Below are 57,671 nucleotides of genomic sequence, written 5' to 3' on the forward strand. Positions count from 1 at the left end.
GACGACCTCGGCGTCCCGGCACGCAGCTACACTGGCGCGCAGGTAAGGATTCTCACCGACTCGACGCACACCCGGGCGCGCATCCTCGACATCGACGCGGCGCCGATCCGCAAGGACCTCGACGCCGGCGGGGTGGTGGTGGTCGCCGGCTTCCAGGGCGTGGACGCACACGGCAACATCACAACCCTCGGCCGTGGCGGCTCGGATACCACTGCCGTGGCGTTGGCCGCCGCGCTCGAGGCGGACGAATGCCAGATCTACACCGACGTGGACGGCGTCTACACCGCCGATCCGCGCATCGTCCCCGAGGCGCGCAAGCTCGATGCCGTCCGCTTCGAGGAGATGCTGGAGCTCGCCAGCCTGGGCTCGAAGGTGCTGCAGATCCGCGCGGTCGAGTTCGCCGCCAAGTACAAGGTCAAGCTGCGGGTTCTCTCCAGTTTCGAGGAAGACCCGGGAGAGGGCACGTTCATCACCGTCGAGGAAAGCAGCAACATGGAAAGACCGGTCATCTCCGGCATCGCCTTCGTGCGCGACGAGGCCAAGCTCACCCTCACCGGCGTGCCCGACCGGCCGGGTATCGCCTACCAGATCCTCGGTCCGATCGCCGATGCCGACATCGACGTGGACATGATCATCCAGAACGCCCCCCGCGACGGCTCGACCGACCTCTCCTTCACCGTCGCGCGCGCCGATCTTGCGCGTGCCGTGAAGGTGCTCGAAGGCGTGCAGGCCCACGTCGGCGCGCGCTCGATCGAGAGCGACGACACCATGTGCAAGGTCTCGGTGGTGGGGGTCGGCATGCGCTCGCACCCCGGCGTCGCCGCGAAGATGTTCCGCACCCTGGCCGAGGAGGGCATCAACATCCAGATGATCACGACCTCCGAGATCCGCATCTCGGTGGCGATCGAGGAGAAGCACCTCGAGCGCGCGGTGCGCGCCCTGCACAAGGCCTATGGCCTGGATGTGGCCGCTGAATAGATGCGTTCGATCAACGTTTGACCGGCAGGCGCGAACTCGCTATGATCGCGCCTTCCTGATGGAGACGTGGCCGAGAGGTCGAAGGCACTCCCCTGCTAAGGGAGCATGCGGGCTAAAACTCGCATCGAGGGTTCGAATCCCTCCGTCTCCGCCAGAGCACTCAAGCCCCTGATCCATAAAGGGGCTTTTTTGCGTCCACAGTGCGCAGAGCGGATGCGCCCGAGGCATCCCGCGGCGGCCTGTGCCGGACTTCCAACTTCCCGCCCGGTGACCCCCATGCGACACGACCTGAAGGTGCCCTTCGCCGAAAAGGACCAGGCGAAAAAGCTCGGTGCGCGCTGGGACGCTGCGCGCAAGCGCTGGTACATCGACGGCGGCCTCGATCCGGCCGTGTTCGCGAGGTGGCAGCCGATGCCGCACGACGCGGCGGCGTCGAGGCGAGGCGCGCCTGCCGGTGCCGAGGGCAAGGTGCAGGTCGGCAGCCGCTTCGTCGCGTTGCCGCGGGTGTGCGACTGCCTGCCCTGGGATGACTGCGACGTCTGCCGCCTGCAGGCGTGGCCGCAATAGACGGGGAGGGTGCAGGCATGGAAGCGGTGGCGGTGATCGACTTCGAGACCACGGGGCTGTCGCCTGCGCAGGGCGACCGCGCGACCGAGATCGCCGCGGTGATCGTGCGGGACGGCCGGGTGGTGGATCGCTACCAGAGCCTGATGAACGCGGGCGTGCGCATCCCGGCCCATATCGAATCCCTGACCGGGATCTCCAACGCGATGATCCGCAGCGCCCCGACTGCGGCGCAGGTGATGCGCGAGGTCGCGGACTTCATCGGCGGCATCCCCATGGTCGCCCACAACGCCGCATTCGATGCGAAGTTCTGGGATGCCGAGCTCGCTCGCATCGAGCGCGCGCGCAAGCAGGACTTCGTGTGTTCGCTGCTGCTGTCGCGCCGCCTGTTTCCGCTTGCCCCCAGCCACAGGCTCGGCGCACTGGTGGAGTACGCCAGGCTGCCGGTCGCCGGCCGCTTCCACCGTGCGCTCGCCGACGCCGAGATGGCGGCCAGCCTGCTGCTGCGCCTGGAAGAGGAGCTGCGCCAGCGCCACCGGGTCGCGCAGGTGTCGGTGGAGCTGCTGTGTCGCATCCAGCGCGCCTCGAAGGCGCAACTGCCCAAGTGCCTGGCGGCTGCACGTGAAGGGTGAGCGAACAGGCACGGGTGAGCGGCCGGGCGCGGGGCTCGCCCGCTCCCATCGGTGTCCGCATCCGCCGCGCTGTGTCCGCGCAGCTCAGGCCGCGGCGGGGGTGCGGCAGCCGATCAGATTCATCGCGAGCATGCTCAGGACCACCCTGTCGTGCTGGTTGAGCACCTCGATCTTCGAGCGCACCAGGCCACGGTCGGGCTTGGAGGCCGAACGCCGCGCCTCCACGATGGTGACCCGCGTGCTCAGCACGTCGTCCGGACGCACCGGCTCGAGCCAGCGCAGCTCGTCGATGCCGGGCGAGGCCAGGCTGGCGTTGTGGGTGAGGTAATGCTCCGAGTACATCCGCATCATCATCCCGCAGGTCATCCAGCCGCTGGCGATCAGACCGCCGAACTGCGTATCCGCGGCCTTCGCGGGGTCGGTGTGGAAATCCTGCGGGTCGTAGCGGTGCGCGAACTCGATGATCTCCTGCGCGGTGACGCGCATCTCGCCGAAGCGATGCACCGCGCCGGGGACGTAGTCCTCGAAATAGCGGTCGTCGATCGGGGTGGAGAAGGTGCTGGCGGGGGGCGTGGTGTCCTTGGAGTTCATGGTGCCGTGCTCGTGTGATGGATCGGGGCGATGTTAGCCCGAAGCACGGCGAGGGCGGGCGATCGTCGTGGCCGGTGCCTGCGAGATCGTGCCGCGCGAGCGCTCGCAGTCGGGCCGCGCGGGACGCATAATCGCGACCTTTCCGTTTGTGCGCGCCGAGTGCATCCCGTTCCGCGAGCGACCCCATGACCCAGCCTCCCCGCGCCTGCGGCATCGACTTCGGCACTTCCAACTCCACCGTCGGCTGGCTGCGCCCCGACGCGCCCATCCTCGTCCCGCTCGAGGACGGCCGCGCGACGCTGCCGTCGGCGGTGTTCTTCAACGCCGACGAGGATTCGATCCAGTTCGGCCGTGCGGCGCTCGCCGAATACCTCGAGGGCTACGAAGGGCGGCTGATGCGCGCGCTGAAGAGCCTGCTCGGCACCAGCCTGATCGACGGGCAGACCGAGGTGAATGGCCGCGCGCTCGGCTTCCGCGAGCTGCTCGCGAGCTTCATCGGCGAACTCAAGGCACGCGCCGAGCGTGCGACGGGGCGCACCTTCGACCATGCGGTGTTCGGCCGCCCGGTGCACTTCGTCGATGAGGACGAGACCGCCGACCGCAAGGCCCAGGACACGCTCGAGGCCATCGCGCGCCAGGTGGGCTTTCGCGAGATCGGCTTCCAGTTCGAGCCGATCGGCGCCGCGCTGCACTACGAGCGCACCCTGAGCCGCGAGGAGCTGGTGCTGATCGCCGACATCGGCGGTGGCACGGCCGACTTCTCCATCGTCCGCCTGTCGCCGCAGCGCGCCCGCGCCGTCGAGCGCCGCGAGGATCTGCTCGGCAACGCGGGCATCCACATCGGCGGCACCGATTTCGACCGCGTCCTGAGCCTGGACTGCGTGATGCCGGTGCTCGGCTACCGCAGCCGCCTGCGCAATGGGGCCACGATGCCGGCGAGCGTGTATTTCCAGCTCGCCGCCTGGCACACGATCAATTTCGCCTACACCCGTCAGGTCTGGGCCGACCTGCAGCAGGTCTACCGCGATGCGCTCGCGCGTACCGAGCTCGATCGCCTGTGCCGGCTGATCAACCTGCGCGAGGGGCATTGGCTCGCGATGCAGGTCGAGGAGGCCAAGATCGCGCTGTCCGCGGCGGAGCGCACGCAGGTGGTGCTCGACCGCATCGAGCCCGGGCTGGTGCTCGAGCTTTCGCGCGCGGCCTTTACCGCGGCGACGCAGGGGCTGGTCGAGCGCGTCGGCGGCTGCGTGGCCGGCCTGCTCGCGGCCTCCGGTGTCGACCGGGAGCGCATCGACACGCTCTATTTCACCGGCGGTGCGAGCGGCGTGCCGCAGCTGCGCGCGCGCATCGCGGCCGAGCTGCCGCGGGCGCGATGCGTCGAGGGCGACCTGTACGGCAGCATCGGCGCCGGCCTCGCGGTCGAGGCGGCGCGGCGCTATGGCTGAAGCGGCCCCTCGCCACGCCGGCTGGCGAGGATCAGCAGGTTGCGCGGCGTCAGCGCGCGCTCGCAGAAGGTGCCGATCCTCGCCGTGAAGCCGCGCGCCTCGAAGCCGAGCACGAGGTCGAGCGCGAGCCACACCTCGAGCGCGCGCCGGAAGGCATGACGCACCAGCTCCAGGCGGCGCACCTCGTCGCGCCGGCGCTCGCCGACGGCCTCCCATTCCGCCCAGTCCAGCGCAGGCGGCAGGCGCAGGCCCTCGCGCTCGGCGAGGCGGCGGCAGAAGTCCTCGAAGCTGCCGTTCAGCCAGGCTGGCGGCACCGGGCGGAAGTGGGGCACGGGGCCGCCCTCGGCGGTCTGGCGCAGCGCGATGAAGCCGAGCTTCCAGGCCTGGTCGCGGGCGAGGCGGCGGCGGTCGTGGCGCGGCGCGGTCACGGTCTCGGTCACCGCCAGGCGCAGGGTTGCGGCATCGAGCTCGAGGCTGGCGTCGCGTCCGAGTGCCCGATAGCCGCCGTTGGCGCCGCGGTGGTAGCAGCACGGGGCGATGGCGTAGGCGGCCGCGTCGTCGCGGTCGGCGCTGCGTACCAGGCTGCGATGCAGCTCCCCGCAGGCGTGCAGCGCGAGCACCGCATGGCCGTGCAGGTGAGGGCGGGAGGCGGGATCGAGCGCGTCCGCGCACACCACGCGCTGCGGCAAGCGGCTGCGCTCGGCGAGCCGCTCCGCATCCGCGCACAGGGCCGGGTCGATCTCCAGCGAACGCACCGGCACGCCATCGGCGAGCGCCAGGCGGCGGCCGAGGTGGCCCTTGCCTGCACACCACTCGAGCAGTGGCAGGCCGGTGGCGGGCAGACGCGCGGCAAAAGCTTCGATCTGCGCTCGCTTGCGTCCGGGCACGCCGGCATCGAAGCGGCGGTCGGGCTCGGGCAGCGCGCGCGCCGGCAGGGCCGGCAGCGCGCACAATTCGACGCTGCGCAGGAGCGCGGGCAGGTGGGGGGCGAGCCAGCGCAGGGCCTCGTCCGGCTCCTGCACCAGCTGCTCGAGCGTGGCCTCGTCGAGTGCACGCAGCTCGGCGGCGAGTGCCGGCCGCTCGAAGCACCAGGGCGGGAGGCCGGCCTGGAAGGCGGGCGGACGCCACAGCGCGTCGTGGCTGGCGAGCAGGGCCTGCAGTTCGAGGAAGCGTTCGCGGTGGTTCATCGTGGGAGGAAAGGCGCGCCCGATACGCGCGCCGGTGGGCGGAAGGCGGTGGCGGCGGCAGGCATCCGACCCACGGGGGCGCGGCGAGGGCGGGGGCCGCGAACCTTCGATCCACCGCCCAGCCCACCGCCTTCCGGACCACGCTAGAACGGCATTACCAGCTTGAGCACCGCCTTGTCGCCGCCGAAGCGGTTCTCGCGCTCGAACTCGTGCTGCCATTGCGCGATCAGCATCGTACCGCCTTTGGTCGAGTAGGTCAGGCTGGGACCGGCCGCGAGCACCTCGCCCCGGCGTCCGCGCGACCACACCCCCGGGATGGCGGGGATGACCGTGCCGTCGACCTTGTCGTCCGTGGTCTGCTTGAGGTAGTAGCCCGACAGGCCCACGCCCCAGGGGCCGAAGCGGCGCCCGACGAGGTAGTCCATGTGGAAGTCGTCGCCGGAGTCGTATTTCTGCTTCGCCGCGCCGGGGCTTGCGCGGAAGTCGTCGTTGCCGCCCTTGATGTTGTACATCAGCTTGGCCGAGACCTCCCAGCCGCTCTGCGACAGCCAGGTGAAGGCGAAGATCGGTTCGAGGCTCCAGTAGTTGGCCCCGATGCTCGTACGCGGATCGCCCGACTTGTAGCGCCCGATCGGCAGGTTGATGTCCAGCCCCACCGTCCAGTGCCAGTCGCCCTGGTGCCAGGCGACGATGAAGGGGTCGATGGTGAGGTCGCCCAGCCCGCTCGCCGAGGCGCTGCCGCCGCCGAGGTTCAGGCGCTGGTGCACCACGGGCAGGATCACGTGGCCCGCCCAGTCCCCGCCCAGCACCTTGATGCCGCTCACCTTGACGAAGCGAAAGGCGTTGAACCAGGCGCTCGCGGAGGTGCCGGCGACGCGCTTGCCCTCGCCGTTGTAGAGGTCGCCGCCGTAATGGCCGAAGTAGTTGATGAAGTAGTTGCCCGGCGGCGGCACCGCGCCGGCGAACCAGGTCTCGATTCCGTTCGGATACTGGTCGCCGCCTTCCTTGGCGCCGGCCGTGCCCGCGGCGAGCGCGCCGAGCGCGACGAGGACCGCGTTGCGAAGCTGCTTGTTCATGAAGTCTCCTCCCTGTGTTTTTCTGTCAATGCGATGCGATGCGATGCGATGCAGGCCGCGGCCTCGGGTTGCGGCCCCGGGGCCGCGGGCGCCTCAGAACGGGTAGTGGCGCGGGCTCGTCTGCAGGGTGATCCAGCGCAGCTCGGTGAAGGCTTCGATCCCGGCCTGGCCGCCGAAGCGTCCCCAGCCCGAATCCTTCACGCCGCCGAAGGGCATCTGCGCTTCGTCGTGCACCGTGGGCCCGTTGATGTGGCAGATGCCCGACTGGATGCGCCCGGCCACCTGCCAGGCGCGCGCGAGGTCGCGCCCGAACACTGCGGCGGCGAGGCCGAAGGGGTTGTCGTTGGCGCAGGCGATGGCGGCCTCGGTGCCCTGGACGCGCACGATCGCCTTCACCGGGGCGAAGGTCTCCTCGTGGTAGATGCGCATCTGCGCGCTGACGTGGTCGAGCAGCGTGGCGGGCATCAGCGTGCTGTCGGCCTTGCCGCCGCACACCAGCGTCGCCCCCTTGGCGAGCGCATCGTCGATCAGCGCGTTGCAGCGCTCGACCGTGCGCTGGTCGACCACCGAGCCGAGCACCACCGGGCCCTTGCGCGGGTCGCCCAGGGGCAGGGCGCGGGCGCGCGCCGCCAGGCGGGCGACGAAGTCGTCGGCCACCGCCGCATCGACGACGATGCGCTCGGTGGACATGCAGATCTGGCCCGAGTTGGCGAAGGCGCCGAAGGTGGCCGCCGCCACCGCGGCGTCGAGGTCGGCGTCGTCGAGCACGACGAAAGGCGCCTTGCCGCCGAGCTCGAGCACCGCCGGCTTGAGGTACCGGGCGCAGGTCTGCGCGATCAGGCGGCCGACGTGGGTCGAGCCGGTGAAGTTCACCCGGCGCAGCGCCGGGTGCGCGACCATGGCCTCGACCACCGCGCCGGCGTCGGCCGGGGCGTTGGTGACGAAGTTCACCACGCCCGCCGGCAGCCCGGCGTCCTGCAGCGCCTCGATGATCAGGCCGTGGGTGGCCGGGCACAGCTCCGAGCCCTTGAGCACCACGGTGTTGCCGCAGGCGAGCGGGGTGGCGATCGCGCGCACGCCCAGGATCACCGGGGCGTTCCAGGGCGCGATGCCGAGCACCACGCCAGCGGGCTGGCGCACCGCCATCGCCACCGAGCCGGGCACGTCCGAGGGCAGGATGCTGCCCTCGATGCGGGTGGTCAGCGCCGCCGCCTCGAGCAGCATGCCGGCCGCCAGGTGCACGTTGAAGCCGGCCCAGATCGCCGAGGCGCCGGTCTCGGCGGCCATCGCCGCGGTAAAGGCCTCGGCGCGCACCTCGAGCGCGTGCGCCGCCTTCATCAGCAGCGCGCGGCGCTCGCCGGGGCCGGTGGCGGCCCACGCGGGGAAGGCCGCGGCGGCGGCCTCGACCGCGGCCACCGCGTCCGCAGCGGTGGCCGCGGGAGCGCGCGTGGCGACGCCGTGGTCGAGCGGGTTGCGGCGTTCGAAGCTGGCGCCGTCCGTGGCGCGGCGACGTTCGCCGCCGATCAGCAGGTGGATCTCGTTCATCCTTGGTTTCCTCTGCGCAAGGGCGGCCGCAGCGCACGCGTGGCACGTGCGCACGGCCGCCGGTGGGGGATCAGATGCTGATGCCGCAGCGTCCCGGGGCGATGATGTTGTTGGGGTCGAGGGCGCGCTTGAGGCGGCGCTCGACGTCGCGCTTGACCGGTCCGTAGGTGGCGGCGACCTTCTCGGCGAAGGCGGTATTGGCGCGATACACGCCGTAGCCCTCGCGGGCGAAGGCCTGCAGCAGCTCGTCGAAGCAGGCGTGGGCCTTCTTCATCTGCTCGGCATCGCTGCGATCGTAGAGCAGGTCGATGACGTGGTGCATGTCGCGCCAACCGACGATGAACTCGCCCACGTAGTCGAAGCCGTACTTGGCGAGGATGCCCTTGGCCAGCTGCATCTGCTTGAGCGTCTCGCTGCCCTTGGCCTGCGACACCGGCGCGAACCACATCGAGCCGCCGCCCCCGCGCCAGTTGTAGAGGTCGAATTCGCCGAGGTTGGGCTTGCCCTTCATGAGGTCGAAGCGGTACTGGGTGGCGCGCCCGCCCTGTTCGGTCGAGTCGGTGATCAGCGTGCCGCCGGTGGCCGCGGCCACCTGCTCGATGATCTTCCAGTTCGCCGCGTTGGTCTCCGGCGTGCCGTAGAGCGCGGCATACACGTTCCAGGCGCCGAGGTTGTGGTCCTTGCGGATCTTCTGCACCGCCTCGTCGCTGATCGCGCCCGGGCCCGGGTGGTAGTCGGCGCGATTGACCTTGGTGCAGGGCGCCTCCCACAGCGTGTGGGCGATCACCACCGCGTTGGGGATCACCATCGCGATGCGCAGCGGGCGCAGCGCGTCGACGATCTTGGTGATGTCGGTGTCTTCCGGGTACTGGATCAGGAAGGGACGGTAGTCGGGCGGCGCCGGCATCAGCCACATGCCCATCTTGGTGACGATGCCGTAGTTCGACTGGGTGAAGATGCCGTCCAGCGTCGGGCCGTAGCCCCACTTGAAGACCTGCCAGGTGTTCGAGCCTGGCATCGAGCCCATGCCGGTGCGCAGCACCTCGCCGTCGGCGAGCACCACCTCCATGCCCGACGAGAACAGGAAGTGCTCGCCGTAGGGCGTGTAGCCCACGCCGCGGTCGACCATGTTGCCGAGCGGGCCGGCGATCACGGAAGGGGCGGGGCAGGAGAACCACAGCGGCAGCTTCTTCTCCTGCAGGTAGTCGTAGAGCTGCTGGTAGGTCACGCCGGGCTCGACGAGCGCGGTGCACAGCTCGGCATCGACGTCGAGGATGCGGTTCATGCGGCGCAGGTCCATGACCAGCTGGCCGCGCTCGACCGGGGCGGCCGAGCCGTAGCCCAGGTTCTTGCCGGTGGAGATCGGATACACCGGGATGCGGTGCTGGTTGAGCACCTTCATGATGGCCTGGATCTGCTCGACGCTGTCGGGCATCACCGCGGCGGACGGGGCGTGCTGCTCGTCGGGCACGGCCATCATGATCTTGTTGTAGGGGGCGAGGGCGGTGTCCTCGGCCACGACGTATTCGGCGCCGACGATCGCGCGGATCTGGGCGAGGGCCTGTTCGAAGTCGTTCGCACTGACGCCCTTGGGCAGCACGTTGCGCGGGGTGGTGGTCATGGTTTCTCCGGGTGCGGAAGGCGGGGGGATGGCGTTCGGGTGGTGGTCCGGAGGGTCAGAGCCGGATCAGGAAGGAGGCGAGCGCTTCGTCGCCGCCCGGGACTGCGGGCAGCGACGTGCGTGCGCCCGGGGCGGTTTCGCCGAGGGTGGCGAGGTAGAAGCGCTCGACGTGCGTGGCCGGATGCGAGGCCGGTTCGTGCCAGGCGAGCGCCTCGCCGCAGCCGGTGGCGCTGCAGGCGTGGCGGGTCGCGCCCTGCGAGGCGAGGCGATGGTGGCCGTGGGCGAGCAGGTGCGCGCCGCGGCTCGACGCCATCGCCAGGAAGACGATCGCCGAGGCGTCGTCCATCACGCCGAGGAGGCGGGTGCCGTGCGGCAGCGCGAGCAGCGCGTCGACCTGCTCGGGGCGGCGCAGCGCAGCGGCGTCGCGGGCGTGCACCGGCAGCGGCCGTCCGCCATGGCCGAGCGCGGCGGCGAGGCGTTGCGCGAGGGTGACCGCGCCGCTGCGGTCGGCCTGGCCGATCACCACGACCGCAGCCGCCGCGCCCGCAGGCGAGACCAGCGCCGCCGCGGTCGCGGGCAGGCTGGCGAGCGGGGCACCGAGCAGCATGCCGCCGCCCGTCCGGCGGAAGAATTCGCGTCTGTCCATGGTCGGCTCCTACTGCGCTTTCGTGGCGGGTGCGGCGCTCGGGGCCGGCGAGGCGGGCGAGGCCGTCGAGGCCTTGGAGGCCGGCGATTGCGACACCCAGCGTGCGACGCTGGCGAGGGCGGTGTTGTCGATCTCGCTGCTGCGGAAGCTCGGCATCGCGCGGAAGCCGTGGCGCACGACGTTCTCGATGTAGGCCGCGGGCAACGCGCGACCGAGGATCGCCGGGCCGACGCCCTTGTCGTGGCAGAAGCTGCACACCTTGGCGTAGGTGCGGTCGCGCCCCTCGGCGGGGGGATCGGCCGCAAGGGCGATGTGGGCACAGCTCAGCGCGAGGCTGGCGACGAGGATTCGGATCTTGTTCGACTGCATGGTTCTCCTCCTGGGCTGGGGTATGGATTCCCCGTTGGAGGAGTACAAAGCAAGGGGCGGGCCAGGGCGCGTCTAATTGTTGAATATCCAACAATCGCGCGGATCGTGTGCGTGTGCCGGCCTCGCCGGCAGCAGGGGAGGTGTCGCGGTTTGCGACAGCGGGGACCGGGCAGGGCGCTGCACGGAGGGGCGAAAAGAGGGCGAGACCCGCGGCGGACGCGGGTTACGGGGAGAGCGTCCTGTCCTGCGACAGTGTTGCAGGCTGCGACGGGCACGCCCTGCGGCGTGCCCGCGTGCCCTTACGGTCGCGCGCCTTCGTCCGCGTGCGGGCGCAGCAGGCGGTAGATGGTCGAGCGCGCGATGCCGAGCCGGGTGGCCGCGGCGCTGACGTTGCCGTCGAGCTTGTCCACCACCCAGCGCAGGTAGGCCTGCTCCATCTCGGCAAGCGGGACGATGCGCTCGAAGCCGGTCCGGCCAGTGCTCGCGACCGTCCTGGCGCCGGGGTGCAGCAAGGCATCGACGCGCGCCGCGTCGATGCGGTCGCCGTCGGCGAAGACGAGCAGGCGCTCGACCACGTTGCGCAGCTCGCGCACGTTGCCCGGCCAGGCATAGTCGATCAGGCGCTGCAGGGCCTGGGGCTCGACGCGCGGGGCGGGCGTGCCGGGGTGGCGCCGCACCGCCTGGTGCAGCAGGTGCTCGACCAGCAGCGGGATGTCCTCGCGGCGCTCGCGCAGCGGCGGCACGACGATGTGGACGACGTCGAGCCGGTACAGCAGGTCGTGGCGGAAGCGGCCCGCGGCCACGAGCGCCTCCAGGTCGCGGTGGGTGGCGGCGATCACGCGCGCGCCGGTGCGGCGCACGGCGCTGGCGCCGAGGGGGCGGAACTCGCCGCTGTCGAGTACGCGCAGCAGCTTGGCCTGGCAGGCGAGCGGCAACTCGCCGATCTCGTCGAGGAAGAGGGTGCCGGCGCTCGCCAGCTCGAACAGGCCCTCGCGGTCCGCACTCGCGCCGGTGAAGGCGCCGCGCTTGTGGCCGAAGAGCTCGCTCTCGACCAGCTCGCCTTCGAGCAGGCCGCAGTTCACCGGGACGTAGGCCTCGCCCGCGCGCCGGCTCCAGCGGTGCAGCGCGGCGGCCACCACCTCCTTGCCGGCGCCGCTCTCGCCGGTGAGCAGCACCGGCACGTCGAGCGCCGCCGCGCGGCGCACCTGCTCGAGCATCCGCAGCCACGCCGGGCTGTCCCCGACCATGCCGTCGTCGTCGCGGCTGCGCAGGCGCGCCACCTCGACCGAGAGCGCGTCGCAGCGGCGCGCGAGCGCGCTGCGTTCGAGCGCGCGCGCGACCACGAGGTCGAGCTCGGTGAGCTGGTAGGGCTTGGTGAGGTAGTCGAAGGCGCCCAGCTTCATCGCCGCGATCGCGCTGTCGATGCTGCCGTGGCCGGTCAGCACCACGACCTCGGTGCGCGGCGCGAGCTGCTTGATGCGCTCGAGCAACTCGATGCCGTCCATGCCCGGCATCTTGATGTCGATGAGGGCGAGCTCGACACCGCCGCCCTCGATGCAGCGCAGCGCGCCCTCGCCGTCGCCGGCCTCGCTGATGCGGTAGCCCTGGCGGCCGAGGCGGCCGCCGAGCAGCTCGCGGTAGAGCTCCTCGTCGTCGACGATGAGGACGTGGCGATCGGTGATGGGTCGATCAGTCATGCTTCGCGGCTCCCGGTCCGTCTTCCGCAAGCGGCAGCACCAGGCGGAACCAGGCCCCGCCCTGGGGGCGGTTGCCGCAGGCGATGCGGCCACCCAGCTCGTTGATGATCGCGTAGCAGATCGACAGGCCCAGCCCGGTGCCCTTGCCCGGTGGCTTGGTGGTGAAGAAGGGATCGAACACGCGTTCGGCGACCCCCGGCGCGAAACCAGGCCCGCTGTCGCCGATCTCGATCTCGATGCCTTCGCCGACGGCGCGTGCGGCGATGTCGATGCGCCCGCTGCCGTTCATCGCGTCGCAGGCGTTCTTGATCAGGTTCTGCAGCACCTGTTCCAGCAGGGCCGGGCTGGTGCCGGCCTGAGGCAGACCCGGTGCGATGTCGACCGCGAGCTCGACGCCGCGGGTGAGGCCGGCGTCGTTGAAGAAGGCCAGGCGTTCGGCGACGAAGAGGCCCACGTCCACCGTCTCCAGGCTGGCGCTCTGGCGGCGCGAGAAGGCGAGCAGGTTGGCGGTGATCGCCTTGCAGCGGTGGGCCTGCTGCTGGATGGTGGCCAGTCCGCGGCGCAGCTGCGCGAGCCGCCGGTCATCACCGAGCGGCGTGCATTCGTCGAGCAGGGCCTGGAGTTCCTCGGCATAGCCGGACACCAGGCCGAGCGGGTTGTTGATCTCGTGCGCCACGCCCGAGGCGAACTGGCCGAGCGCGCTCAGGCGGTTGGCCTGCGCGAGCTCGCGCTCCATCTGCCGGCGCGCGGTGATGTCGCGCGCCACGCCGATCACACCCTCGGCGACGTCGCGGCCGACGAAGAGGGTGGAGTTGACCTCGAGCACCACGCTGCTGCCCTCGCGTCCGGAGAGCGCGATCTCGAAGGGCCGGCCGGCCTCGCCGGCGATGCGGCGGGCAAAATCGCGCTCGATGCGTGCGGCCGAAGAGGCCGGCATGAAGTCGCCGACGGCGTGCCCGATCGCCGCCTCGGGTGCGGCACCGAGCAGCTCGGCCATGCGGGTGTTGACGAAGCTCAGCCGGCCCTGGCCGTCGAGGATATAGACCGCCTCGTTGATCACGTCCTGGATCTGCTGCTCGCGCGACTCGATGCGGCGCGCGTACTCGGTGAGCTCGCGCTCGCGTTCGAGCTGGGCGCTGATGTCGAGCGCCAGCCCGCTGTAGCCCACGATGCGATCGTCCTTGAGCACGGGCTCGACCTGCAGCCGTACCGGGAAGGGCAGGCCTGCGGCGTCGCGCATCACCAGGTCGAGCGTGGTGGTGCTGCGGCGTGCCGCGATCTCCTTGAGGAAGGCGGTGGCGCGCGCGGTGTAGTCGGGCAGCACGAGGTCCTTCAGGCGCAGCGCGTGCAGCCGCGCCTCGCTCACCCCGAGGCGCAGGCGCGCCGCCTTGTTCAGGTGCAGCAGGCGCCCCGAGGCGTGCAGCGCGAACGCCATCTCGGGGAGGTCCTCGATGAGGTTGCGGTAGCGTTGCTCGGAGGCCTCGAGCTCGCGGGTGCGCTCATGCACCCGGCTCTCGAGCAGGTTGAGGCGGTCGCGCAGGTTGAGCGGCTTGAAGTATTCGCGCAGGCCGGCGAGCTCGGGCGCGCAATCGCTGGCGTTCATCAGCGTCCACGCGCAGTGGGGATCACCGCGCCCCTCGCAGGCCGTCTCCACGCAGATCATGTCGGCCTGCAGCACCCGCGAGGCGAAGCCCGAGGCATAGCCGGTCAGCGTCCAGCACACCGGCTCGTCGGCGCGACCGAACAGGCGCAGGTGCTGCTCGGCCTCGTAGGAGTGCCGCCAGCGCCCGCTCATGCGGTAGCGCCCGCTGGCATGGTCGAGCTCGAGCGCATCGGGCGCGACCTCGGCGATGCCCGAGAACATGTGGGTGCGCGGTCCGCCGAGGATGAACTCCTCCAGGCTGTCCGGATGCATGTAGGCGGCAAGCAGCTCGGCATCCTCGTAGCCGCAGCTGAAGCCGTAGCGCGTGAGCACCACCTTGGCGATCTCGCTGCCCAGGGTCTCGACCAGCTCCTTGCGCAGCGCGCCCATCGAGTCGGCATGGACGAGGATCGCCCGCCGCCCGCAAAAGCGGATCGCGCCGCTGTCGGGCATGAAGTCGATCAGCGCGTGGAAGTCGAGCTCGTCCGAACGCATCGCCGGCAGGATCTCCGTGCGGCCAGGGAAGAAACCCGGCGGCGGCCGAGGCCGTCCCCCGGGGACCGCGCAGTCTCGCGCAATTCGTCCTCCCCGTCCATGCCGCGACGAACGCGGTTGCGCGGCTGCGCCGGGCCCCGGCGTCTCGCGCCGCATGCGCCGGGGCGTGCGCTGGCTCACGGCGCAGATCGGCGAGAGCGGCTACCCTGATGCCTTTACGCATACCCTGCGTGCATGGATCCCGCGATGATCGACCCAGGACTGCCGGCCGACGAGCCCGAGCGCCTCGCCGAACTGCGTGCGCTGGCGATACTCGACACGCCCCGCGAGGACGCCTTCGACAACCTGATGCAACTGGCCGCGTCGATCTTCGGCGTGCCGATCGCGCTCGTCTCGCTCGTGGACGATGCGCGCCAGTGGTTCAAGTCGGCGCACGGGCTGTGCGTGGCGCAGACTCCGCGCGACGTCTCCTTCTGCACCCATGTGGTGTTCTCCAACGCGCCCCTGGTGGTCGAGGACGCCGCGCGCGACCCGCGCTTCGCCGACAACCCGCTCGTCACCGCTGCGCCGCAGGTGCGCTTCTACGCCGGCGAGCCCCTGCGTTCGGACCAGGGGTTCGTGCTCGGCACCCTGTGCGTCATCGACACCGTGCCGCGCCGCTTCGAGGAGGCCGAACGCGCACGCCTGCGGCTGCTCGCGCGCCAGGCCGAGCAGTTGATCCGCCTGCACCGCAAGCGCCAGCGCCTGGCCGACGAGGCGCGCCGCAGCGCGCGCATCGCGGCGCGCTACCAGGCCATCACCGAGGGCGCGGCCGCCGGCATCCTGCGCATCGACGGGCGCGGGCGGATCATCGAGGTCAACCGCTTCGCCTGCGCGCTGTTCGGCTACGAAGAGGCGGAGCTGCGCGGGCACAACGTGCGCATGCTGATGCCCGAGCCCTTCCGTTCCGCGCACGACGGTCATCTCGAGGCCTACCAGCGCACCGGCGTGGCGCGGGTGATCGGTAAGGGCACCGAGGTCGACGCGCTGCACCGCGACGGCCGCCACATCCCGGTGCAGCTCACCGTCAGCGAGGTGAGCCAGGGCGCGCAGGCGGACGACTTCGAGGGCCGCCACTTCATCGGCATCCTGTCCGACCTGCGCGACGTGCATCAGGTGCGCGAGCGCGAGCGTCAGGAGCGCGCGCTGCTCGAGGTGCTGCACCGCGGCCTCACCGACTACCACGCGCTGATCTCGGGCAATACGCTGTGGGGCTTCCTGAAGGACGCGCTGTGCGCGCTCACCGGCAGCGCGTATGGGTTGATCGGCGAGGTGGAGCACGGCGAGGGCGGCCCGGCGCTCAAGATCCACGCCATCACCGACCTGTCCTGGAACGACGAGACCCGCGGGCTGATGCGCAAGCTGGTGCGCGGGGACATGCGCCTGAGCAACCCGGCGAGCATGCTCGGGCGCGTCTTCGCCCGCGGCGAGGTGGTGCTCTCCAACGCCATGCGGTCCGATCCGCGCGGCGGCGCGATGCCGCCCGGGCATCCGCCGCTGTCGCGCTACCTCGGCGTGCCGATCATGGACCGCGGCGAGGTCATCGGCATGTTCGCGATCGCCAACGCGCCGCAGGACTATCCGGACGAGCTGGTCGACTGGCTCAAGCCCTTCACCTCGACCTGCGCACTGCTGATCAACCTGTACCGCCTGTTCAAGGAGCAGCAGCGCTTCACCGAAGAGCTGCAGCAGGCGCGCGACCAGGCCGAGAAGGCGAACCAGGCCAAGACCGAGTTCCTGTCCTCGATGAGCCACGAGTTGCGCACGCCGCTCAACGCCATCCTCGGCTTCGCCCAGCTGCTGCAGAACGGCCGCCAGCCGCTGTCCGAGCGCCAGCTCCGCCAGGTCGAGCAGATCGCCCGCAGTGGCAGGCACCTGCTGCAGCTGATCAACGAGGTGCTCGATCTCGCCCGCATCGAGTCGGGCAGGCTGCAGGTCTCGCTCGAGCCCATGCTCGCGCACGACGTGATCGAGGACGCCGCCCAGATCGTCCTCCCGCTCGCGGAGCAGCAGGGCATCGCGCTGGCGCTGCCGCCGGCGCAGGCCTGCGCGCTGCGCTTCACGGGCGACTACACCCGGGTGAAGCAGATCCTCATCAACCTGCTTGGCAACGCGATCAAGTACAACCGCCCCGGCGGCGCGGTCGAGGTGCGCTGCGAGGCGGTCGGCGGGCGCTGCCGGATCGGCGTCGTCGATACCGGCATCGGCATCCCGGCGGGCCGGCTGGGCGAACTCTTCCAGCCCTTCAACCGCCTCGGCGCCGAGTCCGGCAGCGTCGAGGGCACCGGCGTCGGGCTCGCGCTCACCCGCAAGCTGGTGGATCTGATGCACGGCGAGCTCGGCGTGCACAGCCGCGAGGGCGAGGGCAGCGCGTTCTGGTTCGAGCTGCCCTTGTGCGAACAGGTGCCGGCGGTCCGCGACGAGGCGCGTGCAGCGGCCGCGCCGCAAGCCCTGAGCCGGCGCCACCGGGTGCTCCACGTCGAGGACAATCCCGCCAACCGCCAGCTGATGCAGGACGTCTTCGAGGACGTCGGCCAGGCCGTGCTGCACAGCGTGGATTCGGCCGAGGCCGGCATCGAGGCGGCCTGCTCCGATCCGCCCGACCTCATCCTCATGGACATCGACCTGCCCGGCATGAGCGGTCTGGAGGCGCGCGCCCTGCTCGCGCGCAACCCGCTCACCGCACACATCCCGGTGCTGGCGATCTCCGCCGCGGCCTCGCCGCACACCGTGCGCAAGGCGCGCGAGGCGGGCTTCATCGACTACGTGACCAAACCCTTCGACGTTCCTGCCCTCGTCGCGCGCCTCGGGCAGATCCTCGAACACAGGAGCAGCGATGACTGATCGCGTCCCCATGCAGGCCGACGCCGACATCCTGATCGTCGACGACAACCCCGCCAACGTCGAGCTGCTGCTCGCCCTGCTCGAAGACGCGGGCTACCTGCGTCTCGAAGGCATCACCGACCCGCGCAGGGTGGCGGCGCGGGTGGCGGAGCACGCGCCCGACCTCATCCTGCTCGATGTGCGCATGCCGCACCTGAACGGCCTCGAGCTCATGGAGCGGCTGTCGGCGGGCGGCGCGGAGGCGCCGGCGGTCATCATCCTCACCGCGCAGATCGACGATGCCACCCGTTACCGCGCGCTCGAACTCGGCGCGCGCGATTTCCTCACCAAGCCCTTCGACCAGGTCGAGGTGTTGCAACGCATCCGCAACGTCCTGCACATGCAGCGCCTGATGAAGGAGCGCGCCGAACGCGCGGAACTGCTCGAAGCGCTGGTCGCCGAACGCACGCAGGAACTCGTCGCGCGCGCGCGCCACGATCCGCTCACCGGCCTGCCCAACCGGCTGTCGCTGCTCGACGAGCTCGGTGCATGGCTGGCGGCGCGGCGTGACGCCGCGGTGCTCTTCCTGTCGATCGAGGGCATGGACGAGGTTTCGCGCCTGCACGGCTTCGGCGTGGCCGACGAGCTCGCGCGCGCGGCAGCGCGGCGGCTGCGCGAATGCGTCCCGGAGGGCTTCCTCGCGGTGTGGAACAGCACGCAGTGGGTCCTGCTGTGCGACTGTGCTCCGGCGAGGGGCGCGACCGGCGCGCTCGCCGAGCGGCTGCTCGCCGGCTTCCGCCCGCCGGTCGAGGTCGAACACATGCGGCTGCACCTCGGTCTGCGCATCGGCATCGCCGCCGAGGCGGACGAGCGCAGCCCGGAGCAGCTCGTGCGCATGGCGGCGCTCGCGCTGCCCGCAGGCGAGGGGCAGTGGCAGGCCTACGAGGCCGAGCTCGAGACGCGGATGCAGCGCCGCAACGGCATCCGCGAGGCCTTGCGCGGCGCGGTCGGGCGCGACGAGTTCTCGCTGGTGTACCAGCCCAAGGTGGAGCTGTGCAGCGGCGACATCGTCGGCGTCGAGGCCCTGCTGCGTTGGGACAGCAGCGCCTACGGACGCGTTTCGCCCGCCGAGTTCGTCCCCATCGCCGAGGCCAGCGGCGAGATCCTCGCGATCGGCGGCTGGGTCGTGCGCGCCGCGCTCGCCACGCTGCGGCGCTGGCGCGAGGCGAGGCGCGTCGCCGACGTATTCGGCATGGCGATCAACGTATCGACCCAGCAGCTCATGCAGCCGGACTTCGCCGAGCGCCTCGTCGCCGAGGTCGAGGCCAGCGGCGTGCCGCCCGCGGCGCTCGAGCTCGAGGTCACCGAATCCGGCCTGATGCAGGACATGGCGCTCGCCGCCCGCCACCTCGACCACCTCGCGCGCGCGGGCTTCCGCATCGCGATCGACGACTTCGGCACCGGGCATTCCTCGCTCGCCTACCTCAAGGCCTTGCCGGTCTCGGTGCTCAAGATCGACCGTGCCTTCATCCGCGAGCTCCACGCCAATCCCGCCGACCAGCGCCTCACCGGCACCGTGATCGACATGGCGCGGCATTTCGAATTCATCACGGTTGCCGAGGGCGTGGAGCAGGAGGCCCAGCTCGAACGCCTCATGGACATGGGCTGCGACCTCGTCCAGGGCTTCATGTTCGCCCCGCCCCTGAAGGAGGACGCGCTGTTCCGGCTGATGAAGACGGGCTTCGCGCACATGCCGGTGTTCGGCGGGGCGGTGGCGTAGAGGGGTAGGCGCTGGCCCGACGGCCCGGTTCGCGGCTTGCGCCGCTCCCACGGAAACCGCCGATGCCCCGATCGCGACTTGCGTCGCTCCCACGGAAACCGCCCCGCCCCGTGGGAGCGGCGCAAGCCGCGAAAGGAGCTCAGGGCAACCGCCGGCACCCGTAGGAGCGGCGCAAGCCGCGAATGAAGCGGTTCGGGATGCGACCCGCGTGCAGAACGCCGCCGTTCATCCTCGCGCGTTCTCCGCTTCGTCTTCCCCGTCACCGCCTCCACGCCCGCGCCGGCGATCGTCTACGTTCCCTGAAAGTCCAGCAGCCCGCTCTCGCGCCGGGTCGCCTGCAACACGCCATGCTCCAGCAGGCCCTCGCGTTCGGCCACCAGGCTGAAGGCCTTGCGGGCGCGCGTGATCGCGGTGTAGATCAGCTCGCGCACGAGCACGTTGCCGCTCTGCGCGGCGAGCACCAGCACCGTGTGCTCGAACTCCGAGCCCTGGCTCTTGTGCACCGTCATCGCGAACGCGGTCTCGACATGGGCGAGGCGGCTCGCCGCCACCGAGCGCAAGGCCTCGCCGTCGAGGAAGTGCACCCGCAGGCCGCCGCTCTCGAGCGCCGGCAGGGTGATGCCGATGTCGCCGTTGAAGACGCCGAGCGCGGGGTCGTTGCGGGTGACCATGACCGGGCGCCCGGCGTACCAGGTCCCGCGTGGCGACAGCAGACGCGCGCGCGCGAGCGCGTGCTCGATCGCGCGGTTGAGCCCGGCCATGCCCCAGTCGCCTTCGCGCACCGCGCACAGCACGCGGAAGCGGTCGAAGGCGTGCAGGATCGCCGTCGCCCACGCGGCGTGCGCCTCGGCGTCCTTGCCTGCCGGTCCGCGTGCGAGCAGCTCCAGATAGTCGCGGTAGCAGGCGGGTGCGCCCCTGCGGCCGCCGAGCGCGAGCGCGATCACCGCCGCCACCGGTCCGCCCTCGACCCCGTGCAGCGCGCCGCTCGCATCCTCGCGCAGCAGGCGCGCGGGCAGGGCCGGGTCGCGCGCCGCGTTGACCGCGTGCGCGAGCGCGCCGATCGGCCCCTCGAAGCGCCGGCTCTCGCGCAGCATCACGGTGTGCTGGGCGAGCGCGGGCGCCTTGTCCGTGGGCTCCAGGTAGCGCGTGGGCAGGGCCTCGCCGGTGGTGGCGAGCAGGTAGCGTGCGGTCTCGGCGTCGTAGCGTCCGTCCGAGGCGTCGCGGCAGAGGTCGCCGAGCACCGCGCCGGCCTCGACCGACGCGAGCTGGTCCTTGTCGCCGAGCAGCACCAGGCGCGCGCCGCGCGGCAGGGCTTCGAGCAGGGCGGCCATCATCTCCAGGTGCACCATCGAGGCTTCGTCCACGATCACCACGTCCACGTCGAGCGGATTGCCGGCGTGGTGGCGGAAGCGCCGCGTGTCGGGACGGGCGCCGAGCAGCGCGTGCAGGGTGCGCGCGGCGCCGATGCGGCGGGTCAGCGCGGCGAGGTCGAGGTGGCCGCCCAGGCTGCGCTGGAGGGCCTGCAGCGAGCCGTCGATGGCCTGGCGCAGGCGCGCGGCGGCCTTGCCGGTGGGGGCGGCGAGCGCGATGCGCAGGCGCTCGGGCGCCGGGTGGGTGGCGAGCATCAGCGCGAGCAGGCGCGCGGCGGTGTAGGTCTTGCCGGTACCGGGGCCGCCGGTGAGGATGCTCAGGCGCCCGCGCAAGGCGATCGCGCAGGCGAGCTTCTGCCAGTCGACCGCCGCCTCGTGGGCCGGAGTGCCGGGCGCGGCCGGAAAGAGGCGGTCCAGCCAGGTGCGCGCACGCGCCTCGTCGACCGGCTCGGGTTGCGCGCAGCGCGCCGCCACCGCGGCGGCGACGCTGCGCTCGTACTGCCAGTAACGGCGCAGGTAGAGCCGCGGTGCGGTGTCGGGTCCGTCCACCAGCAGGGGCTGGCCGAGTTCGGGGTCGTGGCCGATGCGGCGCACCACGGGGCTTTGCTGCAGCGCCGCCAGCCAGGCGGCGGAATCGGCGGGCAGGTTCTGCCACAGCGCGGCGATCGCCGCTTGGGCCTCCATCGGCCAGGCCAGCAGATCCTGGTCGGTCGCGGCGAGCGGGGCGAGCGGCAGGCAGCTATGGCCGCGGCCCTCCATGCGCGCCAGCACCGCTGCGCCCACCAGCAGCGCGGGCGGCGCGGCGGGGTCGAGGCTGGCGATGAAACGGGCGAAGGCGCTGTCGAGCTGGCGCAGCAGGCCGGCGTCCGTCCAGGCGTCGAGGGTGGCGAGGAGGGCGTCGGTCGGCGCGGAGGGCGCTGTCGCCGCGTGTGGCGCCGCGGCAGGCGAGGGCGAAGCGTGGATGGGGCTCATGCCAGGGAAGCCTCGTCGGCGAGCAGGTGGTCCAGGGTGTCGAGCAGCTCGATCAGCGCCGGCGTGGCCGGGATGGCGTATTCGCCGCGCGCCGGCCCGTCGATGCCACGCAGGAAGAGATACAGCGCGCCGCCGAGCTGGCGGGCGGGCTCGTAGGCCCCGCCCAGGCGCGCGCGCAGCAGGCGATGCAGCGCGAGCAGGTAGATCGCCGCCTGCACGTCGTAGCGGTGATGCGCCATCGCCGCCTCGAGTGCGGCGCGGTCGTAGGCGCTGCCGTCCTCGCCCAGGCTGTTCGACTTGTAGTCCAGCACCCAATAGCGCCCGTCGTGTTCGAACACCAGGTCGGCGAAGCCCATCAGCATGCCGTGCAGTTCGCGCTGCGGCAGTGCGGGGCGGGGCTGGGCGTGGAGCAGGTGGCGCCGACACAGCGCGTCCACCGCCGTCGCCTGCAGCTGAGCGGAGGGCAGCCAGAACTCCATCTCGGTGATCAGCACGCGCAGGTCCTGCAGCGCCGCGTCCAGGCTGGGCAGGCGGGCGCCGAGCAGGGCGCGCATCCACTGCACAAGCTCGTCGGCACGCTCGCCGTGGCCGGCGCGCTCGCAGCGCCGGCGCAGCGCGGCCTCCAGGCCCTCGTTGGTGGCGAGCGCGAAGCCTTCCGCGGCGAGCCATTCGAGCACGTCGTGGAGGAAGTCGCCGGCGAAGGCGCCGCGCGGGAAGCGGTGCCAAGGCGGCCGGTCCGTGTCGGGGGGGGCGAGGGCGAGGCCACCGTCCGCACCGGATGGCGCCAGTGCGGCATCCTCCTCCAGGCGGACGAGCGCCTCGTCGGCCGCCGGGCGGCGGACGTGGACCGGCAGGATGCGGGCGGCCCCGGCCGCCTCGGCCTGGCCATAATCGTCCGCCGCCAGGGGGGCTGCCGAGCCGGCTTCATCGGGCGCCGCGGCGAAGAGGTCGGCGGTGGTGCCGCGTGCGGGCGCCGGTGGCGCGCTTCCGGCGCCCGGCAGGGCGACCATCTGCGCCGGATCGATGTCGCGCACCAGCGCGGAGAAGCTGCCGAGCGACCAGCGACGCTCGAAGTCGGCGCGGTAGGGCGCGCTGTCCTGCAGCGGCGGCAAGGCCTCGCGCCGGCGCAGCAGGGTGTGCGCCTCTTCGGGCGGCGCGGCCTCGAGCGCGATGCGGGTGCGGCCGTCGGCCTCCGTGCCGGTCGCGCCATCCTGCGCGGCGGCTGTCGCCAGCGCCTGCAGCGGGGCGAGCCAGGCGGCCTCGTCGAGCGCAGCGCCGCCCGCGAGCAGGTGCCCGGGCGCGCTGCGATGGGTCTGGCAGGCCTTGCCCTTGCCGATCCTGACCGCGGCGAAGCCCATCCACAGCGCGTGGCGCGCGCGCGTCAGCGCGACGTAGAACAGGCGCAGGTCTTCGCGCAGGCGCTCGGCCTCGGCGCGTTCGAGGTCGGCGTCGTCGTAGTCGAGCGCGAGCCGCCGCCGCCCGCTGGCGTCGGCGAGCTTGAGGTAGCGCGCGGTCCTGCGCTCCACCGCGCGGAAGCTGGTGGCGAAGGGGAGGCAGACCACGGGGTATTCGAGACCCTTGCTCTTATGCACCGTGACCACCTTGACGAGGTCGGCGTCGCTCTCCAGGCGTACCACCTGTTCCTCGCCGGCGCCGCTGCCGCCGGCCTCGATCGTCATCGCCAGCCAGCGCACCAGCGCGGTCTCGCCCTCGAGCGTGGCGCCGGCCTGCTGCAGCAGCTCGGCCAGGTGCAGGAAGTTGGTGAGCCGGCGCTCGCCCTCGGGCTCGGCCAGCCAGCGCGCGGGCAGGTCGAGCAGGTGCAGGCTGCGGCGCAGCATGGTGAGCACGCCGAGCTCGCGCCAGGCGACGTGCAGCGCGCGGAACTGCTCGCTGCGCGCGTCGAAGGCCGCGTCCGAGCTCGCCAGCCGGGCCAGTTCGGGGATCGACAGGCCCACCGTGCGGGTGGCGAGCGCGGCGCGCACGAGGCGGGCGTCGAGCGGCGAGGCCACCGCGCGCAGCCAGTGCAGCAGGTCGTGCGCCTCCGCGCTGGCGAAGACCGAGTCCTTGTCCGACAGATAGACCGAGGCCAGGCCGCGCCGGCGCAGCGCGCGCCGCACCTCCGCGGCCTCGCGCCCGCTGCGCACGAGCACCGCGATGTCGGCCGGGCGCAGGCGCTGGAATGCCTTGCCGGGGGCCTGGAAGCCGGCGTGCTCGTCGTTGAGCCAGCCGACGATGCGCTCGGCGCAGCGCGCGGCGAACAGGCGGCGGATCTCGCCGGCGCTGCGCAGCGTCAGGTCATGGTGGATGAGCAGCGCCGGGGGCACGCCGCCATCGGCATGGAAGACCTCTTCGCGCCCCTGCGCCGCCACCGCCTCGAAGGGCAGGGCGTTGTCCGCCCCGTCGCGAAAGCCGAAGGCGCCCGCGCCCGGGCGGTCCTCGGCCTGGGCGAACCAGGCGTTGACCGCGCCCACCAGCGCGTGCGCCGAGCGGAAGTTGGTGCCGAGCATGTAGTGCCGGCCGGCGGTGGCGCGGCGGGCCTGCAGGTAGCTGTAGATGTCCGCGCCGCGAAATCCGTAGATCGACTGCTTGGGGTCGCCGATCAGCAGCAGCGCGCTGCGCGGGTCGTCGTCGGCGGTGCGGTAGAGCGCGTCGAAGAGGCGGTACTGCAGCGGCGAGGTGTCCTGGAACTCGTCGATCAGCGCCACCGGGTACTGGGTGAGGATGCGCTCGCGCAGGCGCGCGCCGTGCGGCCCGGCGAGGGCGCGGTCGAGACGGTCGAGCAGGTCGGCGAAGCCGAAGCTGCGCGCCTGGCGCTTGAGCTCGGCGAGGCGCTCGCCGACCCGGGTGGCGGCGTGGATGCGTAGCGCGGTGCGCGGGTCGGGTAGGGCGTCGTGGTCTTCGATCAGGCCGGCGAAGGCGGCGAAGTGCTCGGGCAGCACGGGCGCCGGGGCGTCGGCCTTGCGCGCCTCGAGCAGGCCGTCTGGGGTGAGGCGGTGGCGGGCGCTGTCGGGGAGCTCGAGCCTGCGGTCGAGCGGGTTGCGCGCCCACTGTTCGAGCGCCTCCAGCCAGGGCGTGTAATAGCGCTCGTGCAGCTTGGTGCGATTCCACAGCTTGGCCTTGGTGGCGAGTTCCTCGTCCAGCCAGTCCTTCATGGCGCGCGCGCGCTCGGCCCAGCCACGCGAGAGCGCCACCCGCGCCCGGCGGTGCGCGCCGCCGACGCGCCCGATCAGTGCGGCCAGGGTTTCGCCACCGGCCGAATCGCGCCGCACGCCGTCCTGGTCGCCGGGATCCGCGCTCCGATCCCGGTCCCCGCCGTCATCCCGATCCGCGCCCTGCAGCGGTTGGCCGACGAGCGCGCGCATGTCCTCGACGAGGGCGTGCACGTCGGCCCACTGCGCGAGTACGAGCTCCAGCGCCTCGCCGGCGAGCGGGTAGCAGTGCTGGCGCCAGTAGTCCTGCGCGGCCTCGGTCAGCAGCACGCTCTCGTCGGCGGCGAGCTCCTCGTCGAAGGGGTTGCCGCTGTCGAAGGCGTGTTCGCGCAGCATGCGTTGGCACCAGGCGTCGATGGTGAACACCGCCGCGTCGTCCATGGCCGCGGCCGCCATCGCCAGGCGCCAGGCGGCGTTGCGGCGCGCGGCCGCGTCGGGGTAGGCAGCGCGCAGTTCGTCGAGCAGGGGGTCGGGTGCGCGGCCCGCATCTTCGTTGCGGAACCAGGCCGCAGCCTCGCGCAGGCGCTCGCGGATGCGCTCGGAGAGCTCGCGCGTGGCGGCGCGGGTGAAGGTCATCACCAGGATCTCGGCGGGCAGCAGCGGACGCGCGAAGGCGGTGTCGGCGTCGCCGTGGCCGAGCACCAGGCGCAGGTAGAGCGCGGCGATGGTCCAGGTCTTGCCGGTTCCGGCGCTGGCCTCGATGAGGCGGCTGCCGCGCAGCGGAAAGCAGGCGGGGTCGAGGCGGTGGCTCATCGGGCAGACTCCTGGGTCTCGGGTGCCGGGTGGGGGACGGCCTCGACGTGGCTGTCCATCCATTCGAGCAGCGGGCCGTAGAGCGCGCGCGCGAGGTGCTCGAAGCGGCCGTCCTCGATCAGCGCGGCGTAGTCGGGATAGCAGCGTGCGAGGCTGGCCTCCTCGACCTCGCCGCGCCGGTGCTCGCTGCCCTCGTAGGCTTCGGCAGGCTTGCCCTCGCCGACGAGGGCGAGCGCGGTGCGGGCCGCCACCGGCAGCGGCTCGCCCAGGCCCGCGATCCAGGCCTCGATCAGGCGGGCGAGCAGGGCGCGCGCGACGGCGGGGTCGGTGGGGACGATGTGGACGGTGGCGTCGCGGCCGACCAGCAGGCCGCCGCTCGGGCTGTCCGCCGCGGCGGCGAGCAGGCTGCGCACCCAGGGCAGCAGCAGGCGCCAAGGGCGCAGCGTGCCCTTGTCGGCGTCTTCGAGCAGGCGGCCAGGGTCGTGGGCGAGCCACGAGGGTAGCGCGTGCTCGTCGGCGCGCACGCGGTGGTCCAGCCAGTCCTCCATGAGCGCGCCGGCATGCGCGAAGCGCAGGTTGCGGCGCTCGGCGTCGAGGGGATGGCTGGCGCGGACCAGCCGCCACGCGCGCAGCAGCGGCAGCACGGCCTCGCCGAGTGCGGCGCGGGCGCGCAGGCCGAGGCCGCCGATCGGCAGTCGGCCGGCGCGCTCGATGCGTCCGAGCTGGGCCTCGACCGCGGCTTCGAGTGCGAAGGCGTGCAGTTCGGGTGGTGGCAGAAGGGCGAGATCGGCGAGCACCGCGGCGGCGAGTTCCTCGACCAGGCCGTGTTCCTCGAGACCGTCGAAGCCGAAGGCCTCGTCGTCGGGCAGGGCCTCGTCCACGTCCTCGTACACCACGCCGAGGCGCTCGCGGAAGAAGACCTTGACCGGGTTGCGCAGGAAGGCGGCGAGCGCCGCGATGGTGAGCGGGACCGCCGGGTCGGGGACGAAGGGGGGCAGCGGCGGGGAGGCAGCCTCGCCGCGCGTGGGACGAGCTGCGCGGCCCGTGGCTTCGCGGTTCGCCTGCCCGTCATGCGACGGCACGGCATTGTCCTGCGCTGCCGCCTCGACGTGCGCGGCGCGCCACTCGCGTGCGTAGGTGAGCAAGGGCGTGCCCGGCTCGAAGTAGCGCCGGCTGAAGGGCTGCAGCGGGTGCTCGACGGTGCGTTCGGCCACCACCGCGGGTGACCAGCCCGCGGCGAGGTAGTCGCGCAGCTGGGCGACCAGCACCGAGGGCGGCTGCACGCTGTTGTCGCGCACGTTGCGCCCGCACCAGCTCAGGTAGAGCACCCGGCGGGCCGAGAGCAGGGCCTCGAGCATGAGCTGGCGGTCGTCGTCGCGGCGGGCGCGGTCGCCCGGGCGCTGCTGGCCCGGCAGGGCCATGAGGTCGAAGTCGCTGCGCGGGCTGCGGCGCGGATAGTCGCCGTCGTTCATGCCGAGCAGGCAGACCACCTCGAAGGGGATCGCACGCATCGGCATCAGCGTGCAGAAGGTGACCCCGCCGGCGCGGAAGCGCTTGTCGAGCGCGGGGCTCTCGAGCGCGGCGAGCCAGGCCTCGGCGGCGACGGCGAGCGGCAGCTCGGCCTCGAAAGCGGCCTCGTCGCAGGCCTCGAGCCAGCGTTCGAGGGCGTCGTCGAGCGCGGCCAGGGTCTGGCGGTCGGTGTCGTCCACCGCACGCACCAGGTCGGCGAGCAGGGCGCGCAGGCGCTGGGTCCAGGCCGCGGGCGTGGCGGGTCGGCGGCTGTCGGCCTGCCAGCGGATCAGGCGCTCGACCAGGTGCGCGAGGGCGCCGGCGAGCTCGGCGTCGAGGCCGCCGACCTCGTCGTAGGGCTCGATGCCGGCGAAAGGCGCGTCCATCGTGACCTCCGAACGCCCGGCGGCGTAGCCCATCAACATGCGGCGCAGGCCGAAGAGCGCGCTGTTCTGCTCGCCGCAGGCCTGCAGGCCGAGCCCGGCGCGGTGACGCGCGTCGAGGCCCCAGCGGATGCCGGCGCCGCGCATCCACCCGGTGAGCCGTGGCAGCCCATCCTCGGCAAGGCCGAAGCGGGCGGCGATGGCGGGCACGTCGAGCAGGGCGCCGAGGTCGGACAGCCGGCAGCGGTCATGCCGGATGCGCAGCAGCCACTCCACCGCGCCCATCAGCGGGCTGCTCGCGCGCGCCGACAGGTCGGCGATGTCGAAGGGGATGTGGCGCGGGTCGTGGCGGCCGTACTGGCCGAAGACCGCGCGGATCGCCGGCGCGAAGTCGTCGATCGAGGGCACCATCACGACGATGTCGCGCGGGCGCAGCGGCTTGTCCCCGGGGGGCCGGGCGAGCAGGGCGAGGAGCTGGTCGTGGAGGATCTCGAGCTCGCGCACCGGGCTGTGGGCGAGGTGGAAGACGATGGAGCGGTCCTCGGCCGGCACCGGCGGGTGCGGATGCTCGGCGAGCGGGGTGAGGTCGCGGATGTGGCGCTGGACCTGGACGAGCAGTGTGGGCTGGGCAACGTCGTGGGTGTCCTGGTCGTCGTCGAAGAGGTCGATGCGGGCGAGCGGGAAGCGCGCGAGCGTCTGCTCGGCGTCGTCGAAGGCGTCGAGCTGGCGCACGAAGTCGCGCGCCTGGCGACCCCAGGCGGCGAGGAGCGGGTGGGCGTGCAGGTGCATCGCGTCCAGCCCGACGTCCTGCAGCTCGCGGCCGTCGCGTAGCGGCTGGCGGCGGCGGGCGATGCGCAGCCACTCGCGCCCGTCCAGGATGTCGGCCCAGTGGAAGCGGCAGGGGTTGGGGATGGCGAGCAGCACCTGGGCGTGGCGCGACACCGCGGCGAGCAGCTGCAGCGTGGGCAGCGGCACGTGGGTCATGCCGAAGAGCACGACGCGGCGCGGCAGCGCGGCGGCCGGGTGCAGGGCGGCGTCCTCCGTGATCGCGTCGAGCGCCGCGAGCACGCGGTCGTGCAGTTGCGGCCGGGTCAGCGCGCGCTGCTGCGGGTCGAGCTCGTCGACCACGCGCTGCCACAGCCGTGCCTGCCAGCGCTGGTCCTCGGGCAGCGGGGTCTCGCCGCGGCCGGTGAGTGGAGTCTCGCCGCGGCCGGCGTCGGGCAGCGCCTCGCGCCCTTCTCCCCAGGCGTCGAGCCAGTCGGGCCGGTGCACCTGGTACTGGTCGTAGAGGTCGGCGATGCGCAGCGCGAGCTGGAAGCGGCGGCCGGGGTCGTTATCCGCGAGGTAGCCGGCGACCGGCGCGAAGCCGGGTTCGGCCAGCACCTCGGGCAGCAGCCGCATCAGCCGCCAGGCGAGCGCGGTCTTGTCGAGCGGCGAGCGCGCCGGGACCTGCGCGCGCCCGAGCACCTGGCGGTAGGTCTGCCACTGGAAGCGCGCCGGCAGTTGCACCGCCGCCGCCGCGCATACCCCGGCCCGGCGCGCGATTGCCATCTTCACCCATTCCGCCATGCCGTTGCTCTGCACCAGGATCACCTCGGATTCGAGGGGGGCGAGCGGATGCTGCGCCAGCCAGCCGGCGACGGTGTCGAGCAGGGTCTCGATGCGGTTGCCGTGCAGGGCGATGAAGCCGGGGGGGAGGGAGGCGGCGGGGGCAGGTGCGGTCATCTTGGAGGGTATCGTTCAGTGCGCAGCCGTGCGGGATGGTTTGGCGTATTCGTCCGCATGCGCCGCGAGTCGTGCGCAGATTATGCCTCGTCCCACCGGACCGGCCGGGGGCGACGCAGTCCGGTGCATCGCGACTCGCGTCGCTCCTGCGGAGAGTCGCGGCGTGACGGCAAGCGCCGTGATCGCGACTCGCGTCGCTCCTACGGAGAGCCGCGGCATGATGGCACGCGCCGTGATCGCGACTCGCGTCGCTCCTACGGAGAACTGCTGCGACTGCGGAGGTCGTTGCAGGCGCGACGCGCGTCGCGATCACATGCGCCGCGCGTACGCTTCGCCTCAAGCGCCTTGACGCTTCCGTCTCCGAATCCTCACACCGTCGTAACGTCGCCTCGATTACAATTCAACAATTCTAAAAATATTGATCAGTAGGGGCGCGAGATGAAAGTCGGCATCAACGGCATGGGGCGGATCGGTCGCCTGGCGCTGCGCGCCGCGATGGGCGCGGCGGAGCGGCAGGCGGACGACCCGCGTGCGGACAATCGCCTCGAGGTGGTCCATCTGAACGAGATCAAGGGCGGCGCGGCGGCGAGCGCGCATCTGCTCGCCTTCGACAGTGTGCAGGGGCGCTGGCGGGCGGACATCCGCGCCGACGGCGAGGACGCGATCCGCATCGACGGCCGGCGCCTGTCCTTCTCCGCCCACGCCAGCCCGGCCGACATCCCCTGGGGCGATCTGGGCGTCGATGTCGTGCTCGAATGCACCGGCAAGATCCTCACCCCCGAGGCGCTGCAGGGCCACCTCGACCGCGGCGCCAGGCGCGTGATCGTCGCCGCCCCGGTGAAGACCGGCGGCGTGCTCAACATCGTCGTCGGCATCAACCACGAACTCTACGACCCGGCGCGCGACCGCATCGTGACGGCGGCCTCGTGCACCACCAACTGCCTCGCGCCGGTGGTCAAGGTCGTGCATGAAAACCTCGGCATCCGCCACGGCCAGATCACCACCATCCACGATCCCACCAACACCAACCTGGTGGTCGACGCGCCGCACAAGGACCTGCGCCGCGCGCGCAGCTCGCTGCTGAGCCTGGCGCCGACCACCACCGGCAGCGCCACCGCGATCGCGCTGATCTACCCGGAGCTGAAGGGCAAGCTCAATGGCCACGCGGTGCGCGCGCCGGTGCTCAACGCCTCGCTCACCGACTGCGTGTTCGAGCTGCGGCGCGCGACCACGGTGGAGGAGGTGAACGCGCTGTTCAAGGCCGCGGCGCAAGGCCCGCTCGCCGGCATCCTCGGCTACGAGGAGCGCCCGCTGGTGAGCATCGACTATGCGCGCGACACGCGCAGCGCCATCGTCGACGCGCTGTCGACCATGGTGACCGACGGCACGCTGCTCAAGGTGTACGCCTGGTACGACAACGAGATGGGCTACGCCTGCCGCATGGTGGATCTGGCCTGCCACATGGAAAGCGTCGGTCTCTGACCATGAACGAAGCGCCCGGCTCCTCCCCGACGCCGCCGGCGTCGCCCTCGCCCTCGGCACCGACCGGTGGCGCACGGCACGCCGCGCGCGATTACGCCATCGTCACCGCCGCCTACTGGGGCTTCACGCTCACCGACGGCGCGCTGCGCATGCTGGTGCTGCTGCATTTCTATCGCCTGGGCTACTCGCCCTTCACGCTCGCCTTCCTGTTCCTGCTCTACGAGGCGGCCGGTGTGCTGGCGAACCTGGTCGGCGGCTGGCTGGCGACGCGATACGGCATCGCGCGCATGCTGGTGGTGGGGCTGGTCACGCAGATTCTCGGCTTTGGCCTGCTGTCCGCGCTCGACCCCGGATGGACAGCAACGATGGCGGTGGCCTGGGTCGTGGTGGCGCAGGGCATCTGCGGCGTCGCCAAGGACCTGACCAAGACGGCCAGCAAGGCGGCGATCAAGCTCACCCAGGCCCAGGTCCAGGCCGAGGCCAACGAGCAGGCTCGGGGTGGAAGTCAGGGCCAGCTCTTCAAGTGGGTGGCGTGGTTCACCGGCAGCAAGAACGCGATGAAGGGCATCGGCTTCTTCCTCGGCGGGGTGCTGCTGGAGGTGCTCGGCTTTCGTGGTGCGCTGTGGGCGATGGCGGGCTTGCTGGCGTTGGTGCTCGCTGGCGTGCTGCTGGCGCTGCCGCCGATGATGGGCAGGAAGAAGGCGTCGGGCTCGGTGCGCGAGCTGTTCGCCAAGAGCCCCGGCATCAACGCGCTGGCCGCGGCGCGCGTGGCGCTGTTCGGCGCGCGCGATGTGTGGTTCGTGGTCGGGGTGCCGGTGTTCCTGTACTCGGCGGGGTGGACCTTCACGATGGTCGGCACCTTCCTCGCCGGGTGGACGATCGCCTACGGCCTGGTGCAGGCGCTGGCGCCGCAGATCGTCCGCCGCAGTGCCGATGGCCTGAGCCGCGAGGTGCCGGCGGCACGGCTGTGGTCGGCGCTGCTGGCGCTGATTCCCGCCGCGCTCGCGGTGGCAGTGTGGCTGCAGGTGCCCGGCCTGGAGTGGGTGGTGGTCGGCGGCCTCGGCCTGTTCGGCTTCGCCTTCGCGGTCAACTCCTCGGTGCATTCCTACCTGGTGCTGGCCTACGCGGGCTCGGAGAAGGCGGCGGAGGACGTCGGTTTCTATTACGCTGCGAACGCGCTCGGGCGCTTCATCGGCACGCTGCTGTCGGGACTGCTGTACCAGTGGGGCGGCTTGCTGTACGCGCTCGTCGGCTCGGCGGCGATGCTGCTGGCGTGCTGGCTGGTGACGCTGGCGTTGCCGCTCGAACGCCATGACGCCGCCCGGGCGGCCCCCTGACTCCGCTTGACGAAGAGATCCGAATGGACGAGAAAGCCGCAGTTTCCGCCTTCGAGGCGCTGTCCTCGGGCATCCGCCTGGATGTGTTCCGCCTGCTGGTGCGTGCCGGGCCGCAGGGCAGGGTGGCCGGCGAGCTCGCCAGCGCGCTCGGTCTGCCGCCGACCAACCTGTCCTTCCACCTCAAGGCGCTCGCGCAGGCGGGGCTGGTCTCGGCCGAACAGGAAGGGCGCTTCCAGCGTTATCGCGCCGACATGGCGCGGATGCGCGGGCTGATCGCCTACCTCACCGAGGAATGCTGCGGCGGTGCGCCTGCACTGTGCGGGCTGGATGGCAGCGCTTCCACGACCGGATCCACCACGCCCGCCGCGCGCCACGCGGCGGGCCAGACACGACGACCGGAGTCTTCCATGTCCGACGAGTGCTACAACGTGCTCTTCCTGTGCTCGGCCAACTCGGCGCGCAGCATCATCGCCGAGGTCATCCTCAACCGGATCGGCCAGGGCCGCTTCAAGGCCTGCAGCGCCGGCAGCGCGCCGCGCGGCGAGGTGCACCCGATGACCCTGCAGGTGCTGAAGGCGCAGGGCTACGACACGAGCGCGCTGCGCAGCAAGAGCTGGGACGAGTTCTCCGCGCCGGATGCGCCGCAGATGGACTTCGTATTTACCGTGTGCGACACGATCGCCGGCGAGACCTGCCCGGTGTGGCCGGGTCAGCCGCTGACCGCGCACTGGGGTGTGGCCGATCCGGTGAAGGCCGAGGGCGGCGAGCGGCGCCGGCTCGACGCCTTCAGCCTGACGCTGAACCAGCTCCTCGATCGTCTGCGCCTCTTCACCAGCCTGCCGCTGGCCACGCTCGACCGCCTCGCGGTCCAGCACGAGATCGACCGCATCGGCCAGATGCCGGCCGCAGTGGAGGCCTGAGATGGGACTCTTCGAGCGCTACCTCACCGTCTGGGTGGGGCTGGGCATCCTCGCCGGGGTGGGCCTCGGGCTGCTCGCGCCCGGGGCCTTCCAGGCCATCGCCGGGCTCGAGTTCGCGCAGGTGAACCTGGTGGTGGCGGTGTTCATCTGGGTGATGATCTACCCGATGATGATCCAGATCGACTGGCACGCCGTTCGCGATGTCGGCAAGAAGCCGCAGGGACTCGTCCTGACCCTGGTCGTGAACTGGCTGATCAAGCCCTTCACGATGGCGGCGCTCGGCGTGCTGTTCTTCCAGCACCTGTTCGCGCCCTGGGTGGATCCGGCTTCGGCCAGCGAGTACATCGCCGGCATGATCCTGCTCGGGGTGGCGCCGTGCACGGCGATGGTGTTCGTATGGAGCCAGCTGGTGAAGGGCGACCCCAACTACACCCTGGTGCAGGTGTCGGTGAACGATCTCGTCATGGTGTTCGCCTTCGCCCCCATCGCCGCCTTCCTGCTCGGGGTCACCGATCTCGTCGTGCCGTGGGAGACCCTGCTGTTGTCGACCGTGCTCTACGTGGTGCTGCCGCTGCTCGCCGGCATGGCGACGCGGCATGTGCTGGAGCGTCGCTCGGCGCAGGCGGTGGCCGGGTTCGTCGCTCGCCTCAAGCCCTGGTCCATCGTCGGTCTGATCGCCACCGTGGTGCTGCTGTTCGGTTTCCAGGCGCGCACCCTCGTGGAACAGCCGCTGGTGATCGGCCTGATCGCCGTGCCGCTGCTGGTGCAGAGCTACGGCATCTTCCTCATCGCCTATCTCGCCGCGAAGGTGATGAGGCTGCCGCACGAGGTCGCCGGCCCGGCCTGCCTGATCGGCACCTCGAATTTCTTCGAGCTCGCCGTGGCGGTGGCGATCTCGCTGTTCGGGCTGAATTCGGGTGCGGCGCTGGCGACCGTGGTCGGTGTGCTGGTGGAGGTGCCGGTGATGCTGTCGCTGGTGGCGATCGTCAATCGAACGCGGCATTGGTTTCCGTCCGCGGCAGGGCCGCAGGCGGCTCTCGACCGACCGGGTGGCGCGCGTGGCTGAGCGAGGCGTCGAGCCGCCGTGCACGGGAGCGCCGGCGTGACCGTCCCCTGCCTGCTCGACGCCTGGTCGGCGCACGAGGCCGAGCTCCTGCGCTACCTGCGCCATCACCTCCGCCAGCCGGGAGAGGCCGAGGACCTGCTCCACGACCTCTTCCTCAAGGCGGTGCGCCAGCGCGAGCGCTTCTGCGCCGTCGGCAACCCTCGTGCCTGGCTCTTCGCGGTGGCGCGCAACCTGGTGATCGACAACGCGCGACGCACGCACGCGAGCGTGCCCCTGCCGGACGATCTCGCCGCGCCGGCGCCCGACCTCGCGAGCGAGGACGGCCCGGCGCCGGTCGACCTGCTCTCGGCCTGCCTGCCGCGCGTCCTCGGCGAGCTCGCCGCGGAGGACCGCGAGGCGATCGAGCGCTGCGACATCGGCGGGATGACGCAGCAGGCTTTCGCCGAACTCGAGGGCCTGTCGCTGTCGGGCGCCAAGTCGCGCGTGCAGCGCGCACGGCAGAGGCTGCGCGCGCAGCTGCTGCGCGCCTGCCAGGTGCAGCTCGACGAGCACGGGAGGGTGTGCTGCTTCGTGCCGCGCCCGCCCCTCTAGCCCCCGCCTGCATCCCCCGCCTGCATCCCGCACCTGCGCCTGCATCCTTTTCACCACTCGTGCGTCTTCATGGTTGGAGCCGCTTGCCGGCGACCACGCAGGCGACTAGGTTTCGTCTTTAGGTCGATCCGATCGCATGGCGGGATGCAGGTTTCTCGAGCTGGAGTTCGTGTCATGGATGCGTTGTCTTCCTGGGTCCTCCCCGTCTTCTATGGCGGCTTGGGCAATCTGGCCGCCTATCTTGCGGCGCATGTGCTGCTGTGCCTGCTGCCGGCCTTCTTCATCGCCGGCGCGATGTCGGCGCTGATCCCGAAGGAGACCATCACCCGCTTCCTCGGGCGCAACTCCAGCAAGACCGTGTCCTACCCGGCGGCTGCCGCGGCGGGCTCGCTGCTGGCGGTGTGCTCGTGCACCATCGTTCCGCTCTTTGCCGGCATCTACAAGAAGGGCGCGGGCCTCGGCCCGGCGATCACCTTCCTGTTCTTCGCCCCGGCCGCCAACATCCTCGCGCTGGTCTACACCGGCGGCATCATCGGGCCCGACCTCGCCGTCGCGCGCTTCCTGCTGTCGCTCACCTTCGGCATCGGCATCGGCCTGATCATGGCGCTGCTCTTCCGTGCCGACGACGCCGCGCACGACCTCGCCACCGACAGCGCCTTCGGCGCGCAGGGGGCGGGGATGGGGCGGATGGCGCTGGTGTTCCTGTTCGTGTGGGTGGCACTGCTGCTGGCCGGCACGCTGAAGCTGGACGTGCTGACCGGGACCTACCTGAACTTCCAGCTTCCGATCGGCGACGCGCAGGGCTGGCAGGCCGCGCTCGACCGCCTGGTGCCCTACGACGCCGCCAAGGGCGAGGAGGGCGTGTCGGTGCAGGGCGTGGTGCTGATCGCGCTGCTGGCCTCGATCGGCTATGCCGCCTGGCGCGGCCTGGAGAACATCGCCGACGGCGCCAACGCGTGGACCTGGGTCAGCCTCGCGCTGATCGCGGCGACGCTGCTGGTGGCGGCGCTGGCGGTGCAGCCGGTGGATGGCGGGCTGCGCATCGGACTCACCGGCAAGTTCTTCGCCGTCGCCGCCGCGCTCGCGGCGCTGGCTTTCATCGTGCGCCATCGCCTGAGCGAGGACGAACTGCGCGACTGGCTGTGGGAATCCTGGCGCTTCGTGAAGCAGATCTTTCCGCTGCTGGTGGTCGGCGTGTTCGTGGTCGGCATGATCCGCGTGCTGATCCGCCCGGAGTGGATCGAGATGCTGGCCGGCACGAACTCGCTCACCGGCAACCTGGCCGGCGTGGTGTTCGGCGTGTTCATGTACTTCCCGACCCTGGTCGAGGTGCCGATCGCCAAGATGTTCCTCGAACTCGGCATGCACCGCGGCCCGCTGCTCGCCTACCTGATGTCCGACCCCGAGCTGTCGCTGCAGAGCATCCTGATCATCTCGGCGATCATCGGCCGCAGGAAGACCTTCACCTACGTCGGCCTGGTGGCGCTGTTCAGCGCCGCCGCCGGCCTCATCTACGGCGCCTGGATCGACGGCGCCTCCCTGTTCTCGCTCGCGCTTTACCTGGCGGGCTTCATCGCGGTGCTTGCGGTGTTGCTGGCGATCGCCAGCAGGCGCGCGACCGCCTCTACCCTCAAAGGAGTCTGATCATGCTCGACATCAAGGTTCTCGGCCCCGGCTGCGCCAACTGCCGCAAGCTCGAAGAGATCGTGCACGAGGCCCTCGCCGCCACCGGCGTGGAGGCGGAAGTCACCAAGGTCACCGACATGGGGCAGATCGTCGCCTACGACGTGCTGAAGACGCCCGGGCTGGTGATCAACGAGAAGCTGGTGTCGTCGGGGAGGATTCCGACCGCGGCGACGATCGCGGAGTGGATCCGCGCGGCGGGGTAGGCGCAGTGCTCGACATGCCGTAACGCGTCGAGCACGGCCTCTTCAGCGGATGAGCGCGGCCGCTCAGGCGGAGCCTTCCCCCGCCAGGCTCGCGCTGTCGATCACGAAGCGGTACTTCACGTCGCCCCTCAGCATGCGCTCGTAGGCCGCGTCGATCTGTTCGGCGCGGATCATCTCGATGTCGGCGACGATGCCGTGCTCGGCGCAGAAGTCGAGCATCTCCTGGGTTTCGAGGATGCCGCCGATCATCGAGCCGGCGAGCTTGCGGCGCTTCATGATGAGGTGGAAGACCTGTGGCGAGGGATGGGGCGAGGCCGGCGCGCCAACCAGGCTCATCGTGCCGTCGCGCTTGAGCAGCGCGAGATAGGCGTCGAGGTCGTGGGGGGCGGCGACGGTGTTCAGGATGAAGTCCAGCGACTTGCGGCGCGCCTTCATCGCGTCCTCGTCGCGCGACACCACGACCTCGTCGGCACCGAGGGCGAGCGCGGCCGCGCGCTTGGACTCCGAGGTGGTGAAGGCGACCACGTGCGCGCCCAGCGCGTGGGCGAGCTTGACGCCCATGTGGCCCAGTCCGCCGATCCCGACGATGCCCACCTTGTGGCCGGGGCCGACCTTCCAGTGGCGCAGCGGCGACCAGGTGGTGATGCCGGCGCACAGCAGCGGCGCGACCGCGGCGAGCTGGGCTTCGGGGTGGCGGATGCGCAGCACGTAGCGCTCATGCACCACGATGCGCTGCGAGTAGCCGCCCAGGGTGTGGCCGGGGGCGTCGGCAATGGGGCTGTTGTAGGTGCCGACCATGCCGTCGCAGTAGTTCTCCAGGCCGGCGTCGCAGTCCTCGCAGTGCTGGCAGCTGTCGACGATGCAGCCCACGCCGACGAGCTCGCCGGTCTTGAAGCCCTTCACGTGTGCGCCCACCGCCGACACGCGGCCGACGATCTCGTGGCCGGGCACGCAGGGGTAGAGCGTGCCCGGCCACTCCGAGCGCACCTGGTGGAGGTCGGAGTGGCATACGCCGCAGAAGGCGATCTCGATCTGCACGTCGTGCGCGCCGGGCGCGCGGCGGGTGATCTCCATGGCTTCGAGGGGCTGGTCGCCGGCATGGGCGCCATAGGCTTTGACGGTCATCGGGGGGGCCTCGGGTTGGGTTGCGGGATGATAACCAGAGAAAGCCTTCCGGCTCCGGTGTTGTCCCCAGCCGATGGGGAAAGGCATGTGGGCGGGGCTGTGGACAACCGCGCGCAAGCCGCGAGGCACAAGGGTTGCGGGCGATTGCCTCATTGTGAGGCAGAAGGCCCCCGCCACCTCCGGCGGGCCCGACGGTTCTTGCCGGAGCGAGGGGAGGCGGGATCGTGGCTTGCGGCCTGCGCGATCGTTGGCCCGCACGCCGTATCGCGACTCGCGTCGCTCCCACAGCCAGTGCCGCCGTGCCCGCTGGCCCGGCGGTTCTGCAGGAGCGACGCAAGTCGCGATGTCCACGTCTGTTCTACGGGACTGCGGCTTGGGGGCGCTCGGGTCGGCCGATGCCGTAGTAGTGCCAGCCGGCGGCGCGCAGGCGGTCCGGTGGGTACAGGTTGCGCCCGTCGGCGATGACCTTGGCCTGAAGCAGGGACGCCATCTCGTCGAAATCGGGCGCGCGGAACTGCTGCCACTCGGTGCAGATCGCCAGCGCGTCCGCGCCTTCGAGCACGCTGTACTTGTTGCTCGCCAGCGCCAGGTCGGCGCGCGGGCCATAGAGCCGCCGCATCTCGTCCATCGCCACCGGGTCGTAGGCCTGCACGCGCGCGCCGTGTTGCCACAGCGCCTCGATCAGGCTGCGGCTGGGGGCTTCGCGCAGGTCGTCGGTGTTGGGCTTGAAGGCGAGGCCCCAGACCGCGATCGTGCGTCCGGCGAGTCCGCCGGCGCCGCCGAAGTGGTCGGCGAGCTTGGCGAACAAGGTGTTCTTCTGGCGCTCGTTCACGGCCTCCACCGCCCGCAGCAGCGGCGCGTCGTAGCCTACCTGCTCGGCGATGCGACCGAGCGCCCGGACGTCCTTGGGGAAGCACGAGCCGCCATAGCCGCAGCCGGGGTAGATGAAGTGGTAGCCGATGCGCGGGTCGGCGCCGATGCCCTTGCGCACCTCCTCGATGTCGGCGTCGAGGCGCTCGGCGAGGTTGGCGAGCTCGTTCATGAGGCTGATGCGGGTGGCGAGCATCGCATTGGCGGCGTACTTGGTGAGCTCGGCGCTGCGCACGTCGGTGAACAGGGTGCGCTCGTGGTTGCGGTTGAAGGGCTCGTAGATCTCGCGCATGCGCTCCTGCGCGCGCGCCGAGCGGGTGCCGACGAGGATGCGGTCGGGCTTGAGGAAGTCGGCGACCGCCGCGCCCTCCTTGAGGAATTCGGGGTTGGAGACGACGTCGAAGGCGACCGTCTCGCCGCGCTCGGCGAGTACCTGCGCGATGCGCTCCTGCACCTTCCCGGCGGTGCCGACGGGTACGGTGGATTTGTTCACGATCACCCGGTAGCCCGGCATGTGACGGGCGATCTCCTCGGCGACCGCGAGCACGTACTGCAGGTCGGCTGAGCCGTCCTCGTCGGGCGGGGTGCCGACGGCGATGAACTGCACCTCGGCGTGGCGCACCGCCTCGGCCGCATCGGTGGTGAAGCGCAGGCGGCCCTCGGCGAGGTTGCGCTCGACGATCGGCTGCAGGCCGGGCTCCCAGATCGGGATGGTGCCGGCGCGCAGCTGGTCGATCTTGGCCTGGTCGACGTCCATGCACAGCACGTCGTGGCCGACTTCCGCGAGGCACGCGCCGCTGACCAGGCCGACGTAGCCGGTACCGAAAATGGCGAGCTTCATGAAGGACATCCCTGTTTGCGCGAATGCGCCAGAAGCTAGGGAGTCCGCGTGAAGCGGTCGTGAAGCTTGCGTGAAGGGGAGGTTGCGAAGCGCCCCGGGAGCGCGTCGGTCGCCGCATCGGCGGATTCGCGGCTTGCGCCGCTCCTACAAAGGATGCGTCGAGTTACGCGGGAGTGCCAGGCGCGAATTCGGCGGTCGGGCAACCGATGCAGCTCACCCTCCCGATCGCCGAATTCGCGCCTGCCGCCGCGCCTGCAGCTTAGTTCTGGATGGCTTCCAGCGAGACGGTGATGGTCACGTCGTCGCCCACGTGCGGGGCAAACTTGCCGGCGTTGAACTCGCTGCGCTTGATCACCGTGCTGGCGTTGGCGCCGATGGTGTCCTTCTTGAGCATCGGGTGCGGCATGGTGACGAAGTGGCTCACCTTCAGCGTCACCGGCTTGGTCACGCCCTTGATGGTCAGCTCGCCGTCGATGGTGGCCGGCTTGTCACCGTCGAAGCTCACCTTGGTCGACTTGAAGGTGGCGGTCGGGTACTTGGCGGTGTCGAGGAAGTCCTCGCCCTGGATGTGGCCGTTGAAGGTTTCGTAGCCGGTGTTTACCGACTTCATGTCGATGGTGATGTCGACCGCGCCGGTCTTCGCTTCCTTGTCCAGCGTCACGGTGCCGGTCGTCTTGTCGAACTTGGAGAGCTGGGTCGACAGGCCGAAGTGGCTGTACGAGAAGCTCGGGAAGGTGTGGGTGCCATCGACGACGTAGGTCTGGGGCGCGGCCAGCGCGGGCGAGGCGGCAGCGGCGGAGACGAGGAGGGCGGCGGTGAGGCGGGCGATACGGTTCATGTGGTGGTCCTTTGTGGAGGGCAGATGGGTGGAACGGAAGGGTTGGAACGATGGCGCGGGAACGATGCTGCCCGGCTGCCGCGGCTCAGCGTGCCGCGGCGGTGATGCGGAAGCGGATCACGACGTCGTTGGCGACCACGTCGAAGGCCTTCCAGGCGCCTTCGCCGATCGAGAAGTCGCCGCGCCGGATGGTCAGGGCGCCCTCGAAGACGCCGCTGCCGCCCTGCGGGGTGAAGGTGGCGGGGACCACGACGTCCTTCGTCGTGCCCTTGATGGTGAGCTTGCCGGCGACCTCGTACTGGTTGCCGCCGAGCGGTTTCACCGTGCTCGACTCGAAGCGCGCGACCGGGAAGCCCTTGGTGTCGAACCAGGTCTTGCGGGCGACCTCGTCGTCGCCTTCCTCGCTGCCGGTGTCGACGCTGGCGAGCTCGACCTCGATGCGGGCCGAGGCGGTTTGTGGCGCGGCGGGATCGAAGCGCAGCGCGCTGGCGAACTTGCCGAAGGTGCCCTGCATCGCCACCCCCATCTGCTGGTAGTCGAAGGCGATGCGGCTCTTGTCGGGCTGGACCTCGCCGTATTCCACCGCGTGGGCGGTGGTCGCGGCGAAGGCGAAGGAGGCGAGCAGGGCGAGGGCGATGCGTTTCATGGCGCGGGTTCCTGTGTGCGATGGAGGAGGCCGGTTCAGCCCCGGCGGCGCGGCAGCATGCGGGTCAGCACGTCGTCGCGGTCGATGAAGTGATGCTTGAGCGCGGCGCCGACGTGGCCGAGCAGTACGGCGATCAGCGTGAAGTTGAGCGCCACGTGCACGGTCTCGAGCAGATTGCCGAGCGCCTTGTCCTTGGCGAGCAGGTCGGGCAGCGGCAGCACGCCGAACCACACCGTCTGGAAGCCCTTGGCCGAGCTCATCAGCCAGCCGCTGAGCGGGATCGCGAGCATCAGCAGGTACAGCAGGTGGTGGCCCGCATGCGCGGCCAGGCGCTCGATGGCCGGCATGTGCGCGGGCAGCGCCGGCGGGCGGTGGCCGATCCGCCAGGCCAGGCGCACCAGCACGAGCAGGAACACCGTCACGCCCGCCCACTTGTGCCAGGAGTAGAGCTCCAGCTTGGTGGGCGACAGGTCCAGACCCGTCATGTAGAAGCCGAATCCGAGCATGCCGAAGATCATCAGCGCGATGAGCCAGTGCAGCAGCTTGGCGGTGGCGGTGTAGTGCGTGTCCATGTGCTTGGTCCTTCGGTCGTCGATCGGGGGCGCCGGCCAGATGTTCGTGCTGGTTGCACTTTAGACTCATCCACAAGGCTTAAACAGCCGAAGTCGGGCAAAGGTTCGTTGCTGATTTGGCAACAATTGAGCCTGTTTTCCGCTGAGGCCGGGCCTCGGGTTGCGCGATTCGCTCCCTCCGAGCGGGGGATGGGGTCGGGTCGCTTTCACCTCCCGCCCTCTCCGCGAATCAGAAGATCGTCTCCCCCAGCTGCCTGATCATCGCCGCCGGATCCACCTCGGGGACCTGGAACTCGAGGTCGTCGAGGGAGAGGTCGAAGGGTTCTCCCTCACGGTAGGTCACGGGGAAGCGAATGCCGAACTCGAGGCCAGAGCCGAGCTCATAGGCGGCGAGCTCGATGCGCTCGTCGTAGAGGCTGGCGCCGAGCACGGTGACGGCGACGTAGCCGGAAACGTCGAAGCGGAAGCGCGGTTGCGCGTGGAGCGCGGCCTCGGCGTCGATCTCGAGGCCGCGCGAGGGCATCCAGTCGATGCGCACGCCAGCCTCGGCAGCCCCTGCGATGCCGAGGGCGCCGCCGATCTCGAGGCCCCCGGTGGCACTGGCGCCGGTGATGCCGAGGCCGACGCCGGCACGCGCGCCGAGCCGCAGGCCTGCCTGCGCCGGAACCTCGAGGTGGGCCTCGCCGGTGACGTGGGTGTCATCCTCGTGTGCGGGGTTGTATTCGATGCGGACAGCGAGCCGGTCCAGTGCCCCGGGGCCGACGCTGGCGTTGGCACTGAGATTGCCGCCGACCTCGGCGACCACGCCGGGGACGATGGGGATCTGCGTCGACATGCCGAACAGGCGCTTGTCGTACTCCAGCCGGGAGAAGATCTCCAGCGAAGCGGGCAGGGCGATCTCGCCGGACACGGTGAGCTCGCCGTCGGGAGCGACCCGCAGGCCCGCGCTGCCCTGCAGCCAGGGGGCGATCCGCACGGTCGCGGAGCCGCTGCCGTAGACCACGATGGGCGCATCCGGAGCGCTGGGCGGGCCGCCGGGGCTCCCGTCCGCAGCGACGGCGCGGTTGGTGGCGCCGACGCTGAGCTGGCCGGAGAGCATGCCGCGGCGGAAGGCGCCGGAGAAGCGCGCGTCGAAGGCGCCGTCCGCATAGGTGACGGCGAGCTCCGCGTCGACGCCGGGGATCGCAGGCTGAGCGGTGCCGCTCGCCGCGACCTTCCACTCGCCGTCGGTCTGCGCGCATTCGACGTGCAGGGTGCCGGAGCGGATGGCGGGGTTGGTGGCGAGGGCGACGTCGCCCGCGAGCTCGAGTCCGCCCTCGCCCTGGCGGATCGCGATCGAGGCCTGGCTGAGACCGGGCACGGAGAGTTCGGCACTGCCGTTGAACGACCAGCGCCCTTCATCGACACGGACCGAGGCGGTCGCGCTGCGGATGCCACGGATCTTGTCCGGGGTATCGATGCCGATCGTGCCTTCGGCGCCCAGGCGACCATCACGCCACCAGGCGCGAACGCGAGCGCGGTCGAAGAGGGCGGGATCGAAAGTGAAGCCGCCCTCGAAGGCGACGCCCCCGCCGGTCGAGACCGAAGCGCCGAGCTCGCCGCTGCCTGCCCCCTCGATCGAATACAGGATGTCGCCTCCCACGCCCAGTCCGCGGGTGGTCGAATAGAAGACGCTGACCCAGGCGTCGTCGATCGTCGTGCGCGGGATCGGCAGGCTGACCTGTTCCGGACCGTAGTCGAGCGCGAAGCCGAGCTCGCGTCCGCGCAGTTGCACCGTCAGCGGAGCTGCGAGGATGGGGATCGAGGGCGTGAGCGTGCCCTCGGCGTACAGCTCGCCGTCTTCGGTGGAGATGCGGGTGAAACTCACCGGGCTGAGATGGCGGTACTCGAGATCGAGGCCGGGAAGCGCCGACGGGTAGCCGCGGTACTCGCCATCGCCCTGGAGCGAGATCGTGATCGCAGGATTGGCGGGTTGCCAGTCGGCGGGCAGGTCCCATTCTGCCGAGAGCGTGCCGACGGGGCCGTCGGGCGTGCCGGTAAGGTCGGTGAGCGCGATCGCCGTGATGCGCAGGCCGGCGAGCGCGCGGGCCTGGGTGGCGCCGATCGTGGGCGCGGCACCGGGGCTGTGGCGGAAGCGGCCCACGGCGATGCCGCCGGGGGCGGCGCTGAGGATGAACTCCTCGGCGCTGCCGGCGCGGTCGCCGTCTTCGGCGGCGGTGGGGGCGCTCGCGGTGCCGAGGGTGTGGGCCTGCTCGATCTCGGCCCTGGTCCACCACGCCGAGCCCGTCGCCGCCGAGCCCGCGCCGGTTGCTGCGACGCTGGTGAAGACGAGGTCGTGTCCGCGCAGGAAGCCTGCTCGGTCGGGTCGAGGCTCCAGGGTATCGAGGAAGCCGTCGAGCTTGCGATAGATGCTGCTGCGGATCGTGCCGCCCGAGCTCGAGTTCGAGGGCTGGTCGAGGAGCTCCATGTTCTCGACGCTGTTGCCCACCCCCGAGCCCATCTGGCCGGAGACCTGCAGTTCGACGATGTGGTCGACCTGGAAATCGCGCCTGCGGCCCTCGCGGTCCCATTCGGGGATGCGCAGCAGGGTCTGCAGCTCGGACAGGCGTTTCGACGTCGTACGTGCGCCGCGATGCAGTTTCAGGCGTACGCGGCCGCTGGGGTCGGCGGGAACCGGGATGCCGCGTTCGGTCAGGCGTTCGCGCACGGCGTCGGCGCCGACCTCGACCTGGCGGCTCCATACCGAGCGCTGGTCGGCGCCCTCGCGTCCGTAGCCACGCACGCGCTTGAGCTGGTGCGCCTGCGCGAGGCCGCTGTAGAGCGGCAGGTGGCGCGCCTTCACCGCGGGGATCTCGAGGCGATCCAGTGCGGCGAGGGCGGCAGCGCTGCGCTCGGTCTCGTGGTAGCGGGCCGGAGGGGGCGGTTCGATCGCGCGCGCGAGTGTCGCCGCGGCCTGGCCATCCTGCTGCACGACGTGGGCGAGTTCGTGCGCGAGGAGGTGACGCCCCTCCTCGGTGTCGGAGGCGACGGTGCCCGGTGCGAGGTAGATGTCGCGCCCCGACGTGAACGCGCGTGCGCCGAGCGCAGCGGTGAGGCGCGCCGCTTCGGCGTCCGAATGGAGGCGCACGTCGGCGAAGTCGCGACCGAAGTGGTCCTCGAACGGGGCGCGGGCATCGGCCGGCAGCGGATCGCCGCGCCCGCGGCGCGCTTCGACACGGCCGGCGGCATAGGCGGGAAGGCGCGCGGAGGGCGAGGTCGCGTCGGCGGAGGCGGATGCGGGTGGGGGGGTGGAGCCGACGTTCGCAGCCGAGGACGCGCCCGCGCTGTCTTCGGTGCTGCGGGTCGGTACTGGCGCGGGGGCCGAGTCCGGCGTCGGATGGGGCGAGTTCGTCGGGGCGACGGCGGCGGCGTGCGCCTCGGCCTCGCGCTCGATGTTCTCGCCGGGCTGGCTCACGCGTGCGGGGGGACGTGCGTAGGCCGGCATGGACGGTGGAGGCAGGCGGCTCGCGGCCGTCGCGGGTGCCGCCGGGCCGGCACGGCCGCTCGTGGCTGCAGGTCGGGTGGCCGGCGCGGGCCTTTCGGCAGGCCGGTGCGCGAGCTTAGGCGACGGCGCTTCCATCGTCGTTGCCCGGGGTGGTACCCGGCACCGGGTTGGCGGGGCCGGCGCCGGGAGCCGGCCGGGCCGGGGCCGGCACCGGCCAGTCGCCCGGTGGCGAGGGGGCGCCGCATTCCATTGCAACTTGCCATTTCGGCTTGTGCAATCCCAGCGCCCAGGGCGACTGCGCGGTGACGCTGGCGAGTGCGTGATGGAAGGTCGCGTAGTGTTGCGGACGCACCTCGTTGCCGAAGGACATGATGCCGCCGTTGTGTTCCTTGATCGCACCGGGCAGATGGACGCCGTTGGCGTCGGTCATCGCCCGGGTCATCGCGTCGTGGTCCACCGGGTCGCCGACGCGGGTGGCGCCGGTGACGTACTCGTCGTCCAGGCCGAAGGCGTGTCCCCACTCGTGGGCCGCCGTCACCATCCGCCCGCCGCCATCGACGACGAGGTCGGCGCGCTGGTCGCTGGCGCGTCGGGGCTGCGTCGGATCGGCCTCGGCCTCGCCGCGCGCGCGGATGTGCACACGGTTGGCGGTGTTCGCGAAGCCGTGGCGCTCGAGATGCGTGCGCACGGCCTCGGCGCGCCGTCGCGAGAGGTCGACGTTGTAGTGCTCGCTGCCGGCGGCGCTGGTGTGGCCGACGATCTCGACGCGCACCTCCTGGTGGGCAGCGTTGCCGACTGCACCGTTGAAGCGTGCGATGAAGCCGTTGAGCGTTGCGATCGCGGTGCCCGTGAGCGCGTCCGAGTCGTAGTCGAACTCGACGGACTGGCGCAGCAGGTCGTACTCCTTGGGGCCGGCCGTGGTGCTGGCGAGCCGCATCGTCTGGTCGGCAGGGTCGGTCGTGCTGCCCGAACCGACCTCGTGCGAGATGTCGAAGCTGCGCAGGCTCTCGCCTGGCGGGGTCTTGTAGATCTCCACGACGAGGTGGTCGGTGGCCGCCTTCGCGCGCTGGCCGATGTCGAGGTCCACGCGCACTTCGGCACCGAGCCAGTTCCATCGTGGCCTGTTGAGGAAGAAGCTGTGCCGGCCGCCCCAGGTCGTCTCGATCAGCGATTCCAGGCGGACGAGCCAGGGCGCCTGCTCCGCAGGCGTCCACTGGTAGCGTGCGAGCAGCGCATTGCGCACCACGGCGACCGGGATCGCGTTCATCCGGCTGGCGAGCGTGCGGATCTCCGGCGTGGCGGGGAGGTCGGGGTGCGGCGCGATCACGCCCGCGTTCCGCACCAGGGTGTCCTTGAACTGTGCGGCCACGCCTTGCTCGATCGCGAGCACGCCGTCGCCCGCGAGCGGGTCGGCACGGTACTGGGCATCGAAGCCGCCGATGCCGCCCGCGCCGACGATGCCCCGGGGCGCTGCAGGGTAGGGGCCGGCCGTCGCCCATTGCGCCGACGCGTCGAGCTCTCGACGGCAGCCCGCCATCGGATCGACGGGTGCGCGGCTGTCACCGAAGAGCGTGTCCCAGAAATCGCGCTGCAGCTTGGGCGCGGCACTCTGCGGGCCGCCGGCATCGGCCTGCTGGCCGACGTGGGCGAACTCGTGGGCGAGCAGCTCGAGGCCGGTGTCGCTCGCAGGGGCGTAGCTGCCGGCGCAAAAATAGACGTCGTTGCCGACCGTGAAGGCGCGTGCCTGCATGCTGGCGCACATCGAGTCGGCTTCGGCGTCGGTGTGGATCCGCACCGCGGACAGGTCGCGACCGAGTCGGGTCTCGAGCTGTGCCCGCAGGCCGGGGTCGAGGGGCGCGCCCTGGCCGCGGCGTGCGGCGATGCGTTGTTCGGTCGCGACGGGCACGTGATGGGGGCCCGCGTCCGCACCCTTCGTGGCGGAAGCCGGGGCAGTCCCCGCAGCGCTCCCTGGCCGGGTCTCGCGCATCAGCCTGGGGGCGAGGGTCGGCTTTCGCGGTGGGGTGATCGCCGGTTCGAGGCTCCCGTGCGGAGCCTCGCCGCTGCAGTCCCTGCACTCCCGCCCGGAAGCGCTGCGGGCCGGCGTGCGCAGGGCGCGGGAGACCTCGCCCGCGATGCGGTCGGCCTCGCGCTCCTCGGCGTCCTGCGGTTGGCTGACGGCGAGCCGGGCCTGCAGGTAGCCGGGCGCACCCGGGCGTTTGCCGGCGGCGCTGTGCGGGGTCCGCTCGGTCACGGCCTCGCCGGCGTGGTCCTGTCGGCTGGCAGGAGCGGTGGCCGCGGACGCGGGGGGGCTGTCCGGCGACTTGTGGGCAGGAGCCGTCTTGTCTGCCGGCGCGAGGCGTTGCGCGGTGGCGGTGGGGTGGTTCATGGCGCACTCCGTGCGTTCAGGAGCTGGGGTGGAGGTGTGCGGCCGATCTTGCGGTACTCCTCGAGCAGCGCCGCCACCAGCCGTTCCGCGGCGATCGGGCGGGCCGGGGCGCCGGCGCCCGCGTCCCCGACCGGATCGAGCGCGGCCGCCTGCAGCACGGCGTTGCGGATGTGGCCGCCGGGGAGCGTGCAATAGCTGGCAAGCTGCCGGCATAGCGCGGCGTCGGGGGCGCGTCCTCCGAGATGCGACTCCCAGAGGCGCAGGCGTTCGTTCGCGCCCGGCGGAGGAAAATCGATGATCACGTCGAAGCGACGGGTGAAGGCGCTGTCGATGCGGCCGCGATTGTTGCTCGTCAGCACGACGATGCCTGGGTGCTGTTCAATGCGTGTGAGGAGGAAGTTGGTGAGCATGTTGGCGTAACGCTCGCCGGTCTCCTTGCCCTCGCCGCGGCGGCCGAAGAGGGCGTCCGCTTCATCGACCAGCAGGATCACGTCCAGAGCCGCGGCTTCGTCCAGCAGGCGTCCGAGGTTCTTCTCGGACTCTCCGATGTACTTGTTCATCACCGCGGACAGGTCCACGCGGAAGAGCGGTGCGCCGAGGATGGTCGCCAGCCGGCTTGCGGCGAGCGTCTTGCCGGCTCCGCTCTCGCCGCAGAACAGCGCCCGCACGCCGCGTGCCGGCTCGGCAAGACTGCTGCCGAGGCCGTCCGAGAGCGTTTCGCGCTGGCGGCAGCGCGCAACCAGGGCCGCGAAACGCTCGAGCAGGTCGTCGGGCAGCACCAGCGCATCGTGGGGCACTTCGCGTGCCACCGGCTGCGCGAGCTGGCGCAGGCGCTCGCTGCCGAAGCCGGCGCGCGCCCGGCGCAGGTGGCCGAGGCCGGGCGCCTCGCCGCGCACCCTGGCGTCGAGGCGCATGCGCCCGGCGAGGGTGCGCACGCTCGGGCCGTCAAGGAGCGCATGCTCGGCGAAGCTGCGCAGGCGGTCCTCGTCGAGGCAGGGGCTGCCGTCCCCGTCCTCGCTGGCGAGGGCTTCGCGCCAGGCCTCGCGGCGTTCCTGGGCGCTGAGCGGGGGAAGGTCGATCTCGATCAGTGCGGACGCCTCGATCGCGCCGTCGCGGCCGCCGACCAGCAACATGGGGACGGCGAGCGCGGGATGCTCGGGAAGGACGTGGCGTTCGCCGGGCCCGAGCTCGAGCGTCAGCACCGGCAGCCAGCCTGCATAGCGGCAGGCGGCGGCGAGGGCGGGCTGGCGTGTCCAGGTCGCCGCCTCCATTTGCAGCGGCGGGCGTCCCGCCGCCGCTGCCAGGCGCGCGGCGGCGGCAAGTCCGGCCGCGCGTGCGCCGCGGAACATCACGTGGCGGGTGGCGCCGCAGCGCAGCATGGTCGCGAGCGTGGGGATCTGTTCGCGGAAGCCGCGCGGCAGCATGGTGTCGCCATCGGCGAGCGGCGCGGTGTCGCGCCACGCGGTGGGGTCGCCGCAGAGCAGCGCCCACAGCTCGGGGGCAACCGCCAGGCTGCGGGTGGGCATCGGCCCCTCGCCCACGATCTCGAGGACCCCCGCCCGCACGAGGCGGTGGTTGGGCAGCGCGAGGGGCGCGAGCGGAGCGCCGAACAAGGCCGCGCTCGCGGCGGAGAGGAGATGAAGGCCGGGGCGGAGCGCACCGGGCGACTGCAACTCGGCGAGCGCCAGGTTGAGCAGGTAGCTCGACTCGTTCTCGCCGCACAGCGCCATGGCGAACCACTCGTGCAGCTGCAGCTTCAGGTCGGCAAGCAGGCGCCCGAGGGGGCCGTGCAGCTCCGGCGCGGCTTGCGCGAGTGCGATGCAGGCGGCTCGCCAGTCCTGAGGCGGGGTACCGAGCAGGGTGGCGAGGTCTTCGCCCCCCTGACTCGCCGCAAGCGCCTCGAAGACCGCGGACGGGGCGCCGAGGCTGAGGCGGGCGAACTCGGCGATGCCGGCATGGACGAAGGCGCGTGACAGGCGCGCGCCCTCGCTCGCCGGGGCGGATTCCGGGCGCAGGCTGGCGGGGGCGTTCATGGTGAGGATCCTCCGCGATCGGCGGCATCGCTGCGGTCGTAATGAAAGCGCACCACCCGCCCTAGCCAGGGCAGCCAGCCAGGGTCGAGGTCGAGGCCGCCCCGACGCAGCTCCAGGTCGACCTCGGCGAGGCGCAGGTGGACGTCGACATGGCTCGGACTTGCGCGCACGCGAGCGGGGCGCTCGGCGCGCAGCGCGCGCAGGGCCGCGTCACCGACGTGACGCAGCACGGCCCGGTCGACCGCGACGGGATCGGCGCGCGCGGGCAGCTTCGCAAGGCCCGCAAGCTTGGCGACGGGGTCTTGCTCGCCCTCCAGTGCGCAGGCCTCGGCCAGGAAGCCGGCGAGCGGGGCGTCGGGAGCGAGCTCGAGCCGGAGCGCGAGACGGACGAGTTCGCGCCAGCCGGCGTGGGGTTCGTGCAGGGTGCCCCGCCAGGCGCGCAATCCCGGATGGTTCAGCACGTTGAGCAGGAAAAAAAGCCCGCCGCGGCCGGTGTGGAAGTCGACCTCGGCCTGCGTCGCCGTCACCGTCACCGCGAACGGGTCGGTGACTTCGCTCGGGGCTCCTGCCCGGGGCGGAGCGGCGGGGCGCGCGTTTACCGCAGCGATGGCGCGGGGAGAGGCTCCGACGCGGATGGAAGCGGGGGGTGCGAACCCTCGGGAGGCGGGGGAGCCGGCGGGTATCGAACCTGCACCGGCGTCGCGCCGCCGTCTGGCGTCGGGTAGGTCCCCGCCTGCAGTGCGCGCGCGACCAGGTCCGGATGCCCGTGCCGTCGCCGACTCCGCATCCTGCCCGCCGCCGAGTTCCGCCAGGGCTGCGGCCGCGCCGCGCAGGACCTCGCCCCCCTGCGGTCCCGCCAGCGCTGCGGGGGTACAGCGCCACAAGGTGAGCAGGGCCTCCAGCACGACGAGCGGATCGCTGGCGGGCAGCGTGCCATGCGCCGCCGCGCCGGGCGGGGCTGGCCGGCGCGGCGAACCCGCCCTTGTCGCCGCCGGCCCGGTGGGCGGGGGCGACGGGCCGGGCTCGGGGCCTGGGCGGATTTCGTCTCCGGATATGCGCTCATGGTGGGCTTGGGCCTCCGTCATGAGGTCCGCGCCGCTCCCTGCCGCCTCCGCGGCACGAGAAGCGAGCGCGTCCGAGATGGCGCCGTGCCAGCCGGTCGCGGCCCCGATCGCGCGCAGGAGGCTGCGTGCCGCGGCGGCATCGAGACGGCACCACAGGGTCGGCAGGCACGCGCGCAGCGGCGGGTGCTCGAGCAGCGCGGGGAGTGCGAGGGCATCCTCGCCGAGCAGCTCGGCAAGCGCGGTCGCGGTGGGGTGGGCGAGAAGGGCCGCTCGATGACGCCATAGCCAGCGGCGTGCGGCGGTGCCGGCGAGGAGGTCGCGAACGAGGCAGGCGCGGTAGTCGCGTGCGTCGCGAAAGCGCACCACCTCGGCGCCATCGGCGCCCGGAGTCCACGGATCGACCGCCCGGCCGGCAAGCTGTCCGGCAAGCGCAGCGGCGCGCGCGGGCAGCTCGGTGCCAGTGCCGCCGACGGCGATGCGCCGCACGACGAGGATCGCTTCCTCGTCGGGCCAGCGCGCGCGGGCGAGTGCGGGCGGCAGGGTCGCGCGTGCGTGCGCGATCGCCGTGGCGCTGCCGCGCAGCGTCAGGCGACCGATGTGGAGGTCGGCGAGCGCGATCATCGGGCTCAGCCTCGATCGACTCCGCTGATGTGCAGTCCCGTGGCGAGCACGGCGCCGGGGTTGCGTTCGAGCTCGGGGTCGAGGATGGAGGCGACCGAGGCGACGGTGCCCTGGTCGTCATGGTCGTCGACACGCAGGGTCGCGATCACGCGCTGGTCGTCGTCGAAGAGCTGGAGCAGGGTGCCGGGCGCGGCCTCGCGGTCGAGCTTCAGGCGCAGCGCCTCGCCGAGGCGGAAGCGCCCCGGGATGCTCTGCAGGCGCCCCTGCACGAGCTGTTGCGGGTCGTCGCTGGCCGCGAGCAGCAGGCAGGCGCGCACCAGGTTGCGCATCGCGCCGTGCGCGGCGGCGGAGGCGTCGGCATCGAGCTGGCGGAACCACCAGGCGACGAGCTCGACCAGCGTGCGCACGCCGTTGAAGTCGCGCTCCTCCGCCTCGGCGAGGCCGGGCCAGCGCTCGGGGGCCTCGACGGCGAGCCGGTCAGCCTCGGCCGCGCTCGCCCAGTTCAGCCGGATCGAGGGAGAGATCGTGCGCAGACGCTCGAGCAGGCAGCCGGCGGCGGTATCCAGGCGCTGGTGCAGGGCACGCGCCGGGTCGCGCAGCTGTGGCGAGGGGATCGCGAGCAGGTCGTCGAGGGCGAGGATCGCGCCTGCCTGGCGCTGCAACTCGCCGAGTGCGCCGGCGCTGAAGGGGCGCGCGGCGATGTCGCGCACCAGGGCCCTGTTCTGCTGCACCAGGCCGGACAGCAAGGCGAGGCCGGCGTCCGGGGGGCGGTTCAGGCGCAGTGCGAGCTTCTGGCGGCGCATCTCGACCAGGCCGGCGAGGATCGTGCGCCCCGGCAGCAGGTGGCCGAGTGGCCGCAGGTGTGCCCAATCGGCCGCCGGGATGTCGTACACCGCCTCGATGAAAGGCGCGAGCGCAGCCGGCAGCGCGGTGTCGCGTCCTGCGCAGCCGGGCACGAGCTCGTCGGGGCTGCTCGGGCGCAGCTCGAGCGGGTCGGGCAGGCTGCGGCCGAGCGGGGTCTCGCGCACCTTCACGTAGAAGAGGCCTTGATGAGCCTCGATGATTCGCCGGCGCTCGGCGTGGGCGGCTTCGACCTCGCGCCAGTGTTCGGCCAGCAGGCGTTGTGCAACCGCGTAGTCGTCCAGGGTCTCGGTGCGTTCGCGCTCCAGGACGTCGAGCCGGCGAAGCTCGCCGGGTAGCTCGGCCTCGAGTGCGACCAGGCGGGTGCGCAGGTCCTCGAGCGCCTCCTGATGGCGGCGGCGCAGCGTGGTCAGGGCGCCGCGCAGCGCCTCGACCTGGCGGATGTCGTCGGCAACGACCTTGCCGGCATGGAAGAGCGCCGATTCGTCGTTGTGCTTGACGCCTTCGATGTCGTCCTCGCCCGGGCGGGGAAGGGCGAGGTCGAGTCGGGGGCGCAGCAGCACGCCCTCGGCGTTGTGCAGATCGGGCGCGACGAGCAGGCGGAAGGGACGTGCCTGGGCCTCGTCGTCGATGACGCCGAGCCGGCGCAGCTCTTCCGGCTTGAGATAGTCGTCGAGGAAGTCGCACACGCGGTCGATGAGCGATTTCGCCTGATTCTGGCGAGCGTTGGCCCTGGCGCGCAGCTCGAGGAGGTCGCGGCGCACGTTGAGGAAGCTGTCGTGCACCCGCTCGACATGCGCCAGCATTCCCCTGCCTGTGCTCGTTGCCTTGCTGAAGACCGGCTCGGTGAGCGGCTCGTCGGGCGCGGCCTTCGGCTGCAGGTCGGCGAGGGCGGCCAGCATGCCGGCGGAGATCGTGGCCTCGCCCCGGGTCGCGTCGGCGAGATCGACCGCGGCTGCCGTGCCCTTCGCGTCCACGAACTTGAGTTCGGTGAATGCGCTCGCGTCGGTGGTGAAGCGCTTGAGGATGTCGCTCATGACGGGTTCTCCGTGGGGGGCTTGGGCACGAAGTTCGCCTTCGCCGTCCACCTGACGAGCTGCGAACCGAGGCCGTCGCCCGGTACGCCGCCCGCAAGCGTGCTGAACGACACCGTCAGCGCGTCGAGTTGCTGGCGCTGCAGGCCGAGGAAGTCGCCGACCTCCTCGAGCAGGCGGAAGCTCTTGTCGAGCGCGGCCTCGAGGTGGCGGATGTCGGCGCGCAGCGCCTCGCGCCGGTGCAGCAGGCCGTTGCCGGCGGGCTGGATGTCGGGGACGGGCTGGTAGTCGTCCGGGGCGGGGTGGGGGTCGGCGAGGTGGCTGGCGTAGGGTTCGGGCAGCGCTGCCGTGCCCTCCGTGGCGAGGTCCGCGAGGGGATGGGACGTCGTGCCCTGCGGAGCGGGCCGCAGCGTCTTCGCGCGGTCGGTGACCAGCTTCGTGCGGTATTGCCCGGGCTCGGGGGGAGCCTTGGTGAGCAGCACCGGCGCGCGCAGCGCCTCCAGCTGGGCGCCGCTCAGACCGTGGAAGAGCGCATACCACCGCGCCTTCCACGCTTGGTAGGCGTGCGCCGCACGTTCGCCGCGGCGGAACAGTTCGTCTTCGAGCCGGGTGTCGCGCTGTGGCAGGTCGAAGAGGTCGCGGCGGTAGTCGAGATCGGGGATTGCCAGCAACAGGCGGAGATGTTCGCCGAGCCCGTGGATCAGGTCGACGGGACCGCGCCCGAGCTCGCCGACGACCACCTCCTCCACGGTGCCCGCCGGCACCGGCGCGAGCTCGACGCGCAGGTCGCCAGGCAAGAAGGCGAGGCTCGGGCTCCGCGCGGCGGGGTCGCGCAGCAGCGCGGCCGGGAGCGGGCCGGCAGCGGGAAGGAAATCGAGCCCGAGGAGTTCGTCGAGCGTCTGCGTCGCCACCGCGGGGAGGGGGGCGGGATGCGCGCGCTGCCAGGTCTCGAGCGTGGCGACGGCATGGGCGAGCAGGCTATGGGCGGCCGCATCCGGCTCGGCGAGCAGGCGTCCGGCGCACGCGTCGAACCAGACCGGCAGCTTGCCGACGATCTTCGCGAGTCCGAGCGGCACGCCCCCCGAGTCCGTGCGGAAGGGCGATTCGCGCAGCAGGCGGACGCCGATGCGGTTGGCGGCGCGCGCCTGCGGCATCGCCATCATGCGCGGGCTGCCCGCGATGCGCTGCAGGCCCAGCAGGCTGACCGTCTCGATGCGGCGCTCGCGCAGCGGATCCGGTTCGCTGCGGGTGCAGGGTTCCGCTGCGGTCGCATCGTCGATCTCCTCGACCGCGCTGCGGATGGTGAGCAGGAAGAGGCCGTCGCGCAGCGGGGCGTCCTGGTCGCGCTCGGCCTGGGCGACGAGCTCGCTCCATGCCTGGTCGAGCGGGTAGAACAGGCGTACGAGCTGGCCGGCCGCGCCGACGGCGAGGCCAGGCCCGACGCGTACGCGGGTGTCGGTGCCGGTGCCGAAGAGCGCGCACGCCAGGCCCTCGACGATGCCTGGCGCGAGGCTCGCCAGCAACGGTGCGATGCGATCGTCGACGTAGGCCTGCAGGCGCTCGAACTCGCGCTCGCCGAGCGCCCGCCCGGGGAAGAGGTTGATCCGGCGCGGGTCGTCCGGGCGTCGCTGCGGCTCGTGCAGGCGGATGGACGGTGGCGTGCGGGGCAGCAGGGCCGCGGCCGGTCGCGACGCGAGCGCGGCGAGGAGGCCGGGCGGGATGAAGGACAGGGTGGCCATGATTGCTCAACGCCTCGTGTGGGTTCGGGATGCGGCGCCCGGAGTGTCCATGGTCGTCAGCCGAGGACGCGTTTCCAGAGTTCGAGGAGCGCACCGGAAAGACCGAGGCCGGGGCCTTCCTCGAGGAAGAACTTCGCAAGATCGAGCTGACCGGCCGCGGCGAGGAAGTGGTCGCGAAGCTTCACGAAGACGGCGGGGTCGAGTCGCGCCAGCGCTGGCAGGGTCGGCCACAGCGCGGGGTCGAGGCGGCGGTCCGCCATGCCCACGATCTGCACTGCGGCGATGCGCGCCCGCGCGTCGGCGCCGATCAGCTTGTCGGCGCCGGTCGCGGCCTTGATGCCGGCGTCGTCCGCGCCGCGGGCCTGTGCGAGCAGCGCGAGGGGAAGCTGGGTGGCGAGGTCGCCGGCTTGCGCAGCCTCGCGCTCGAGCCTGCCGATGGTGGCCTCCGCGACCGCGAGCCGGGTGGAGAGCGCCGTGCGTTCCTGTTCCAGTGTGGCCGCCCGGGTGCGCTCGCTGCCGAGTGCGGCGACGAGCTCCTCGATGCGCGCCTCGAGGGTCTCATCGACCGGGGCGCTGGCGGTCTTCAGGCGCTCGATCTCGGCATTGGCGGCGTCGAGCGCGAGCTTCAGCGCGTCGATCCGGTCGCTCGCCGCCTCGAGCGCGTTGGCGAGGATGGCGGCGTTGCGGTCTTCGGCCTCGAGCGCGGCGATCTCCTTGCGGGCCGTCTCGAGCGCGAGCCCGAGGCGCTCCACCTCCGCGAGCAGGTCGTCAGGTAAGTCGGTGCCGGTTGCGGCGAGGGCCTTCTCGAGCTCTGCGATGTGCAGCCTCAGGCGCGCCGCCTCGTTCTCGAGCGTGGTGCGCGCCTGCGCGGCGGCGTCGACCGCTTCGAGGGCCGCATCGAGCCGTTCCTCGAGTGCTGCGACGTCGGGCGGCAGCGCGCTGCCGGGCGGCGGCAGGCTCGCCCCGAGGGCGAGTACCAGCGCGCTCACCCCGGTTTCCGCGGTGCGCGGCGGGCGGCGTACGTACATCAGCTCGGCCGGATCCGCTTCGGCCCAGATCGCGCGCCACACGTCCGCGTCGGTGTCCACGCGGTGGATCGGCGGGCGCGGGAGGATGCGCAGGGCGAGGCGGTCGAGGTTGGCGAGCCGCCCGAGGGCGCGCGGGCGGAACTCGGCCGGTGCCTCTAGCTGGCGGGCGCGCAGCGCGAAGGCGCTGTCGCTCATCGGCACGAGCACCATCACGTCGCAGTCGGCGTCGCGTTCGAGGTCGATCGGTGCGAGCCGGGCGGAGTCGGCGAGCACGGCGGCGAGCTCGCTGCGCCGCACCGGGGCGATGGCGACCTCGTAATCCTGCGGGAAGAACTGCTGGCGGCCGCCGACCGGGTCGATCGCTTCCTGCGGCAGCGGCCCCCAGGGGGGGAGCACGCGGAAATACTGACCGGCCGCGAAGGCTCCGCGCAGGCCGGCGCTGCGGCGCGCCGCGAGCACGGCCTGCATCAGCTCCTGATAATGCGTGGCGAGGTCCTGCTGGATCGCGTCGGGGGTGTTCGGCGGGCGCTGCGGCCGGCGCAGCAGGCCGCGGTCGAGCCACAGGATCCGTCCGCGCTCGACCGCGATGAGGCCGAGCGCGACGGCGTCGTCCGAGGGCAGCGCGAGGCGCTCGCCACCGGAGAGCAGCTCGCGCGCGAGGCTGGCGCGCACGGCGATCTCGTCCTGGCGTGGCAGCGGCAGCGGCAGCGGCATCAGGCGCAGCTCGACGCCCTCGGCCCATGCCGCGACATGGGGAACCCGCGCGGTGGAGAGGTCCTTGGGGAAGGCCTCGGCGACGCCATCGACGACCTGGGTGTGGGTCAGCGCGAGGGCGTGTAGGCCGCGTGCGGGGCCGCGGAAGCGGCCGTCGTTGAGGGTCGCGATCAGGCCGCTGTCGAGCAGGTCGATCCTCAGCGCGGTGTTCGAGAGTTGCAGCACGCGGCCCGAGGGCGCGATCGCGATCCCGGGAGAGACTTCCAGCAGGTGGCCCGAATGCAGGCTGGGTTCGAGGCCGCGCACGATGCCGGCGCCGAAGACCTGGCCGAGCTCGAGCAGGCGTTCGTCGAGGTAGATCTGGTCGCGTGCGAGGTCGGCCGCCTTCAGGAGCTGGCCGTCGAAGTAGTTCGTGCGCGACAGCAGGGGATCGACGCTGGAGATGCGCTCGCCGGCGGCGTTGCTCGTGCCGATCCGGAGCGGGGTGAAGTGGATGTTGGCCATGGCGGTTCCTTAGGCGCGGATCAGGCGAGCAAGCGCGACGGCGTTGAAGAGGAAGGGGCGCACGAGGTTGTCGATCTCGATTCGGCGCGGATTGACGATCAGGTCGGGATCGGGCGCGGGCGGCGCGAGGCGGATCGCAATGCGCGCGAGCAGGGTGCGAGCGAGTGCGGCCGGGTCGGTCAGGAAGGCCTGGCGTGCGACCAGGGCCCGGTTGTCGTCGCCTAGCGAATGCAGCAGGCGGGCGCCGAGCTCGAGCTGCGCGCGCGCGCCGCCGGTGGCGGCCTCGACCTGGGCGCGTTCGCGCTCGCCCAGCTTGTCCTCGATCTCGTCGTAGGGGCGGATGCGCGCGTGGGCGGCAAAGAGGTGCTCCTCGGCCGGAGCGTCGTCGGGGCGCTCGGCGACGAGCTCGAACAGCACGCAGTCGGCGACGCGGCTCGGCTGCACCGGATCGGTGCCCGCGTTGAGCTCGGTTGCGAGCACCGGCTGCAGGCCGCTCGCGCAGTCCTGATAGCGCATCGTGACCTTGAGCCACAGCAGGTTGTCGTCTGCTGCGTAGCCGTCGCGGATCAGCGCGTTCCAGCGCTCGGGCTCCTCGTGCTGGGTGGTGAGCCAGGCGCCGAGATCGACGCAGTAGGGCTCGGCCACGCTCAGCTCGCGTCCGAGGCCGTCGACGCCGATCCCGGGGCTCACCACCAGGCGCACGCGCACGTTTTCGGTGTCGTTGCCGGGATCCTTGGACTGCAGGCTCACGCGCAGACCCGCGACGGTGCCGGCGCCATGCAGCCAGTAGCCGTGGCGGGTGGCGCGGCGGCGGTGGTAATCCTGTTCGGCAAGCGTCGCCTCGATGCCGAGCAGCATGCCGGGTGCGTAGTTCACGCGCTTCAGCATTTCCTCGAAGCGGCCGTCGCTGGCGAGGCTCGTGTCGCGCTTGTCGTCGGGCTCGCTCATGGCCCTTCTCCTGTGTTGTCCTTCACG

General features: G+C 71.8%; 39 protein-coding genes and 1 tRNA gene (2 of these 40 only partly in view). 14 read left to right on the forward strand and 26 right to left on the reverse strand.

Annotated elements, in window-relative coordinates; all coding sequences use genetic code 11:
* From ACZ5PP_RS00810 to ACZ5PP_RS00825, 4 genes are all read left to right on the forward strand, one after another.
* Positions 1-978 carry the 3' portion of an aspartate kinase gene (locus tag ACZ5PP_RS00810; protein WP_012585207.1) on the forward strand. It extends 255 nt beyond the left edge of the window, so 978 of the gene's 1,233 nt are visible here — the last part of the coding sequence; its start codon lies beyond the left edge, outside the window; the stop codon is at positions 976-978.
* A gap of 60 nt (positions 979-1,038) precedes the next feature.
* Positions 1,039-1,132, forward strand: a tRNA-Ser gene (locus tag ACZ5PP_RS00815).
* Between the two features lie 122 nt (positions 1,133-1,254).
* Positions 1,255-1,545 carry a DUF5710 domain-containing protein gene (locus ACZ5PP_RS00820; RefSeq protein ID WP_043745511.1) on the forward strand — a complete coding sequence of 97 codons (291 nt, stop codon included), beginning with the start codon at positions 1,255-1,257 and terminating at the stop codon, positions 1,543-1,545.
* 17 nt (positions 1,546-1,562) lie between these two features.
* Complete coding sequence (locus ACZ5PP_RS00825) at positions 1,563-2,174, forward strand: 3'-5' exonuclease (RefSeq protein ID WP_004316696.1); 612 nt, start codon at positions 1,563-1,565, stop codon at positions 2,172-2,174.
* 84 nt (positions 2,175-2,258) lie between these two features.
* Here the strand turns inward: ACZ5PP_RS00825 and ACZ5PP_RS00830 are convergent, their stop codons facing one another.
* Complete coding sequence (locus ACZ5PP_RS00830; RefSeq protein WP_004316695.1) at positions 2,259-2,765, reverse strand: MaoC family dehydratase; 507 nt, start codon at positions 2,763-2,765, stop codon at positions 2,259-2,261.
* 185 nt (positions 2,766-2,950) lie between these two features.
* Between ACZ5PP_RS00830 and ACZ5PP_RS00835 the strand changes: the two genes are divergently transcribed.
* Positions 2,951-4,210: an Hsp70 family protein gene (locus ACZ5PP_RS00835; protein ID WP_004316694.1), complete on the forward strand. Its 1,260-nt coding sequence runs from the start codon at positions 2,951-2,953 to the stop codon at positions 4,208-4,210.
* On the opposite strand, the gene ACZ5PP_RS00840 is transcribed toward ACZ5PP_RS00835, so the two are convergent.
* From ACZ5PP_RS00840 to ACZ5PP_RS00875, 8 genes are all read right to left on the reverse strand, one after another.
* Entirely contained in the window at positions 4,201-5,397 is a 1,197-nt protein-coding gene (locus ACZ5PP_RS00840) for a methyltransferase (RefSeq protein ID WP_012585210.1), read from the reverse strand. The genes ACZ5PP_RS00835 and ACZ5PP_RS00840 overlap by 10 nt on opposite strands.
* A 143-nt stretch (positions 5,398-5,540) precedes the next feature.
* Positions 5,541-6,473, reverse strand: coding sequence for a SphA family protein (locus ACZ5PP_RS00845; RefSeq protein WP_273424332.1), 933 nt, complete (start codon positions 6,471-6,473; stop codon positions 5,541-5,543).
* A gap of 93 nt (positions 6,474-6,566) precedes the next feature.
* Positions 6,567-8,018: an aldehyde dehydrogenase family protein gene (locus tag ACZ5PP_RS00850; RefSeq protein ID WP_273424334.1), complete on the reverse strand. Its 1,452-nt coding sequence runs from the start codon at positions 8,016-8,018 to the stop codon at positions 6,567-6,569.
* 70 nt (positions 8,019-8,088) lie between these two features.
* Positions 8,089-9,639 carry an FAD-binding oxidoreductase gene (locus tag ACZ5PP_RS00855; RefSeq protein WP_004328373.1) on the reverse strand — a complete coding sequence of 517 codons (1,551 nt, stop codon included), beginning with the start codon at positions 9,637-9,639 and terminating at the stop codon, positions 8,089-8,091.
* 55 nt (positions 9,640-9,694) lie between these two features.
* Complete coding sequence (locus tag ACZ5PP_RS00860; protein ID WP_276656987.1) at positions 9,695-10,285, reverse strand: hypothetical protein; 591 nt, start codon at positions 10,283-10,285, stop codon at positions 9,695-9,697.
* Positions 10,286-10,294: 9 nt separating this feature from the next.
* Positions 10,295-10,654, reverse strand: coding sequence for a c-type cytochrome (locus ACZ5PP_RS00865; RefSeq protein ID WP_004319526.1), 360 nt, complete (start codon positions 10,652-10,654; stop codon positions 10,295-10,297).
* Between the two features lie 299 nt (positions 10,655-10,953).
* Positions 10,954-12,351, reverse strand: a complete 1,398-nt coding sequence (locus ACZ5PP_RS00870; protein ID WP_004319523.1) for a sigma-54-dependent transcriptional regulator — start codon at positions 12,349-12,351, stop codon at positions 10,954-10,956.
* On the reverse strand, positions 12,344-14,488 hold the full coding sequence (locus ACZ5PP_RS00875) for a XylR N-terminal domain-containing protein (RefSeq protein ID WP_004319522.1): 2,145 nt from the start codon (positions 14,486-14,488) through the stop codon (positions 12,344-12,346). The genes ACZ5PP_RS00870 and ACZ5PP_RS00875 overlap by 8 nt, the downstream gene beginning before the upstream one ends.
* A gap of 246 nt (positions 14,489-14,734) precedes the next feature.
* On the opposite strand from ACZ5PP_RS00875, the gene ACZ5PP_RS00880 reads away from it, so the two are divergent.
* Together ACZ5PP_RS00880 and ACZ5PP_RS00885 are read left to right on the forward strand one after the other, a co-directional pair.
* Positions 14,735-17,371, forward strand: a complete 2,637-nt coding sequence (locus ACZ5PP_RS00880) for a GAF domain-containing protein (protein ID WP_043745524.1) — start codon at positions 14,735-14,737, stop codon at positions 17,369-17,371.
* Positions 17,364-19,130 (forward strand): putative bifunctional diguanylate cyclase/phosphodiesterase, encoded by a 1,767-nt coding sequence (locus ACZ5PP_RS00885; RefSeq protein WP_464826586.1) that lies wholly within the window; start codon positions 17,364-17,366, stop codon positions 19,128-19,130. The genes ACZ5PP_RS00880 and ACZ5PP_RS00885 overlap by 8 nt, the downstream gene beginning before the upstream one ends.
* Positions 19,131-19,420: 290 nt before the next feature.
* Here ACZ5PP_RS00885 and recD read toward each other — a convergent pair whose 3' ends face one another.
* The 3 genes from recD to recC are packed head-to-tail and all read right to left on the reverse strand — an operon-like array spanning position 19,421 to position 29,051.
* Complete coding sequence (recD, locus tag ACZ5PP_RS00890; protein WP_464826587.1) at positions 19,421-21,472, reverse strand: exodeoxyribonuclease V subunit alpha; 2,052 nt, start codon at positions 21,470-21,472, stop codon at positions 19,421-19,423.
* Positions 21,469-25,434, reverse strand: a complete 3,966-nt coding sequence (locus ACZ5PP_RS00895) for a UvrD-helicase domain-containing protein (RefSeq protein ID WP_464826588.1) — start codon at positions 25,432-25,434, stop codon at positions 21,469-21,471. The genes recD and ACZ5PP_RS00895 overlap by 4 nt, the downstream gene beginning before the upstream one ends.
* On the reverse strand, positions 25,431-29,051 hold the full coding sequence (gene recC, locus ACZ5PP_RS00900) for an exodeoxyribonuclease V subunit gamma (RefSeq protein WP_464826589.1): 3,621 nt from the start codon (positions 29,049-29,051) through the stop codon (positions 25,431-25,433). The genes ACZ5PP_RS00895 and recC overlap by 4 nt, the downstream gene beginning before the upstream one ends.
* A 438-nt stretch (positions 29,052-29,489) precedes the next feature.
* On the opposite strand from recC, the gene ACZ5PP_RS00905 reads away from it, so the two are divergent.
* The 7 genes from ACZ5PP_RS00905 (at position 29,490) to ACZ5PP_RS00935 (ending at position 36,336) form a co-directional block, all read left to right on the forward strand.
* Complete coding sequence (locus tag ACZ5PP_RS00905) at positions 29,490-30,533, forward strand: ArsJ-associated glyceraldehyde-3-phosphate dehydrogenase (protein WP_464826590.1); 1,044 nt, start codon at positions 29,490-29,492, stop codon at positions 30,531-30,533.
* A gap of 2 nt (positions 30,534-30,535) precedes the next feature.
* Complete coding sequence (gene arsJ, locus ACZ5PP_RS00910; RefSeq protein WP_464826591.1) at positions 30,536-31,870, forward strand: organoarsenical effux MFS transporter ArsJ; 1,335 nt, start codon at positions 30,536-30,538, stop codon at positions 31,868-31,870.
* A 23-nt stretch (positions 31,871-31,893) separates the two neighbouring features.
* Positions 31,894-32,790: a metalloregulator ArsR/SmtB family transcription factor gene (locus ACZ5PP_RS00915; protein ID WP_004308546.1), complete on the forward strand. Its 897-nt coding sequence runs from the start codon at positions 31,894-31,896 to the stop codon at positions 32,788-32,790.
* 1 nt (position 32,791) lies between these two features.
* The gene (gene arsB / locus ACZ5PP_RS00920) at positions 32,792-33,856 is read left to right on the forward strand and encodes an ACR3 family arsenite efflux transporter (RefSeq protein WP_004308547.1); all 1,065 of its coding nucleotides are present in this window, start codon (positions 32,792-32,794) and stop codon (positions 33,854-33,856) included.
* A gap of 36 nt (positions 33,857-33,892) precedes the next feature.
* Positions 33,893-34,447, forward strand: a complete 555-nt coding sequence (locus ACZ5PP_RS00925; protein WP_287471315.1) for a sigma-70 family RNA polymerase sigma factor — start codon at positions 33,893-33,895, stop codon at positions 34,445-34,447.
* A gap of 174 nt (positions 34,448-34,621) precedes the next feature.
* The gene (locus ACZ5PP_RS00930) at positions 34,622-36,091 is read left to right on the forward strand and encodes a permease (protein ID WP_464826592.1); all 1,470 of its coding nucleotides are present in this window, start codon (positions 34,622-34,624) and stop codon (positions 36,089-36,091) included.
* Between the two features lie 2 nt (positions 36,092-36,093).
* A complete protein-coding gene (locus ACZ5PP_RS00935) occupies positions 36,094-36,336 on the forward strand; it encodes a thioredoxin family protein (RefSeq protein WP_004308552.1) in 243 nt (80 codons plus the stop codon).
* A 63-nt stretch (positions 36,337-36,399) separates the two neighbouring features.
* Here ACZ5PP_RS00935 and ACZ5PP_RS00940 read toward each other — a convergent pair whose 3' ends face one another.
* From ACZ5PP_RS00940 to ACZ5PP_RS01005, 14 genes are all read right to left on the reverse strand, one after another.
* Entirely contained in the window at positions 36,400-37,461 is a 1,062-nt protein-coding gene (locus ACZ5PP_RS00940; RefSeq protein ID WP_464826593.1) for an NAD(P)-dependent alcohol dehydrogenase, read from the reverse strand.
* A gap of 358 nt (positions 37,462-37,819) precedes the next feature.
* Complete coding sequence (locus tag ACZ5PP_RS00945) at positions 37,820-39,172, reverse strand: UDP-glucose dehydrogenase family protein (RefSeq protein ID WP_004308556.1); 1,353 nt, start codon at positions 39,170-39,172, stop codon at positions 37,820-37,822.
* Between the two features lie 259 nt (positions 39,173-39,431).
* Positions 39,432-40,010 (reverse strand): YceI family protein, encoded by a 579-nt coding sequence (locus tag ACZ5PP_RS00950; protein ID WP_004308558.1) that lies wholly within the window; start codon positions 40,008-40,010, stop codon positions 39,432-39,434.
* Positions 40,011-40,095: 85 nt separating this feature from the next.
* A complete protein-coding gene (locus ACZ5PP_RS00955; protein ID WP_004308560.1) occupies positions 40,096-40,656 on the reverse strand; it encodes a YceI family protein in 561 nt (186 codons plus the stop codon).
* A gap of 35 nt (positions 40,657-40,691) precedes the next feature.
* Positions 40,692-41,228, reverse strand: coding sequence for a cytochrome b (locus tag ACZ5PP_RS00960; protein WP_004308561.1), 537 nt, complete (start codon positions 41,226-41,228; stop codon positions 40,692-40,694).
* Between the two features lie 229 nt (positions 41,229-41,457).
* Positions 41,458-44,712 carry an eCIS core domain-containing protein gene (locus tag ACZ5PP_RS00965; RefSeq protein ID WP_464826594.1) on the reverse strand — a complete coding sequence of 1,085 codons (3,255 nt, stop codon included), beginning with the start codon at positions 44,710-44,712 and terminating at the stop codon, positions 41,458-41,460.
* A 115-nt stretch (positions 44,713-44,827) separates the two neighbouring features.
* Positions 44,828-47,098, reverse strand: coding sequence for an eCIS core domain-containing protein (locus ACZ5PP_RS00970; protein WP_464826595.1), 2,271 nt, complete (start codon positions 47,096-47,098; stop codon positions 44,828-44,830).
* Positions 47,095-49,131 (reverse strand): ATP-binding protein, encoded by a 2,037-nt coding sequence (locus ACZ5PP_RS00975; RefSeq protein WP_464826596.1) that lies wholly within the window; start codon positions 49,129-49,131, stop codon positions 47,095-47,097. Before ACZ5PP_RS00975 ends, ACZ5PP_RS00970 begins: the two co-directional genes overlap by 4 nt.
* Complete coding sequence (locus ACZ5PP_RS00980; RefSeq protein WP_464826597.1) at positions 49,128-50,816, reverse strand: hypothetical protein; 1,689 nt, start codon at positions 50,814-50,816, stop codon at positions 49,128-49,130. Before ACZ5PP_RS00980 ends, ACZ5PP_RS00975 begins: the two co-directional genes overlap by 4 nt.
* A gap of 5 nt (positions 50,817-50,821) precedes the next feature.
* Positions 50,822-52,714 carry a hypothetical protein gene (locus ACZ5PP_RS00985; RefSeq protein WP_004323128.1) on the reverse strand — a complete coding sequence of 631 codons (1,893 nt, stop codon included), beginning with the start codon at positions 52,712-52,714 and terminating at the stop codon, positions 50,822-50,824.
* The gene (locus ACZ5PP_RS00990; protein WP_043742444.1) at positions 52,711-54,450 is read right to left on the reverse strand and encodes a hypothetical protein; all 1,740 of its coding nucleotides are present in this window, start codon (positions 54,448-54,450) and stop codon (positions 52,711-52,713) included. Before ACZ5PP_RS00990 ends, ACZ5PP_RS00985 begins: the two co-directional genes overlap by 4 nt.
* 56 nt (positions 54,451-54,506) lie before the next feature.
* A complete protein-coding gene (locus ACZ5PP_RS00995; RefSeq protein ID WP_004323131.1) occupies positions 54,507-56,696 on the reverse strand; it encodes a coiled-coil domain-containing protein in 2,190 nt (729 codons plus the stop codon).
* Between the two features lie 9 nt (positions 56,697-56,705).
* Complete coding sequence (locus ACZ5PP_RS01000; protein ID WP_004323132.1) at positions 56,706-57,644, reverse strand: hypothetical protein; 939 nt, start codon at positions 57,642-57,644, stop codon at positions 56,706-56,708.
* A gap of 22 nt (positions 57,645-57,666) precedes the next feature.
* Positions 57,667-57,671: the end of a hypothetical protein gene (locus ACZ5PP_RS01005; protein WP_276657367.1), read on the reverse strand. 2,425 nt of this gene lie beyond the right edge of the window; only the last 5 of its 2,430 coding nucleotides appear in the window; the start codon falls outside the window, past its right edge — the gene reads right to left on this strand; the stop codon is at positions 57,667-57,669.

The sequence above is a fragment of the Thauera sp. DNT-1 genome (assembly GCF_055393985.1).

Bases quoted from the DNA above. Each gene is read 5' to 3' on its own strand.
- ACZ5PP_RS00820 (WP_043745511.1), top strand. From the start codon at position 1,255: ATGCGACACGACCTGAAGGTGCCCTTCGCCGAAAAGGACCAGGCGAAA.
- ACZ5PP_RS00825 (WP_004316696.1), top strand. From the start codon at position 1,563: ATGGAAGCGGTGGCGGTGATCGACTTCGAGACCACGGGGCTGTCGCCT.
- ACZ5PP_RS00830 (WP_004316695.1), bottom strand. From the start codon at position 2,765: ATGAACTCCAAGGACACCACGCCCCCCGCCAGCACCTTCTCCACCCCG.
- ACZ5PP_RS00835 (WP_004316694.1), top strand. From the start codon at position 2,951: ATGACCCAGCCTCCCCGCGCCTGCGGCATCGACTTCGGCACTTCCAAC.
- ACZ5PP_RS00840 (WP_012585210.1), bottom strand. From the start codon at position 5,397: ATGAACCACCGCGAACGCTTCCTCGAACTGCAGGCCCTGCTCGCCAGC.
- ACZ5PP_RS00845 (WP_273424332.1), bottom strand. From the start codon at position 6,473: ATGAACAAGCAGCTTCGCAACGCGGTCCTCGTCGCGCTCGGCGCGCTC.
- ACZ5PP_RS00850 (WP_273424334.1), bottom strand. From the start codon at position 8,018: ATGAACGAGATCCACCTGCTGATCGGCGGCGAACGTCGCCGCGCCACG.
- ACZ5PP_RS00855 (WP_004328373.1), bottom strand. From the start codon at position 9,639: ATGACCACCACCCCGCGCAACGTGCTGCCCAAGGGCGTCAGTGCGAAC.
- ACZ5PP_RS00860 (WP_276656987.1), bottom strand. From the start codon at position 10,285: ATGGACAGACGCGAATTCTTCCGCCGGACGGGCGGCGGCATGCTGCTC.
- ACZ5PP_RS00865 (WP_004319526.1), bottom strand. From the start codon at position 10,654: ATGCAGTCGAACAAGATCCGAATCCTCGTCGCCAGCCTCGCGCTGAGC.
- ACZ5PP_RS00870 (WP_004319523.1), bottom strand. From the start codon at position 12,351: ATGACTGATCGACCCATCACCGATCGCCACGTCCTCATCGTCGACGAC.
- ACZ5PP_RS00875 (WP_004319522.1), bottom strand. From the start codon at position 14,488: ATGCGTTCGGACGAGCTCGACTTCCACGCGCTGATCGACTTCATGCCC.
- ACZ5PP_RS00880 (WP_043745524.1), top strand. From the start codon at position 14,735: ATGATCGACCCAGGACTGCCGGCCGACGAGCCCGAGCGCCTCGCCGAA.
- ACZ5PP_RS00885 (WP_464826586.1), top strand. From the start codon at position 17,364: ATGACTGATCGCGTCCCCATGCAGGCCGACGCCGACATCCTGATCGTC.
- recD (WP_464826587.1), bottom strand. From the start codon at position 21,472: ATGAGCCCCATCCACGCTTCGCCCTCGCCTGCCGCGGCGCCACACGCG.
- ACZ5PP_RS00895 (WP_464826588.1), bottom strand. From the start codon at position 25,434: ATGAGCCACCGCCTCGACCCCGCCTGCTTTCCGCTGCGCGGCAGCCGC.
- recC (WP_464826589.1), bottom strand. From the start codon at position 29,051: ATGACCGCACCTGCCCCCGCCGCCTCCCTCCCCCCCGGCTTCATCGCC.
- ACZ5PP_RS00905 (WP_464826590.1), top strand. From the start codon at position 29,490: ATGAAAGTCGGCATCAACGGCATGGGGCGGATCGGTCGCCTGGCGCTG.
- arsJ (WP_464826591.1), top strand. From the start codon at position 30,536: ATGAACGAAGCGCCCGGCTCCTCCCCGACGCCGCCGGCGTCGCCCTCG.
- ACZ5PP_RS00915 (WP_004308546.1), top strand. From the start codon at position 31,894: ATGGACGAGAAAGCCGCAGTTTCCGCCTTCGAGGCGCTGTCCTCGGGC.
- arsB (WP_004308547.1), top strand. From the start codon at position 32,792: ATGGGACTCTTCGAGCGCTACCTCACCGTCTGGGTGGGGCTGGGCATC.
- ACZ5PP_RS00930 (WP_464826592.1), top strand. From the start codon at position 34,622: ATGGATGCGTTGTCTTCCTGGGTCCTCCCCGTCTTCTATGGCGGCTTG.
- ACZ5PP_RS00935 (WP_004308552.1), top strand. From the start codon at position 36,094: ATGCTCGACATCAAGGTTCTCGGCCCCGGCTGCGCCAACTGCCGCAAG.
- ACZ5PP_RS00940 (WP_464826593.1), bottom strand. From the start codon at position 37,461: ATGACCGTCAAAGCCTATGGCGCCCATGCCGGCGACCAGCCCCTCGAA.
- ACZ5PP_RS00945 (WP_004308556.1), bottom strand. From the start codon at position 39,172: ATGAAGCTCGCCATTTTCGGTACCGGCTACGTCGGCCTGGTCAGCGGC.
- ACZ5PP_RS00950 (WP_004308558.1), bottom strand. From the start codon at position 40,010: ATGAACCGTATCGCCCGCCTCACCGCCGCCCTCCTCGTCTCCGCCGCT.
- ACZ5PP_RS00955 (WP_004308560.1), bottom strand. From the start codon at position 40,656: ATGAAACGCATCGCCCTCGCCCTGCTCGCCTCCTTCGCCTTCGCCGCG.
- ACZ5PP_RS00960 (WP_004308561.1), bottom strand. From the start codon at position 41,228: ATGGACACGCACTACACCGCCACCGCCAAGCTGCTGCACTGGCTCATC.
- ACZ5PP_RS00965 (WP_464826594.1), bottom strand. From the start codon at position 44,712: ATGCCGGCCTACGCACGTCCCCCCGCACGCGTGAGCCAGCCCGGCGAG.
- ACZ5PP_RS00970 (WP_464826595.1), bottom strand. From the start codon at position 47,098: ATGAACCACCCCACCGCCACCGCGCAACGCCTCGCGCCGGCAGACAAG.
- ACZ5PP_RS00975 (WP_464826596.1), bottom strand. From the start codon at position 49,131: ATGAACGCCCCCGCCAGCCTGCGCCCGGAATCCGCCCCGGCGAGCGAG.
- ACZ5PP_RS00980 (WP_464826597.1), bottom strand. From the start codon at position 50,816: ATGATCGCGCTCGCCGACCTCCACATCGGTCGCCTGACGCTGCGCGGC.
- ACZ5PP_RS00985 (WP_004323128.1), bottom strand. From the start codon at position 52,714: ATGAGCGACATCCTCAAGCGCTTCACCACCGACGCGAGCGCATTCACC.
- ACZ5PP_RS00990 (WP_043742444.1), bottom strand. From the start codon at position 54,450: ATGGCCACCCTGTCCTTCATCCCGCCCGGCCTCCTCGCCGCGCTCGCG.
- ACZ5PP_RS00995 (WP_004323131.1), bottom strand. From the start codon at position 56,696: ATGGCCAACATCCACTTCACCCCGCTCCGGATCGGCACGAGCAACGCC.
- ACZ5PP_RS01000 (WP_004323132.1), bottom strand. From the start codon at position 57,644: ATGAGCGAGCCCGACGACAAGCGCGACACGAGCCTCGCCAGCGACGGC.